The following is a 56,858-nucleotide window of genomic DNA, read 5'->3' on the forward strand; positions in this document are numbered from 1 at the left end:
CCCACGTGCGTGAAGGCCTGGGGGAAGTTGCCCCGGGCCTCCCCCGTCTCCGGGTCCAGCTCCTCCGCGTACAGCCCCACGTCGTTGGCGTGGTGCAGCAGCCGCGCGAAGGACTCCTCCGCCTCCGCGAAGTCCCCTCCCCCCTTCGCCAGGAAACCCACCCGCCAGAAGGCGCAGATGCCGAACGCGCCCTCGCCCTCGTGGATGTCGTCCTCATTGCGGAACAGCAGCCCGTCCCCCACCCCGAGCCGCTCCTGGATGCACCGGTACGTGCTCCGCATCCGCTCCGAGCGCGCGTCCTCGAAGCCGTACCAGGACAGCAGCAGCAGGTCCGCGTCCACCTCGTCGCCGTCCAGCTTGCGCACATAGCTGTGCAGCCGCTGGTTCCATCCCCGCGTCCGGATCTCCTCGCGCAGCTGCTCGCGCGCCTCCCGGAAGCGCTCCACCGGCACCCGCACGCCCCGGAATACCCCGCGCCCGTGCAGCTCCAGCAGCCGCTCCAGCGCCATCCAGCACGACACCTTGGAGAAGGTGTGCTCGCCGCGGCCCGAGCGCGGCTCCCAGATGCCCTCGTCCGGCCGCTCCCAGACCTTCGTCACGTATTCGCCGAAGCGCCGGAGCATCTTCAGCGCGTCCCGATCCAGGTGCCCGCCGCGACGCGCCAGCTGCGCCACCGCGTCGATGGCCTCTCCATAGGCGTCCAGTTGGAGCTGCGTGGCCGCCGCGTTGCCCACCCGCACCGGACGGGAGCCCTCGTAGCCACGCAGGTGTGGCAGCTCGCGCTCGCCCGCGCGCACCCGTCCGTAGACGTCGTAGAAGACGTGCATCCGCGGCTGCGTCAGCCACGTGGCGCGCAGCAACCAGGACACGAAGGCCTCCGCCTCCTCCTCGTAGCCGAGCCCGTAGAAGGCCCGCGCGGTGAAGGCCGCGTCCCGCACCCAGCAGAAGCGGTAGTCCCAGTTGTCCTTCCCGCCCGGCACCTCCGGCAGGGACGTGGTGGGCGCCGCCACCACGCCTCCCGAGGGCCCGAACGTCAGCAGCTTCAACGCCAGCGCGCTGCGCACCACCGCCTCCCGGTACGGCCCCGTGTACGTGCACTTCGCCGCCCAGTGGCGCCACGCCTTCACCGTACGTGTCACGTGCTCCCAGGTGAAGCGCCCCACCGGCGGCAGCACCGCCGGCCCATCGTCCGTCGCCGTGAGCGAGAAGTGCACCCGCTGCCCCGCCCGGAGCGGCAGCCGCCCGGACAGCCCTCCCTCCGGTCCCGGCCGCAGCGGCACGTCCGTGCGCAGCGTGTACAGCCACCCGCCCTGCTCCAGCCTCCAGCCCAGCTTCCCCCCATCCTTCACCCGGGCCTTCGCCCTCCCGTAGTCCGGCCTCGGATCATAGAGGACCTCCAGCGTCACCTCTCCCCGCTCGCAGGACACGCAACGCACCAACTCGCGCTCGGGACGAGGCCAGGGCGGGCGCTCCTCGTGGATGGGCATCAGGTCCGTCACCACCAGCACGCCCGTGTCCGTCTCGAAGCGCGTCTCGAGCACGTTGGTGTCCGGCAGGTAGCGCCGCGTCGCTCGCGAGGGCCCCACCGGGTGCAGGCGCCAGGTGCCGCCCGCCTCCGGATCCAGCAGCGCCGCGAACAATGAGGCGCTGTCGAAGCGTGGCCAGCACAGCCAGTCGATGGCGCCCGCGCGCGAGACGAGCGCGGCGCCATGACCGTCCCCGATGATGGCGTAGTCGTGAATGCGCGCGCGCCGCAAGGCGGGCCTCCCTTCCCGGAGGGTGGTCACTCCGCCGGGAGCGTCAGCCGGAGGAGAGCGCCGGGCGCCCGTCCTCCTGGCCGCTGAAGCGGTGCGCGGGCGGGACCTCTCCCCAGCCCATGCACCTCTCCTGTCGGAAAGGTGGCACCGGGGCGCATGGGTTCAACCCGGGGAGCGAGCCCACGCTCGGATGAGCACGGCAGCGAATGCCAGGTACGATGGTAGGTAGACAACCAGGTTCGGGGTCGAACCCGCGTGCGATTCCAGACATCGTGTGAACAGTCGCGGTTCACTATTGGAACGACGTGAAACGCACGCTTGGTGAGCTTGTCTGCCATTCGTAGGGTCGAAGGCCCTCGGAGACGCTCGTTGATGGGAGCGAAGGTCCGAGGCGCTCTATGGCCTGGGTCTTCAAACGACGCGCGAATACGGTGTCCCGAGTCGTCGCCGCGGCCTTGCTGGCCACGCCGGGGCTCGTGCTCTTCCTGCTGTGGCTCTACGCGCGCAGCCCGCTGGCGCAGAACATGCGCCAGCCCATCGCCCAACCGGTGCAGTTCGACCACCGCCACCACGCGGGCGACGAGGCCATCGACTGCCGCTACTGCCACAGCTCCGTCGAGGTGTCCTCCAGCGCCGGCTACCCCTCGGTGTCCACCTGCCTCAACTGCCACTCGCAGATATGGACGCAGAGCCCGCTGCTCGAGCCGGTGCGCCAGTACTACTTCGCGGACCGGCCGATTCCCTGGAACCGCGTCCATGATCTGCCGGACTTCGTCTACTTCAACCACTCCATCCACGTGAACAAGGGCGTGGGCTGCGTCACCTGCCACGGGCGGGTGGACCTCATGCCGGAGATCACCCAGGCGCATCCGCTCTCCATGGGCTGGTGCCTGGAGTGCCACCGCAATCCCACGCCCAACCTGCGTCCGCTCGACACCATCACCTCCATGCGTTGGCAACCGAGGCCCGGAGATCCACCGGCCGAGGAGCTGGCGCGCCGCTACGACGTCCACCCCCGAACGAACTGCACGACATGCCACCGCTGACCGATCGCCATCCGCTGCCGGTGCTCCAGGACTCGTCTCGGACAGGCCCCTCCGGGCCGGGAAGGGACGAGGAACGCCCACGCACGTGGCGCAGCCTGGAGGAGCTCCACGGCTCGCCCGAGCTGGCCCGCGCCGCCGAGCGCGAGTTCCCCCCCGGCGCCACCGAGCCTCCCCAGGGATTGGACCGGCGCCGCTTCCTCCAGCTCGCGGGCACCACGGCGGCGCTGGCGGGGCTGGCCGCGTGCAAGCAGCCGGCGGAGAAGGTGATGCCGTACACGCGCCAGCCACCGGACGTCATTCCCGGCGTGCCCAACGCCTATGCCACGGCCTGGGAGCACGAGGGCTACGCGGCGGGCCTGGTGGTGACGAGCTGGGAGGGCCGGCCCACGAAGGTGGAGGGCAACCCGGACCACCCGGCGAGCCTCGGGGCCACCAACCACCTGGCCCAGGCGCTGCTGGTGGACCTCTACGACACCCGGCGGCTGAAGGCGGTGAAGCAGCGGGGCGCGTTGCGCTCCTTCCCGGCGTACCTCGAGGAGCAGGCGGAGCACGCGCGCGGGCTGGAGGCCAGGGGGGGCGAGGGGCTGTGGTTCCTCCTGGAGCCCTCCTCTTCCCCGACGCGGCGCGAGCTGCTCGAGCGCATCCGCCAGCGCTTCCCGAGGGCGCGCGTGGAGACGTACTCGGCCACCGCGAGGGACAACGTGTACGAGGGCGCGCGGCTCGCCTTCGGCCGGCCGCTGGAGACGCGCGTGCGCTACGACGAGGCGCGCGTGGTGCTGTCGCTGGACGCGGACTTCCTCACCCGGGGCCCCTTCGCCCTGCGCCAGGCGCGGGAGTTCTCCCGCACGCGGCTGCCGGAGCCCGGGCCGATGAGCCGGCTGTACGTGGCGGAGAGCCACCACGGCGTCACGGGGATGAACGCGGACCACCACCTGCGGATGAAGCCCTCGGAGGTGGAGCGCTTCGCCCTGGCGGTGCTGGGCGAGCTGGCGCGCACCCACAATCTCGCCGGGCTCGCGCGCTTCCAGGAGCGGGAGCTCTCCTGGCCGGAGAAGGCGAAGGAGGTGCGCGCGGTGGCGGCGGACCTGGCGCGCAACGGAGATCGCTCGGTGGTGGTGGCGGGAGAGCGGCAGCCGCCCCGGGTGCACGCCGTGGCGCACCTGCTCAACGCGGCGCTCGGCAGCCACAAGCGCCTCATCACGCTGCACGAGCCCGGGGTGGACGCGGTGCGCAGCGGGCCCGAGGTGCTGCGCGAGCTCTCCGAGGCGGCGCTCGCGGGCCGGGTGGACACGCTGGTGGTGACGGCGTTCGACCCCGTCTACACGGCGCCCGTGGGGGTGACGCTGGGCGCGGCGGTGAGCGCGGTGCCCAACTCCATCTACCTGGCGTTCCGCGAGGACGACACGGCGAAGCAGAGCGCGTGGGTGCTCCCGGCGGCGCACGTGCTCGAGTCCTGGGGCGACGCGCGCGCCCTGGACGGCACGGTGAGCATCATCCAGCCGCTCATCCAACCGCTCTACGCGGGGGTGACGGAGCTGGACGTGCTCTCCCCCTTCGCGGGCGTGGCGGAGCAGCCGGCGTACCAGTTGGTGAAGGGCCACTGGGCGAGGCAGTGGGGCGGAGCGGGCCTGGCCTTCGAGGACGCGTGGGAGCAGTGGCTCGCGGTGGGCACCGTCCCGGACACCGCGGCGCCCGCCGTGGCGGCCACGGTGGACGCGGGCGCGGTGGACGCGAGCCTCCAGGCCTACTCGCCCAGGGCCTCCCAGGGCTTCGAGCTCAACCTGGTGCCCGGCTACAAGGTGCACGACGGGCGCTACTTCCACAACGCCTGGCTGCAGGAGATGCCGGAGCCGCTGACGATGCTCGCGTGGGGCAACGCGGCGTTCCTCAGCCCGAAGACGGCCGAGCGCCTGAAGGTGTCGCCCCGGGACAAGGTGAAGCTCACGCTGCGCGACCGGTGGCTGGAGGCCCCGGTGTACGTGCTGCCCGGGCACGCGGACGACACGGTGACGGTGGAGCTCGGCTGGGGGCGCGAGTGGCTCGACGACAGCATCGAGAAGCTCGGCACGCTGGGCGTCAATGCGTACCTGCTGCGGCACGTGGACGCGCCGTGGTTCACCGACGGCCTGAAGGTGGAGAAGGTGGAGGGGCGCGGGGAGTACGCGACGTCGCAGGACCACTGGTCCATGCACGGCCGCGAGGTGGCCATCCAGGACAAGCTGGAGGAGTTCGAGAAGAAGAAGTCGCACTACCTGCACCACCTCAAGGGGGACGTGGAGAAGCTGTACGACCCCTTCAAGTACGAGGAGGGCTACCAGTGGGCCATGGGCATCGACCTGAGCCGGTGCATCGGCTGCGGAGCGTGCGTGGTGGCCTGCCAGGCGGAGAACAACATCCCCGTGGTGGGGCGCACCATGGTGGAGAAGGGCCGGGAGATGCACTGGCTGCGGGTGGACCGCTACTTCGAGGGCTCCCCGGACGAGCCGCACGCCATTCCGCAGCCGATGATGTGCCAGCACTGCGAGGCGGCGCCGTGCGAGTACGTGTGCCCGGTGAACGCCACCGTCCACTCGGACGAGGGCCTCAACGAGATGGTCTACAACCGCTGCGTCGGCACGCGGTACTGCTCCAACAACTGCCCCTACAAGGTCCGGCGCTTCAACTACCTCGACTACAACCCGCGGGTGAGCGAGCTGGAGAAGCTGCGCATGAACCCGGACGTCACCGTGCGCATGCGCGGGGTGATGGAGAAGTGCACGTACTGCGTGCAGCGCATCGAGCGGGCCCGCATCGAGTCACGCAAGGCGCGCGAGCCCATCGACACCGAGGCGCTCCAGAGCGCGTGCGCGCAGGTGTGCCCCACGGAGGCCATCGTCTTCGGCTCGCTGCACGCGGAGGGCTCCGAGGTGGTCCGGCGCCACAAGGACCCGCGCCACTACGCGGTGCTGCACGAATTGGGGACGCGCCCGCGCACCGCCTACCTCTCGCGCATCAAGAACCCCAACCCGGAGCTCGAGCATGGCTGAGGGACAGGCTGCCGGGGAACAGGCGGCGGAGACCCCCACGAAGGACCCGCTCGAGCCCATTCCCCTCATCGAGGGAAGGCAGAGCCCGGAGAGCCTCACGGCCTCGCTGCTGCAACCCATCCAGCGCAAGCCGGGCCGGGTGTGGTGGTCGCTGTTCTTCCTGACGCTGGGGGGGACGGCGCTCTTCTTCACGGCCATCACGGTGACGTTCGTCCGGGGCGTGGGGGCCTGGGGCAACAACATCCCGGTGGCGTGGGCCTACGGCATCATCGACTTCGTGTGGTGGATCGGGTTCGGCCACGCGGGCACGCTGATCTCCGCCATCCTCGTGCTCTTCCAGCAGAAGTGGCGCGCGTCGGTGAACCGCTTCGCCGAGGCGATGACGCTCTTCGCGGTGATGCAGGCGGGCCTCTTCCCGCTGCTGCACCTGGGGCGGCCCTGGGTCGCCTACTGGCTGGTGCCCTACCCGAGCACCATGCGGGTGTGGCCCAACTTCCGCAGCTCGCTGCCGTGGGACATGGTGGCCATCACCACGTACTTCACCGTGTCGCTGCTGTTCTGGTACCTGGGCCTCATCCCGGACCTGGCCGCGGCGCGGGACAGGGCCACCACGCGCCGGAGGCAGTTCTGGTACGGGCTGGCCTCGTTGGGGTGGACGGGCTCGGCGAGGCACTGGCACCACTGGAAGACGGGCTACCTGCTGCTCGCGGGGCTGGCCACGCCGCTGGTGCTCAGCGTGCACACCATCGTCAGCTTCGACTTCGCCATCGCCCAGTTGCCCGGGTGGCACAGCACCATCTTCCCGCCCTACTTCGTGGCGGGCGCCATCTTCTCGGGCCTGGCGCTGGTGCTCACGCTGCTCATCCCCACGCGCAAGCCCCTGGGCCTGGACCATGTCATCACCGACAAGCACCTGGACATCATCTGCAAGCTGCTGATGGCCACGGGGATGATGGTCGGCTACGGCTACCTGCAGGAGCACTTCTTCGCCTGGTACAGCGGCGACGAGTACGAGATGGCCGCCTACGCGTACAAGCGCACGGGCGGCTGGGCGTGGCTCTTCTGGTATCAACTCTTCTCCAACGTGCTGGTGCCGCAGCTCTTCTGGTTCGCGAAGCTGCGCACCAACGTGGTGGTGGTGTGGCTCGCCGCGGTGGCGGTGGACATCGGCATGTGGGTGGAGCGCTTCACCATCATCGTGCCGCCGCTCTCCCATGACTTCCTGCCCAAGAGCTGGGAGTGGTACTCGCCCACGTGGGTGGACTGGAGCCTGCTGGGCGGCTCCATGTGCTTCTTCGGCTGGCTCTTCCTGCTCTTCCTCAAGTTCGTCCCGCCAGTGTCCATCAGCGAGGTGAAGGAGCTGCACCACGAGCTGAAGGAAGCCCTGGAGCACCAGGAGCAGGTGCGGCGCACCGAGAGCCTCCTGCCGGAGAAGGGGGCCTGAGCCATGCGCTACTGGGTGGTGGGAGAGTTCGGCTCGGGCGACGAGGTGAAGCAGGCGGTGAAGCGCCTGCGCGAGCTGGGCTACGCGACGGACGCGATGGATGTCTTCTCGCCCTACCCCGTGGAGGGCATCGACGAGGCGCTGGAGCTCAGACCCTCGCCCATCCGGGGCCTGGCCTTCGTGGCGGGGCTCACCGGGGCCATGTTCGCGTACGCTGTGCAGTGGTTCTGCAACGCGTATGACTGGCCGCTCAACGTGGGCAACCGCCCGCCGCACGCGGGCCCGGCCTTCGTGCCCATCACCTTCGAGACGATGGTGCTGTTCGCCTCGCTCACCATCTTCTTCGGGCTGATGTGGCTCTACCGCTTCCCGAGGCCGCACCACCCCCTCTTCGAGCTGGAGTCCTTCCGTACCGCGTCCACCGGTGGCTTCTGGGTGAGCGTCACCACGCAGAAGCAGGCCGAGACGGAGCCCGCGCTGCGCCACCTGCGCGAGCTGAAGGCGAGGACCACCTCGGTGGTCGAGGAGGAGGCATGAGGCGCATGTTCCTCCTGCTGCCCCTGGTGCTGGGGCTGGCCGGCTGCGAGGTGGATTGGCAGGGCTGGGCGGGCATGAAGCGGCAGCCCAAGGCGCTGCCCTACCGGGAGAATGAGTTCTTCGCGGACGATCGGGTGATGCGCCAGCCGCCGCCCGGGACGGTGCCGCGCAACAGGCGGGGCAAGGAGCACCTCTTCCTCACGGGGAAGGACGGGCCGGACGGCGGGTACGTGGACGTCATTCCGCTCACGCTCACCCTCGAGGTCCTCCAGAGCGGGCGGCACTCCTTCGACATCTACTGCGCCGCGTGCCACGGCCTCCTCGGGGACGGGGCGAGCCAGGTGGCGCGCAACATGGGGCTGCGCACGCCGCCCTCGCTGTTGGATCTACCCCCGTACCCGAATGGCCACTACTACGAGGTCATCAGCGAAGGGTACGGGCTGATGCCCGCCTACGCGGAGAAGCTGTCGCCCGAGCAGCGCTGGGCGGTGGTGGCCTACGTGCGGGCGCTGCAGGCCAGTCAGCGGGCGAGGCTCGAGGAGGTACCGCCCGAGGCCCGGCCGCTGCTGCAACCGAAGGAGGGCACGCCATGAAGCTCATGGAGCGCTTCACGGGAGGGCGCACGCCCATGCTCGTCTCCGCCGCGGTGGGCGCGGTGGGGCTGGGGGTGACGGGCGTGGGCTTCGTGGTGGACACGAAGCGCGCGCTCTTCTCGTACCTGTTCGCCTTCGCGTACTGGGCGGGCATGGCGGTGGCGTCGTTGCTGCTGCTGGGCATCTGGCACGCCTCGAAGGCGCGCTGGCCGGTGGTGCTGCGCCGCATGCTGGAGACGATGGCGGCCTCGCTGCCGCTCTTCGCCCTCCTCTTCCTTCCCATCCTCGCCGGGGCCGGTCAGCTCTACCTGTGGATGGATCCGCATCCGCCGCTCGCCGGGAAGGAGTTGGAGAAGCTCGAGCACAAGCGGCCCTTCCTCAACCTGCCCTTCTGGGGGGTGCGCTCGGCCCTCTACTTCGCGGTGTGGATTCCGGTGAGCGAGCTGCTGCTGCGCTGGTCCCGCCGGCAGGACGAGTCGAGAGACCTGAAGCTCACGAAGTGGCTGTGGGCGTTGGGCGCGGGCACGCTGCCGGTGGTGGCGCTGGCCATGTCGTTCGCGTCGCTGGACTGGCTCATGTCGCTGGAGCCGCTCTTCGTCTCCACGGTGTATGCGTTGTACTGGTTCTCCGGGGCCTTCGTGGGAGCGCTGGCGATGCTCACGCTGGCGACGGCGCTGGCGCGCGGGCCCAACCTCCATGGCGAGTTCGTCAATGACTCGCACCGCGCGAGCCTGGGCAAGTTCCTGCTCGCCTTCAGCGTCTTCTGGGCCTACATGGCCTACAGCCAGTTCTTCCTCATCTGGATCGCGGACCTGCCGCACGAGGTGCCCTGGTACATCCTGCGCGCGGAGGGGCCGTGGCAGCCGGTGGCCCTCTTCATCGCCAACGCGCGCTTCCTCTTCCCCTTCATCGTGCTGCTCTCGAGGCCCTTCAAGCAGCACCGCCGGACGCTGGCGGCGATGGCGGTGTGGCTGCTGCTGGCGCACGGGGTGGACACGTGGTGGCTGGTGGTGCCGGTGGTGAGCCCGGACGCGGTGCGGGTGCACTGGGCGGACGTGTCGGCGTTCCTCGGCGTGGGCGGCGCGGCGGTGGCCTTCACCCTGTGGCGGATGCGCGGGCACGCCACCGTGCCGGTGGGCGACCCGTACCTTCACGAGTCCCTGGGGTACAGCGAATGAGCGGCGACGACGAGTCCAAGGTGGAGTGGGAGACGCCCCCGCGCGACAAGGATCCGGTGAGCGGCCGCTTCATCAGCGCCGTCATCGCCGGTGCCCTCATCGTCTTCACCTTCTTCGTGCTGGGCACCTGGGCGCAACTCCAGGAGCGGGAGAAGCACCTCGACCCCGCGGGCCCCACCACCCCCCAGGTGCTGGGCAAGGCGGAGATCAACATCGTCAACACGGGCCTCTTCCAGCTCGACACCCGTGCGTACGAGGAGAAGAACCAGCAGCTCCAGCGGCTCCAGGAGTACGGCTGGATGGACCGGGACGCGGGCGTGGTGCACATCCCCATCGAGCGGGCCATGGAGCGCATCGTGAGCGGACAGCCGCAGCGGCGCGATGGAGGCGGGCCATGACTCCGGGCGGCCAGGCCCTCGCGGGCACGACCCAGACCGAGCCGGGGGCCGTGAACGAGTTCTTCCGGAAGATCCTCTTCCTGCCCGAGCAGGCGTCCACCATCGCGAAGGACGTGGACCACCTGCACTACGTCATCATCTCCACGGCGATGGTGGCGGCCACCCTCATCTTCGCAATCGCCGCGTACTTCCTCATCCGCTACCGGAGGCGCTCGGAGACGGACGTCACGCCGAAGGTGCAGACGACGCTCGGGTGGGAGGTGCTCTTCGTGGGCCTTCCGCTCACCGTCTTCCTGGTGTGGTTCTTCATTGGCTATCACGACTTCATCCGCATGCAGACGCCCCCGCCGGAGGCCATGGACGTCTACGTGGTGGGCAAGCAGTGGATGTGGAAGTTCACCTATCCCGAGGGCCCCAACTCCATCGGTGTCCTCCGGGTGCCGGTGGGCAGACCGGTGCGGCTGTTGCTCACCAGCCGGGACGTCATCCACTCCTTCTACGTGCCCTCGTTCCGCATCAAGCAGGACGCGATTCCCGGCGCCTATACCCAGACCTGGTTCCAGGTGGTGAAGCCGGGCACGTACCGCGTCATGTGCGCGGAGTACTGCGGGTTGAAGCACTCGGAGATGTGGGCCGAGGTCGTGGCGCTCTCGGAGCCGGACTACGAGGCCTGGATGAGGGAGCAGCGCCAGGGCCTGGTGACGCGCCGGGACGCCACGCCCAGCGCCGCCGAGCGCGAGGAGCCCCACACTCCGGCACGCCAGGCCGCGCGCTACGACGCGCAGCGGCCGCACGGCGAGCTGATGTACGCCGAGCGCGGCACGCTGGCCGAGCGGGGCCAGCGGGTGGCGGCGGAGAAGGGCTGCTTCAAGTGCCATACGGTGGATGGGACGGCGCACATCGGGCCCACCTGGGTGGACCTGTACATGCGCCACGAGCGGCTGACGAATGGCCAGACGGTGGTGGCGGACGAGGCGTACCTCACCGAGTCGATGATGAAGCCGCTGGTCAAGGTGGTGGCGGGTTTCGAGCCGGTGATGCCGTCGTTCCAGGGGCAGCTGGAGGCGGCCGAGGTGGCGGCGCTGCTCGAGTACATCAAGACGCTGCGCAGCACGCGGCTTCCCAACGTCGAGTCCAAGGGGCCTGTCTATGAACCCGTCGGCGGAAAGTAGTCAGCCGGCCATCACCTATCTCAACCACGAGACGACGGTGAAGTCGTGGTTGCTCACGCACGATCACAAGCGCATCGGCGTGATGTTCCTGGTGGGTGTCATCCTCTCGCTGCTGCTCGGTGGCGTGTTCGCCATGGCGCTGCGGCTCGAGCTGCTCACCCCCGGGCCCACCATCATGAGCCCGCTGACGTACAACCGCATGTTCACCCTGCACGGGGTGACCATGGTGTGGCTGTTCATGATTCCGGCCATTCCGTCCGCCTTCGGCAACTTCGTGGTCCCCATCATGCTGGGGGCCAAGGACGTGGCCTTCCCGAGGCTCAACCTCGCCTCGTTCTACATCTACCTGACGGGCTCGCTGCTCACGGTGTCCGGCATGCTGTGGAGCGGCGCGGACACGGGCTGGACGTTCTACACGCCCTACAGCACCGTCTCCCCCACCGCGCTCACGCCGGTTCTCCTCGGCGTCTTCATCATCGGCTTCTCCACCATCATCACCGGGGTCAACTTCATCACCACCACGCATACCCTGCGGGCACCGGGCATGCACTGGACGCGAATTCCGCTCTTCGTGTGGACCATCTACGGCACGTCCGTCATCCAGGTGGTGGCCACGCCGGTGCTCGGCATGGTGCTGCTGCTGGTATTCATCGAGCGCGTGGTGGGCGCGGGCATCTTCGATCCCTCGCGCGGCGGAGACCCGGTGCTCTTCCAGCACATGTTCTGGTTCTACTCGCACCCCGCCGTCTACATCATGGTGCTCCCGGCCATGGGCGTCATCAGCGAGGTGGTGTGCGCCTTCAGCCGCAAGAACATCTTCGGCTACAAGATGATCGCCGCGAGCACGTTTGGCATTGCCTTCGTGGGCTTCTTCTCGTGGGGCCACCACATGTTCGTGTCGGGCCAGTCCACGTTCACCTCGGGGATCTTCGGCGTGCTGAGCATGCTCGTGGCCATCTTCACGGCCATCAAGATCTTCAACTGGGTGGCCACCCTGTATGGGGGCTCCATCGATCTGCGCGTGCCGCTGCTCTACGTGCTCGGCTTCATCTTCCTGCTGATGTTCGGCGGGATGACGGGCGTGGCGGTGGCCACCACCTCGTTGGACGTCCACTGGCACGACACGTACTTCGTGGTGGCGCACTTCCACTACATCATGGTGGGCGCGGTGCTGATGGCCTTCCTCGCGGCGCTGCACTACTGGTGGCCGAAGATGTCCGGCCGGCTCTACCCCGAGCGCTGGAGCTTCCTCGCCGCCGTCACCATCATCTTCGGGTTCATCGTGACGTTCCTGCCGCAGTTCCTCCTGGGCAACATGGGGATGCCGCGGCGCTACTACGAGTACCCCCAGGAGATGCAATGGCTGCACGTGGCGAGCACGGCGGGCGCGTCCCTGCTCGCGTTCGGCTTCGTGCTGATCGCCATCTACCTGCTCTGGTCGCTGCGCTATGGCCCGGTGAGCCCGCCCAACCCGTGGGGCTCGCGCGGGTACGAGTGGTTCAGCGGCTCCCCCCCCGCGCCGCACAACTTCACCCAGGCTCCGCGGTTCGAGCGCGAGGTCCACGACTACACCGTGCCGGAGGCGCCCCGTGTCTACTGAATCGTCCCCCTGGGAAGATCACTTCAGCGGCCCGGAGAACCAGAGCCATGCGGCGCAGCTCGGGATGTGGATCTTCCTGGGCTCGGAGGTGCTGCTCTTCACGAACCTGTTCGTGGGCTACGCGGTGTACCGGTACTACTACCCGGACGTCTTCGCCGAGGCGAGCAAGCACCTGAAGACGGACCAGGCCATGGTGCAGACGCTGCTGCTGGTGACGAGCAGCCTCTTCGTGGCGCTCGCGGTGCATTTCATCCGGCGGGGCCGCCAATTCCTGACGGCGGCGGTGCTGGGGGCGGCCATCGTCCTGGGTGTGGCCTTCCTCGCCATCAAGGGCTGGGAGTACTACGAGCACTACAAGGAAGGGCTGCTGCCGGGCGAGTTCTTCCACAACGAGGAACTGACGAAGCAGGGGGCGAACCTCTTCTTCACGCTCTATTTCCTGCTCACGGGACTGCACGCCATCCACATGATGGTGGCGCTCGGACTGCTGACGTGGCTGGTGTGGGGAGCGATGGCGGGAACGTACACGGCCGAGTACCACATCCCCGTGGAGGTGGGCGGACTGTACTGGCACCTCGTGGATGTCTTCTGGCTGTTCATCTTCCCACTGCTGTACCTGGTGGAGTGACGGGGGCGCAGCATGGCGCAGGAGAAGAGGAAGAAGTCCGCGTGGGAGTACGTGGGGGTGTGGGCCGTCCTGTCGGTGCTGACGGTGACGACGTGGGTGCTGGGGAGCAAGGTGCAGCTGGGGCCGTACTCGCTGCCGGTGGCGATGCTCATCTCCGTGGTGAAGACGGTGCTGGTGGCGATGTTCTTCATGCACCTCGTCGAGCAGCCCGGGGCGCGGCGGGTGGTGTTTCCCGTATCGGTGGTGTTCCTCGCGCTGCTCATGGGCGTGGCGCTCATCGACGCGATGACGCGCGTGCGCATGGCGAGGCCGGACGGCATCCAGGACGAGCTGGAGCCGATGCGGCCCGCTTCGACGCGGACGGCCCCGCCGGGCTCACCGACCCGCTGGATGGGGAATTGAGCCCCCGGCCGCCTCCGGTTACTGCCCGTTGCTCGACGTCTGCGCGTTCTTCGCCGCCGAGTACTGGGTGAGGATCTGGTTCATGTCCATGGTCTGCAGCGTGGCCCCGCTGCGTCCGCTGGGCATGAAGATGATCTGCTTGCCCATCAGCGCCTCGGCGATGCGCATCTTCACCATCGTCCGGCCGCCCGCGCCCGCCATCGCCTCGTTCTCCTTGGCGATACCCTTCGACTTCGCCTCGGCCTCCTTGAGGATCGCCGTCGCCTCGTTCGTGGCCCGCACCAGCTCCGCGTCCGCCGCCAGCTTCGTCTGCTCCAGCTCACCGTGCGCCTGGGCGATCTTCTGCGACACCGTGCCCTTGGCCGACTCCAGGTTGCGCTTGGCCTCCTCCGCCGCCGCCTGCGCCTCCGAGCGCAGTTTCTCCGCCGTCTGCTCGGCCAGCTTCTTCTCGCGGATCACCTTCTCGTACTCGGGGTTGAAGCGGTGCTCCTGGAGGATCACCTGCTCCACGATGACGCCCTCGGGAAGGAGCGCCTCCTCCAGCAGCTTGCGCGCGTGCTCCGCCGCCGCGAAGCGCTTGTCCGCCGTGTAGAAGTCCTCCGAGCGCAGCACGTTCAACGCGTCGCGCACCAGCGCCCGCGTCGCCGGCCGCACCAGCCGGTTCTCCACGTCCTGCGTCGTGCGCCCCACCTTCTGCATCAGGTGCGGCGCCTTCGCGGGATCGATCCGCCAGGCCACCGTCACGTCCACCGCGATGTCGTTGCCGTCCACCGTCTTGAACTCGATGTCGTCCGTGCGGCCCTTCTCCCCCTCGACCTTCGCGCTCATCCGCAGGTTCTGCAGCTTCGTCTCGAAGGTGTCCCAGTCCGTGGAGAACGGCGGGAAGAAGAAGTAGGTGGCGCCCGGCGCGTACGTCTCCGGCTGCACGCCCCGCGAGCCCATCAGCGTGAACTTCCGCGTGAGCACGCCCACCTCGTTGGCCTCCGTCGAGTGGCACGCGCACCCCTGCACCACCGGCAGCGCCAGCAGCACGAACAACCCCAGCATCCTCAAGTCCATGCGCTTCATCGCTCTCACATCCCCTTCACGTCGAAGCGCCGGAGCGCCGCGTTGAGATCCAACGGGTTCACCCCCGCCTCCCCGTCCGTGGGCACGATGATCACCTGCGTGCCTCCCAGCACGTCCGCCATCTTCAGGCCCACCATGTTCTCGCTGCCCGCCCCGCGCAGCGCCGCGTTCTCCAATTCAATCCCCTTCGCCTTGGCCAGCTTCACCACCAGATCGCCCTCGGCCGCCTTGGTGCGCCGGTACAGCTCCGCCTCCGAGCGCAGCTTGGCCACCTCCGCGTCTCCGCGCGACAGCTCCACCTGCACCTTGGCCTGGCCCTCGGCGATGATCTTGTTCTTCTCCGCCTCGGCCTGCGCCGCCGCCGCCTCCGCCATGTTCTTGAAGACCGACTGATCCTGGATCTTCCGCTGTTCGATCGCCTGCTGGTAGCGCGAGTCGTACCGGTACTGCCGCAGCAGCACGTGCGTCACCCGGATGCCCTTGGGCTCCAGCTCCGAGACGAGCAGCTTCTGCGCCTGCGCCACCGCCTTGTCGCGCCGGTCTCCCTTGTAGAAGTCATCCGCGTCCATCTCGCCCAGCGTCCGGCGCAGCACCTGCTCGGCGCGCGGAATCACCGCCGAGTCCTCGTACAGCCGCCCCGGTCCGATCTGCGTCATCACCTTGTACGGATTCTCGATGCGGTAGAGCACCGTGACGTCCGCGGACACCGTGTAGCCCTCGGACGTCTGGATCCGGATGGCCCGCACCACGCGATGATCCGCGCCCTCGCCCACCTCGGCGGGGTTGTCCGCCATCTCCAGCAGCTGCAGGTCCGTGGGGAAGCGGTGCATGCGCTCGGCCCCCGGCGTCACCCAGTGCAGGCCCGGCCCGTACACCGTGTCCCGGATGCCCTTCTCCCCACCCAGGATCACCTGCTTCACCCCGCTCTCGTACGGCCGGATGTAGACGGTGCACACGTTGTACGCGAACAGGCCTCCGAACAGCAGCACGCCCAACGGCCAGAACATCCGCGTCCGGGACTGCTTCAGGGCCGCGAGAATCCGCTCTCCCGCCTTGCTCATACCTTCTCCTTCGAATTCGAGGACGCTCCACCGCTCCGCTCCGGAGACTCCGGCTCGGAGAGTCGCTCGAGCTCCGGCGGGACGGACTCGTCCAGGGGCCGGTACGCCTCGAGCTGTTGCTGTTCCACACCCATGTCCCGCACCAGCGTGGCGAGCTGCCGCCGGTAGCGGCGCTCGAAGTAGGACTCCTGCATGTCCGGCAGGAAGGGCCCGAAGGCGATGAGCGCCATGGGCAGCGGCTCCATCCAGTCCGGCACCGCCGTCAGGGCGATCACCACCGCCGCGGCGATGCCCGCCCCCGTGTAGGCCACGCGCGAGAGCAGATCCCCCCCGCGCCACAGCCCGTATTTGCGCCGCTGCAGCGCGTGGTGCTCGCGCGCCAGCTGGAAGTAGCGCGGCACCGCCACCGTGAAGACGCTGCGCTCCAGACGCGCCCAGTAGCCCGGATCCACCGCCACCTCGGAGAAGCGCCGGGCCACGTCGGCCAGCGCCAGCCGCGCCTCGGCCCGCAGCTGCGCCTCCACCTCTCCGTCCCACTCACCAAACCCGGGCCGGCGCCGCTCCAGCCACGTCAGCACGTGCTCGGTGACCTGGGGCAGCCGGAAGTGATCGGGATACACGCGGGAGTTCCCCCTCATGCCGCGCAAGGGGCGGCCCGCCGAGTCTTCCATGTAGGTCCATTCCCCCACAATGCCCGACCGCCCCACGCACTCCCGGGCGATCCGGATCGGACCGTGCGCTCCATCCAGGTGCGCCGGAATGGAGCAGCCGATCTGCCCTACCGCCCTGGATTCCCAGCAATTCCGGCCATTTGAGGTTGGCAACGTCCTTGCTCTGAGAGGGCAGCGTGAGGGCGGCCGGAACGGGCCGCCCCAGCCGTCGAGGAGGAGCGACCATGGAAGTGCGATTCTACGGAGTGAGGGGGAGCATCGCGGTGTCGGGGGCGCACGCCGCGAAGATCGGGGGCAACACCTCGTGCCTGGAGGTGGTGAGCCAGGGGCACCGGCTCATCCTGGACGCGGGCACGGGCATCCGGGCGCTCGGCGAGGCGATGATGCGCGAGGGCGATCCGCGCAAGGCCACGCTCTTCTTCTCGCACCTGCATTGGGATCACGTGCAGGGCTTCCCCTTCTTCACGCCGGGCTACCTGCCCACCACGGAGCTGACGCTGTACGGCCCGGGGACGGATGGGGCGCAGGCGCTCGAGTCGGTGCTGGCCAGGCAGATGGAGCCGCCCCACTTCCCGGTGCCGCTGTCCACCATGCGCTCGCGGATGACGTTCGGCTCGGCGCTGCATGGGCGCACGGTGGAGGTGGGGCCCTTCCGGGTGACGCCCTTCGACGCGCCGCATCCCCAGGGGTGCCTGGCCTACCGCGTGGAGGCGGACGGCCACAGCTTCGTCTACGCCACGGACATGGAGATCTCCCTGTCCACGTTGGATCCGCGGGTGGCGAAGTGGATGGAGGGCGCGGACGCGCTGTGCCTGGACGCCCAGTACACCCCGGACGAGTACAACGGGAAGAAGGGCATTCCGAAGAAGGGCTGGGGGCACTCCACCATGGTGGACGCGGCGCAGGTGGCCGCGGCGGTGAACGCGCAGCGGCTGTTCCTGTTCCACCATGATCCGGCCCACAACGACGAGCAGGTGGAGAACATGGCCGAGGAGGCGCGCAACCACTTCTCCGCCACCGAGCCGGCGCGCGAGGGCAAGCGCATCGTGCTCGGGGCCGCCTGCGGATGATCCGGAGGGGCGCATGGGCCCGCACTGCGATAGTGTCCCCCTGGACTTCGAGCTACCCCCCCTGCCCGTCATGGCCTCTTCCCCGGACATCAGCCAGGTTCTGCTCCCGATCGGCGGGCTCGTCGGGCGCGAGATCGATCTCGATGCGTTCCTCCAGACGTTGATGGATCGCATCGCGGTGACGATGCAGGCGGACCGGGGAACGCTGTGGCTCCTGGATCCGGCGCGCGGTGAGTTGTTCTCGCGGGCCGCGCACCTGCCCGAGGTGTCGCAGATCCGCGTGAAGGTGGGCCAGGGCGTGGCCGGCTACGTGGCCGAGCACGGCGAGCCCGTGAACATGCCGGACGCCCGGGGCGAGACGCGCTTCTTCGCGGACATCGACCGGCTGACGGGCTACCGCACCACGACGATCCTCGCGGTGCCCCTGCGTGACTCGGCGGGCAACATCTACGGCGTGCTCCAGGTGCTCAACCGGCGCGGCGGCGGGCGCTTCACGGACGATGACGTGGAGCGGCTCATGGCCATCGCGGTGCAGGTGAGCCACGCGCTGCAGAGCACGAGCCTGTACCAGGAGCTCCAGCGGGCGAAGGATCAGCCGCAGGCGCCGGTGGGCTACTTCTTCAACCGGATCATCGGCGAGTCCGAGCCGCTCAAGGTCATCTACCGGCTCATCCAGAAGGCGGCGCCCACGGACGCCACGGTGCTGCTGCGGGGCGAGAGCGGGTGCGGCAAGGAGCTGTTCGCCCGGGCGGTGCACGTCAACGGGCCGAGGCGGGACAAGCCCTTCGTGAAGGTGGACTGCGCGGCGCTGCCGGCGTCGCTGATCGAGAACGAGCTGTTCGGCCACGAGAAGGGAGCCTTCACGGGGGCGGACCACCGGGTGCCGGGCAAGTTCGAGGCGGCGGATGGCGGCACGGTGTTCATCGACGAGATCGGCGAGCTGCCGCTGCCGGTACAGGGCAAGCTGCTGCGGGTGCTGCAGGACCGGGAGTTCGAGCGGGTGGGCGGCACGCAGACGATCAAGGTGGACGTGCGGATCGTCGCGGCGACGAACCGCGATCTGGTGAAGATGGTGGCGGAGGGGAAGTTCCGGGAGGACCTGTACTACCGCATCAAGGTGGTGGAGCTGGTGCTGCCGCCGCTGCGCGAGCGCGGTGGGGAGGACATCGAGCGGCTGGCGCGGCACTTCATCGCGGCGTCGGCGAAGCGGCACCGGCTGCCGTTGCCGAGGCTGAGCGGGGTGGCGCTGGAGCGGCTCAAGCGCTACCGGTGGCCGGGCAACGTGCGCGAGCTGGAGAACTGCATCGAGAGCGCGGTGGTGCTGTGCGAGGGGGAGATCCTCGAGGAGCACCTGCCCCTGCCCAAGGTGGTGAGCGCCGCGCCGGCTCCGGTGGAGTCCGGTGAGCCGGTGGCGGAGGGCGGCACCGGGGAATTGCTGCCGCTGTCCGAGGTGGAGAAGCGGCACATCCTGCGGGTGCTGGACTCGGTGAAGGGCAACCGGACGGCGGCCTCGAAGGTGCTGCAGATCGGCCGCAACACGCTGGGCCGGAAGCTCAAGGAGTACGGCATCGCGGACGAGGGGTAGCCCCTCAGTCGAAGTGGTACAGGAAGCGGAGTGACCCTGATAGCCCCGACGAAGGGCCAGCGCTCCGTGGCAACCACGTCGCATCCGCAGTCACAGTGAACCTCCTGCCCGTGAACTCCAGGTTGGATTTCACGTCCTGAGGGTTCTGGGTTTTCTTCATGTCGGACTCCTCCCATGTCAGAGAACCCACCAGGGACAACTTGAGTGAGTACTCGTCCTGATGGACCACCGTCCAGGTCGCTCCCGCCTGGGTGGAGATCACTCTGGACTCGAGTCCGAGCGGAAAGACGTTCTGGGTATTCTTGACCCCCGCGGAGAGTTGCAGTTTGTTGGTGGACTTGGCGGTATTGGTACCTGTCAGGCAATCGACCTGAAGCGTACATTCCAGGTCGCGAATCACGCCTCCGATGAGAGGGGCGTAGGGCGAGGGGACGGGCAGATCCTCCTTGAACGCATGCCGGGTGTTCGCCCCCATTGCTACGGAGACCGGTCCTGATTTGACGCGAAGGTCTGTTCCGACATGGGTAAGCCACTGCTTTGCCTTAGGGCTGTATGCATGGCCTCCCTTGACGCCAACAGTCGCCGAAATCTTCTCCTCTTTCATGGAGAGCGTGGGATTCACAAGGGCGGGAATCTCACTAATGGGGATATCCTTGAGTTCCTTCCCCTTGAGATCCCTGACCTTCCACCCTTTGTCGATCCTTCCCTGCTGGAGGTGGGATCGCAGTTCAGAGGTCGTGTAGTGCGCACACGTCGCCTCGCAATACCACAAGTGCTCGTCCGTGAGCCCGCTGACTGTCAAATCCGGCTGATCCGAATCGGATTTGTATCGGGTCCAGTTGAATGACGTAGAAGCACTGGAGCCCAGCGTCTTTCCCTCAGCTCCGGTGAAACTCTTGCCTGGGCTGACCAAGTTGCCCTTCAGCGTGAACAGATTCACTTTGCCCGGCGCGGAGCTGACCTTGAACTTAGCCATCCCGAGCACCATGTCGTTGATGCTGTGGACATATTGATCGAGCCCTTGGCCTTTTCCCTCCGCGACACGTTTCTGCGCGGGGATGTACCACGAGAGAAAGCCCGAAGCCGCTACTCCCGAGACCACCATGCTGAGGGGCTTGCCCTTGAAGGCATCGCTCCCGAATTTCTGCGCCTGTTTGCTGAGCGCATCGAGCTGCTTTTTGAGCGAGTCGAAGGTCTCCTGATTCTCTTTCAGAATGGGACCCAGGATGTATTTCAACCGCTTCATATCCGCGATGGATGGCGAGTAGGCTCCAGGCAGCTTCCCAGGCTCTGGTTCCTCGCCGGGCTTGAGTGGTTTGCCGACCATCACATCGCTGTAGAACTTCAGGAAGTCACTGAAATCCTTGTAGCCGAACTTGATGAAAAACTTATCGTTATTGATGATGTTCGCCCAGGCGGAGCTCTTCTTGGGTGGGTTCGAATCCTTTTCCTTCACGCGGCTCTTATCGAAAACCTGGATGGACTCGAGGCGGGCGAGGGTCTCCGCATCGAGTTCCCCAGTCACACCGACTGACAGCAATCCTTGAATGAGTTTCAGGGAGTCTATTGTCTTGGCGCCGAAGCACGATTCACCCGGTACCTGCTTCTTCTGCTTGGGGTCGAGAAACCGGCGGGCAACTTGAAGGAGTCTCTGCACATAATGCACCGCAGGACCGGTCTGCATGTAGAGCTTGAAATTTCCATCCCGCAGCACGTTGATGGCCTGCGCCTCCTCGCCAAACACGAGCCGGTCGCGAGCAATGGAGTCGATGATCCGGGTTTTGCGCTCGTCCTTCATCTTCCATTGCCCCGCCTCGATGGCTTGGAGCAATGATCCCTCATCCCAGACATCCGAGCCAGGGAAGTGCTTGGTGAATGTATCCACCCCGATGACCAAGATGAAATCAAGCAGTGCGACCTTGCTGTCCCGGAAGAGAAGCCTGAAGGCGGAGCCCATGGCGGTTTGCGCCGCGTCCAGAGCCTTGACGGCGCGCTGGAAGAACTCGCCCGAGGGGGAAGCACCGGCCTGGATCGGACCTTGACAGGCCTCCAGCATGGCCGGATGGACGTCGGCGGCGAGGAGTCTCATCATGTCGGCCCAGACATCCACCAACGAGCGTTCTTTCTCCATGGCCAGGAGCCTACCAAACCCATGAGGCAAGCGCACCCAGAGTCCCATGCAGCGCTACACAGGGCGAACGCCTGTTAAGCAGTTCCCGAGGCCCTCGAGCGCGTGGCCGACCCACAAAACCTGGGTGCCCGAGGAGTACGGCATCGCCGACAAGGGGTAGCCCCGTTCCCCGGCCCCGTGGCGCGCGACCGGGCTGGCCCGCGACGCCCCCTTGGCGGCCCCCTGCCACGTCTTCATTCATGAAGGATGGGCCGGAGGGACTGCATCGCCACGAGGTGAACGACAGGAAGGACACCGCCGACGAGCGTCGGCACGCTGGTTGCCCTCGCCCGCCCTGCTGCTGGTCGTGGGGCTGGGCGTGGCGCTCACCGGTGCCCTGCTCGTGTTTGCCCAGAGGGCGCTTCATGGCCAGGAACAGGAGGCGCTTGCCCAGCAGACGGCTCGCGCCCACGAGCTGGCTTCCGAGCTCGACGAACAGCTGCGTGCCGCGGAGCGGCAGGCCATCGAGGATCTGCTCCGCCGGATGCTGGCCTCCGCTCCGGAGCAGGTGGTCTATGGGAGGGGAGTGTGGTTCGAGCCCGGTCAGTTCGCCTCCGGCGTGCGCTACATGGACCCCTACGTCCACCAGCGCCAGGTCCTCACCTACCAATGGTCCACCCCCGCCTATGACTACCCCCACCAGGACTGGTACCAGCAGGCGTGGAAGCGTGGCGAGCGCATCGCCATCTCCGAGCCCTACTTCGATCCGGACCATACGTACGTCTCCCTGACGCGGGCCTTCTTCGACGACCAGGGCCGGCAGCGGGGAATCGTGAGCGTGGATCTCATCCTCCCCATGATTGGAGAGGTGGTCCGTCAGGCCAACGACTCGCCAGCGGAGACCCTCTACCTCGTCAGCACCCGTGGCGCGCTCATCGCGCAGCCCTGCGGGAAGGTGCTCCTCGCCTGGGCACGCAGGCGCGGGCGCTCCCCGCGGAGCCTCGCCGAACTCACGCTCGAGGACCTGCGAACGTGGGAGCACGAGCAGGGATTGGATCGGGGATGGCGGACCACCGAGGTGAACGTCCGCGATGCCGGCTGGAGGGTGTTCGCCTCGACGAAGAAGGACATGCTCTTCTCGGACGTCCGCCACCAGCGGTGGTTGCTGGTGGCCCTGGGCGTGCTGCCTCCCAAAGGGGTGGAGGGGCAGGAGCTGGCCTTCGACACCCTGCCCCTGCCCCGGGCATTGAGGGGGGGAGCAGGTGGACGACATCCTCGTCTTCACCCTGCCCCGTTGAACCGCAGGCGCGTCCTGCGGGTGAACGCCGCGCCCATCCGGGACGAGTCGGGCCAGGTCGTCGCCGCCGTGTCGGTGGGACGCGACATCACCCAGGCCATTGAGCTGGAGCGCCTCCAGGGCGAGTTCGTGAAGATGGCCGCGCACGAGCTGAAGACGCCCCTGGCGGTGATGAAGTCCTTCGCCCAGCTCGCCTGCCGCACGGCGCATCCTGGCCCCGCGCTGCGCCGGGCCCTCGAGGGCATCAGCCGGGGCGTGGACCGGATGGACCGGGTGGTGCGCACGTTGCTGGATGCCTCCCAGCTCCAGCTCGGCCGGTTGCACTTCGAGAAGACGGAGCTGCGGCTGCGCGCGCTGGTGGAAGCGGCCGCCGCGAGCACCGCCGCCCACCATCCGCGCCATCCCATCCATGTGCGGCCGGGACCGGACGCGTGGGTGCTCGGCGATCGGGCCCGGTTGGAGCAGGTGCTCACCGAGCTGATGGACAACGCCGCGCGCTACTCGCCCGCGGGAACCCCCGTGGAGGTCTCCCTCCGCATGGAGGGAGGAGAGGTGGAGATCTCCATCCGGGATGAAGGCATCGGCATCTCCGAGGAGCAGCGGGAGCGGCTCTTCGAGAGCTTCTACCGCGCGCAGGCGGGAACGCCCCATGATCGCGGTGGAATGGGCCTGGGGCTGTACCTCTCGCGGGGCATCCTCCTGCTCCACGAAGGCCGGGTGGAGCTGGAGAGCCAGGAAGGCGAGGGCACCCATGTACGCGTCCGTCTGCCCAGGCTCCCCGAGCAACAGCCAGCGCCGGAGATGGCCTCGCACCAGGAGCCCGCCTACGCGGCGGAGCACGGACTTGTAAGGCCGGCTCCTCGTTGGAGCGGTATCCGGGCGGCCGTCCCGTACCGGGGGGCGAGTCACGCGCCGCTTCTCCCCCGCTCCTCCCGTGAAGACCCTCGACGAGGAAGTGGAGGACACGGGGCTCGGCCGCGAGGGGCCCTGCCCGGGACGGTGGCACATGGGGACGGCGGCGACCCTGCCCCGCGGGGTGATGATCGCTCGCAAGGTGCGCGAGCAACCCAGGCGGCTCATCCCCCTGGGGGTGGTGGCCGTGGCGCTGCTCGTCTGGGCCGGGTACCAGGCCTGGGCGGCCCGTCAGCCCTACACCTGGGCGGGCACGGTGGAGGCCCGGGACGTCGCCGTGGGCTCGCGCGTGGGCGGCCGGGTGAAGGACGTGCTCGTCCGCGAGGGTGAGCGCGTGGAGCCCGGCCAGCCCCTCGTTCTTCTGGAAGCCGGAGACCTGCCCGCCCAGCGGTTGCAGGCCGAGGGCCAGCTGCTCCAGGCCCAGGCCACGCTCGACAAACTCCAGGGACAGGGCTCCAGGCGGGGAACCGGCAGCCTCGCCGAGCAGGTGACCCGCGCCCGCGCCGAGCTCACCGCCGCCCAGGTGGCCCTGGACAAGGCGCAGCTGGATGCACGGCGGGCGCGCACGCTCTTCCAGCAGCAGGTGAACACCCGCGCCGAGCTCGACACCGCCGAGGCCACGCTCCGCCAGGCCCGTGCCGAGCGGGATGCCCGCCGCTCCCGGCTCCAGGAGTTGGAGCAGGGCACGGACGCGGACGTGCGCGCGCAGCAGGGCCAGGTGGAGGCCGCGCGGGGACGGCTGGAGGCCATCGACGTGGCGCTGGGGGAGCTGACCATCCGCGCGCCCGTGGCCGCCCGCGTGGAGTCCCTGGACCTGCGGCCTGGGGATCTGCTCCCGGCCAATGCCACCGCGGCCACGCTGGTGGAGGATGAGCAGCTCTACGTGCGCATCTACGTGCCGGAGACGCACCTCGGCAGGCTGCGGCCGGGGAGCGAGGTGCCGGTGCGCGTGGACTCCTTCCCGGATCGCAGCTTCACGGGCGTGGTGGAGACCATCGCCTCCCAGGGCGAGTACACCCCGCGCAACCTCCAGACGCCGGACGAGCGCGCCTCGCAGGTGTTCGCCACACGCATCGGCCTGCGCGACGATGGCCTGCGCCTGCTGCGCGCGGGAATGGCCGCCTACGTCACGGTGCCGAAATGAGCGCCCCCGAGCCCGCCATCTCCGTGCGGGGGTTGACCCGGCGCTTCGGGGACTTCACTGCCCTGGACCGCGTGGATCTCCAGGTCCACGGCGGCTCCATCTACGGGCTGCTCGGGCCCAATGGCAGCGGCAAGTCCACGCTCATCCGCATCCTCTGCGGGCTGCTGTCCCCCACCGAGGGAGGAGCCCGGGTGCTCGGCCTGGACGTGGCGCGCGAGGGCGAGGAGATCCGCCGCCGCATCGGCTACATGAGCCAGCGCTTCTCCCTCTACGAGGACCTGACCGTCCTGGAGAACCTCCGCTTCTACGCGCGCATCTACGGCCTGTCCGGGGAGCGGGCCCGGCGGCGGCTGGAGGCGGCGGTGGAGCTCACGCACATCCGCCCGTACCTGGAGCGGCGGGCGGGACAACTGTCGGGCGGGTGGAAGCAACGGCTGGCGCTGGGGGCGGCGCTGATGCACGAGCCGCGGGTGGTGTTCCTCGACGAGCCCACGGCCGGGATCGATCCGGTGGCCCGGCGCGAGCTGTGGGATCTGCTCTTCCTGCTGGCGGCCGAGGGCGTCACGCTCTTCGTCACCACGCACTACATGGACGAGGCCGAGCGCTGCGGCGAGGTGGGGTACCTGTACCTCTCGAAGCTGCTCGTCACGGGCACGCCGGAGGAGCTCAAGCAGCTGCCCGCGGTCCACCGTCCGGGCCAGCGCCGGCTCGCGGTGGAGACGCCGCACCCGGCGCGCGCGCTCGCCTTCCTGCGCACCGTGCCCTGGTGTCAGGGCACCACCCTCTTCGGACAGTCCGTGGAGGCGTTGGTGGACACGGGCCTCACGGACGCCGAGGTGCTCGCGCGGCTGGAGGAAGCGGGCTTCCCCGGCGCGGAGGTGCGTCCCATCGCGCCCTCGCTGGAGGACGTCTTCGTGGCGCTCACCGAGCAGGCCGCGCGCGAGCGGGAGGGCCCGGGCACGGCCCCGCCGCCCCACTCCGGGCTCGTGGAGGTCCACCCATGAACCTGCGTGCCATCTGGGATTCCTTCGTCGCCGTGATGCGCAAGGAGTTCGTCCATGTGCGCCGGGATCGGGCCACGCTCATGGCCGCGCTCTCCATTCCCCTCTTCCAGCTCATCCTGTTCGGGTTCCTGGATCAGACGGTGCGGCACGTGCCCACGGTGGTGGTGGACCAGGATCGGACGAGCGCCAGCCGCGAGCTGGTGGAGCAGCTCGAGGCCACCGAAACCTTCCGCGTGGTGCTGGTGACATCGGATCCGGGCGAGGCCCGTGAGCGCATCGTCCAGGGCCGGGCGAAGGTGGGCGTGGTGCTGCCTCCGGACTTCGGGGCCGCGCGAACGGGCGCCGCTCCGGGAGCACATGCGTCGATCCTGGTGCTCATCGATGGCTCGGACTCGGTGGTCAGCTCGCAGGCGCTGGCGGCGGTGAACGGGCTGGCGGCGAAGGTGAACCTGGACGCCATCTCCGAGCGGGTGGGCACCGCGGCCAGGCCGGTGCTCGACACACACCCGCTCATCCTCTTCAACCCGAGTGGCCGTACGGCCAACTACATCATCCCGGGACTGGTGGCCGTGCTGCTGCAGATCGTCGCCACGCTGCTCACGGCGGTGGCCATCGTGCGCGAGCGGGAGAAGGGCACGTTGGAGCAGCTCCTGGTGACGCCCGTGCACCCGCTCGGGCTGATGCTGGGCAAGCTGGTGCCCTACCTGCTGCTGGGCATGGGGGAGATGACGCTCATCCTGCTGGCCATGCGCTTCGCCTTCAGCGTGCCCATCCGGGGCAGCCTGGTGTTCCTCTTCGCGATGGCCGTGGTGTACCTGTTCGCGCTGCTGTCGCTGGGGCTGTTCGTCTCCACGCGCGCGAAGACGCAGGCGCAGGCACAGCAGATGTCCCAGCTCTTCATCCTCCCGTCCATCTTCCTCAGCGGCTACATCTTCCCCGTGTCCGGCCTGCCGTGGCCCCTGTACGCCCTCGGACGGATCCTTCCGGCCACGCACATGGTGGAGATCATGCGCGGCGTGGTGCTGCGCGGCGCGGGGCTGATGGACCTGCTGCCCAACGTGCTCGCGTTGATGGCCCTCTCCGCCGCGCTGCTCGGCTTGAGCGTGCGCCAGTTCCAGAAGGTGACGGCCTGAGCGGGCGCGTGCCCGGGGAGCACGCGCCCTGCCCTCTGGAGCTTCTCGCCGGAGACAGGCTCAGAAGCTCAGGATGGCGCCCGTCTCGAGGCCCAGCGAGGTGCGCACCGGATTGACGTTCGGCAGGTCCACCGCCTGCAGCCGGTGGCGCGACTGGTAGAGGAAGCCCTCCAGCACGAAGGCCAGCCTGCGGTTGGGCTTGATCTCATAGCCCAGGCGCACCGCGCCGTTGTGCTCCAGGCCCGGACCGGTGCCCGACAGGGTGGCGGCACCACCGGCGGCGGGATAGTCGTAGCTGGGCACCACCTTCGAGGGCTCGATCACCCGCTGGTAGCCCGCCATGCCGTAGACGGCGTGAATGCCCGTCAGCACCTGGCGGACCGAGATGAAGCCGCCGAACTCCTGCACGTCCGTGGCGGCGCGGCCCTGGGACAGCGACAGCATGCCCAGGTTGGCGGCGTTCTGCCCGAAGTTGAGCTCCACCCGGATGTTGGTGTTGTCGGAGGGCGCCAGCTCGGTGAAGAGCGCGGTGCCGAAGGCGGTGGCGAAGCGCTCGTCCGTGGCCCTGAAGTTGAAGGGAAGCCGCGTGGCGAGCGCCGAGGCGCCCACCCGGCTCTTGCCGAACTTGTAGGTGCCGCGCACCGCCAGGGTGGGCAGGGCGCCGATCTCGAGCATCGCGTCCTTGGCCGCGACGTCCGGGGCGGGGAAGCCCACCGCCGCGCCCAGCTCGAAGCTCGGCGTGGTGTAGAAGTACTTGAACTGCTGGCGCATGAAGCCGCTGTTGCCCGCCTGGAAGAGCGCGCCCACCAGGTTGATGCCGTGCGGATTGAGCGGGGCGTGCAGATCCCAGTCCTGCCCCAGGGACACGCTGTGGCCGGGGGCGATGGTGTAGTCCACGTGCGCGATGCGCAGGCGGGGCACACTGGCCACGGTGGGCGTGGCCTTGGTGAAGTCCACGAAGTCGATCTCGACCTGGGCCCTCAGGGGTCCCTTCTCGTTGAGCCAGAAGCCCACGCGCGACTGCGCCACCTGGAAGGAGTGGCGGGCCGAGTCCGGGAAGTTGGAATAGACGGGGTTGCCCGCGGCGGTGATGGCCGACTCGTTGGGCTGGCTGAAGGACTCCACCGCGCCGGTGGCCGTCACGAAGCGCGGGTTGAGGATGCCGTAGAACCGGAAGAAGTTCTCGTCGGCGCTTTCGGCGGTGGGGGCTGGAGGGGTGGCCGGGGGCGGCGTCGGAGTCGGGGCGGGCTGCGTGGCGGACGGGGGGATGGCGTCACCGGTGCCCGGGGTGGGGGTCTGGGCCAGTGCGGTGGTGGCCGAGCAGAGTCCTCCCGAGGCGATCAGTACGGCAAGTCGAGCATTCTTCATGGCTTCCCTGGGGTTGTGGGGTCGAATGGGTGCCTGGAGGCTGCGAACGCAACGTCCGTACCATCGAAGCCCACACTCTGGTGGTCCCAAGGTGCCGCGATGTGTTCAGTGTGATTTCGTAACCGCTGTTACCGTCGGTAACAGAACCTCTCTGGGGCAAAGCACCCCCGAGGGGCAGATTGCCTCAGCCCGCGAGAACCCAGGCCGCGGCCACGGTGAGCGCTCCGGCCAGCGCGAACAGCTTCCAGGCCCGCCTTGCCAGCACCGTGCCCGTGCCCTCGCCCGCGTTGCCCAGGATGACCATGGCCGGGCCACCCTGCTTCCCGCGCAGCTCGTACACGCCCGGCACCGGCCCCTGCCGCAGCTCGCCCACCACCAGGCACTCCTCGCCGAGCCGCCCCACCCGCTCGTACGAGAGCGACTCCTCCACCACCCGTCCCTCCGCCGGCACGCCCGTGCCCGTCTCCGCCAGGGGCTGGCTCATCTGGCAGCGGAGGATGCGCACCGGCGCCAGCAACAGCTTCGGCGAGAAGCTCACCGCCGCCTCGGCCCGCGCTCCCCTCACCTGCAGCACCGGCGCGTACGCCCGCTCCAGGGACAGCAGCGGACCCTTGCTCCCGTCCGGCATGACGCCGCGCAGCTCCGCCTCGTAGAAGGCGCACACCACGCCGCCCGGCGACGTCACCTGATCGCTCGACGCCAGCCGGCCCCGGTACACGCCCCACCCCGGCGAGCGGCCCGCGCGCAGCGCCGCCACGCCCTCGTCGATGCTCCGGGGGGCCTCGGCCCGCAGCGCGTCCGCGCGCACCCAGACGCGGGAGCCCACCACCGCCAGCCCCGCCGCCGCCACCAGCAGCGCCAGGCCCAGCCCGTCACCGAGCGATCCCAGGGACACCCAGGTGAAGGGACCGGCCCCGTCCCGCAGCGCGACGAGCGCGAAGAGCACCGCCAGTAGTCCGAACCACGCCATCGGCCACTGCGGCATGAAGGCGCGGGCGTCCTTGCGGCCAAAGGCGAACGCCGCGACCACCAGTGCACCCAGGCTCGCCGCGTACAGCGGGGCGAATGCCCACCGCAAGTCCATGGCTCCCCCTCGACCTGGAGTCCCGGCCAAAGGTGGAGACGCCTCCCGCCTTCCGCCTTCCGCAAGAGCACACCGGGAGCGTGCTCCCGTGCACTCGCGGACGCGGGCTCGTCCTCCAGGACGAGGCGTGCCGTCACTCCTGTTGGGTTTCCGCCACCTTGTGGGTGTTCGTGGACTTCTTCGTCGGGAGGCCCCGCACCACCACCTCGTCGAAGGTGCAGACCAGGTTGCGGCACCCCAGCGCCACCTTCGCCGAACGCCCCTGGAAGCCCTCCAGGAACTTGGACGCGAAGGGCTCGGAGGCGCCGTTGAGGTACGCGGCCACGTCCACGCCGTTCTTCTTCTTCTTGAGCTGCAGCTTCACGCGGAAGGGGTGCCAGGGCACGGGCGTCTCGTCCTGCACCAGGCTCTCCACGTCCTGCGAGCTGTTGCCCGCCACGATCTCGCCCTCCGGGGTGGTGTACTTCCAGCCCAGCCGCATGCCCGCTTCCGGGATGGCGAAGACGGACACCTGCAGGCCCGTGACGCGGTAGGACAGCTCGGCGTAGTGCTGCGCGTCCGGCTCCTGGACGTAACCCTTGTCCAGTGGCGTCGCGCTCATCAGCGCCTCGACGGTGAAGTCGTCGCTGGAGAAGTAGCGGTGGGCCAGGTACGCACGCGGAATCAGCTGCCCATCGGTGGTCTCATCGCCGCCCTGGATGACATGGAGCTGTCCGTTCTCCAGCTTCCACGTCCCCGCGTGGGCATTCAGCTCCTCGTTGCCCGGCATGAAGTCCACCCGCAGCCGCACCTTCCCGTCCGTCTGGTCCTCCATCATCGAGTGGACGAACAGATCCCCCTCCGTGTTGGCCGGCCACGGCTTGCCCGCTTCCTTCCACCAGGGACCCCACGATCCGAGCACCAGCTTCCCGGTGGTCCCCTGGTAGAGGGTCGCCGGACCCAGCACCTGCCTCGCTCCGGCGAAGATCACCACCAGCCCGCCCAGTACCGAGAGCACCGCCCGCACCGTGCGCCAGCCCGTCCGCAGCCGGCTGCGCACCGGGCTCAGCTCCTCCTGGGCCCGCAGCGCTCCCGGCGGCAGCGAGGTGCTCGATACGAGCCCCTCCAGCGCCTGGCACACCTCGGCGGCCTTCGGGAAGCGTGCCTCGGGCTCGTTCTCCAGCAGCCGCGCCACCACCGCGTCCACCCGCGCGTCCAACCCCTGCACGCGCTCGGACGGCAGCTTGAAGCGCCCCACCGGAACCTCGCCGGTGAGCATCTCGTAGAGCACCACGCCGAACGAGAAGAGGTCCGCCCGCCCATCCACGTTCTTCGCGTCCCGGCGCTGCTCCGGGGCCATGTAGTTGAGCGTCCCCATGGCCACCGCCGTGGCGGTGAGCTGCAGCCGCGAGTCCGGCCGGCGGATGCCCGCCAGCCCGAAGTCCGCCACCTTCACGTGCCCGCGCCCGTCCAGCAGGATGTTCTCCGGCTTCAGGTCGCGGTGGATGATGTCCTTGTCGTGCGCGCACTCGATGGCCCGCGCCACCTGCAGCGCCACGCGCAGGGCCTCGGGAGGCGACAGCTCGCGCATCACGTCGCGCAGCGAGCGCCCCTCCACGTACTCCATCACGAAGTAGTAATGCTCCCCCGCCACCCCGCGATCGATGATCTGCACGATGTTGGGGTGGTTGAGCGCCGCGAGCGCCGTGGCCTCCTTGTCGAAGCGCGTGACGAACTCGGGATCCTTCGCCAGCCGCGGCGGCAGGATCTTCACCGCCACCATGCGGCGCAGCGACTGCTGCCGTGCCAGCCACACCTCGCCCATGCCGCCCCGGCCCAGCACGCGCACCAGCTCGTAGCCCGGCAGCTCCACCGCGCCACCCATGCCCGTGGCCTCCGCTTCCTGCTCCCTCGGCTCCAGCTCAGTCCCCGCCACCGGCAACGAGTGGCGCACCAGCGTGGGCGCGGACAGCATGGGCTCCAGCTCGGAGGGCGGCGCGGCCCGCACCGGGAAGCGCGCACCGCAGGCACACGCCACCTCATGGCCCTCCGCGAAGCCACTCACGTCGTGCGCGCGCGCGCAGCTGGGGCAGTTCAGGGTCTTCATCGCTGGGAGTTGGTGATCTCCAACCCGAGGACGCGGAACGCCTGGACGCCCTTCTCCTTGCCCTTCACCTGGGTGACGGGCAGCGGCTCCACCTCGAAGCCGGTGCCGGCCTTCTGCACGGTGCTCTGGTTGGCCACCACCTCGCCGCCCCGGGCCAGGCCACACAGGCGGGAAGCCGTGTTCACCGTGTCGCCAATGGCGGTGAACTCATGGCGCTCGGTGCTGCCCATGTAGCCCACGACGGCCTGGCCGGTGTTCACGCCGATGCCCACCTCGATGGGCCGCTTGCCCGCCGCCATGCGCGAGCCGTTGAGCACCTCCACCGCGTCCTGCATCTCCAGCGCCGCGCGCAGCGCCCGCGCCGGATCGTCCGAGTGCGGCGAGGGAGGGCCCCACACCGCCATCACGCAGTCGCCGATGAACTTGTCCAGGTTGCCCTCGTGGCGGAACACCACGCCCGCCATCAGGGTGAAGAACTCGTTGAGCATGGACACCACCTCCTGCGGAGACTCGTTCTCCGACAGGGTGGTGAAGCCGCGGATGTCCGCGAACAGGCACGTCACTTCCGCCAGCCGGCTCTGCCGCAGGTCTTCCGTCTCGCCGCGGATCACCGCCTCGGCCACCGCGCGCGACAGGAAGCGGCTGAGCTCGGCGCGGGTAATGGCCTCGGCCTGGATCTGCTCGCCCAGCGCCGCGTTCTCCAGGGCGATGGCCGCCTGCGCCGCGATGCCCGAGAGGATGGTCAGATCCTTCTCCGAGAAGGCGTTGGTCTGCTGGCGCGAGTCCAGGAACAGCACCGCCTCCAGCTTGCCCTTGGCCAGCAGCGGCACCGCCATGGCCGAGCGGATGCCCTGCGCCACGATGCTCTCCGAGGAGGAGAAGCGCTCGTCGATGATGGCGTCCGCGGTGAGCACGCCCTTCTTCGTCTCGGCCACCTTCTGCAGCACGGTGTCGGAGACCATCACGTTGGGCTGGCTGCCCTGCCGGTGCTTCATCGCCGCCGGGGTGAACTGGCCGTCCGGGCCCGGCTTGAGGACGACGCCGTGGTCCGCCGCCAGCAGCTGGAAGGCCACGGACAGGATCTGCTCGAAGAGATCCGCCTGTTTGCCCTGCTGGCTCACCTGGCGGTGGAACTCGTAGGCGATGCGCAGCTTCTCGTACTCGCGCTTGAGGGTGGCCAGCTCCTGGATCTGCTCGGCGGGCCGGAAGTTCTGCGGCACCTGCTGATCCATCTGCGCGAGGAACGCGGGGATGGAGTGCGACTGCGCCACCACCGTCACCCGGGGCGCGGCCCGTCCCGGAGAGGCGCTCGGGCCCGCCACGGGCGGTGCCGAGGCCACCGCCGGCTCCCCGGAGTGGAAGACGAGCTTGGAGGTGCCCAGGCTGATCTCATCCCCGTCCCGCAGCCGCAGCTCGGCCACGCGCCGCCCGTTGACGAAGGTGCCGTTGGACGAGCCCAGGTCGCGCAGGATGAAGTCGCGTCCCATCCGCTCGATGGTGGCGTGCTCCTTGGACACCTCGCGATCCACCAGCCGCACCGTGTTGGACGGATGGCGGCCCAGGGTCGTCAGCTCCCCGAGGGGGTACTCCCCGGTCGTTCCATCCGGGAACCGCCCCTTGAGGTGCGGCCCCCGCGGGTTGAGGGACTTTGCGGATTGGGTGGAACCTTGACTCACGCGCGAGACCTCGACGGTCCGGACATCGACGGAACCGGCGGGACACTACCAGAGCCGTGGAAGCGCCGGAACGACCACGGACGCCCGCCTGGAGGGCTGCTTCAAGGGAGCGAAACCGGGTTTTGCGGGGCTGGCGGAGTCTCCGAACGGGACGCCTGCCTGCCCAGCGGCAGCGGATTCTTGAAGGCGATTCCAATGGACGGGTACAGGGTGACCCCCCCCAGATCGCGCCGCTGGCCGAAGACGACGGGGCGGCAGTCGGTGTAGCCGCCGGTGAGCTCGGCATAGAAGTGGACGTACTTGTAGCCCAAAGCAATGCCCACACTGGCGCCGTAGAAGTGGCTGGTCACCTCGGCCGGCAGGGACAGGTCGAAGCCCGAGACGTCCTGGCCCTCCTGGGAGAGGTCCACCAGCTTCGAGTCCAGCGAGGTGCGGCTGTAGATGTACTTGGGGGCCGCGTACAGCTTGAAGATGTCTCCCAGGTCCATGCTCAGGTAGACGGGGACCTCGAGGTCCCACCGGGAGAACTCGTCGATCTGCACGATCTCCAGGGCGTCCAGGACGGGGCTCTTGAAGACGTGGCGCGAGTAGCCCAGGCCGATGGCCAGGTCATAGGACTTGCGCTGGTAGTCGGGCAGGAGGGAGTCCTCGGGATCGCCGCCGTGCGCCAGGCGCACCTTGCCGTCCAGGCGCAGGGAGGTGGTGCTCAGGCGCAGGCCCAGGTCCAGGGTGTGGGAGTCCAGCAGGCCGGTGCGGATCATCAACTCGTTGGCCGGACCCGGGGGCGCCACCGCCAGCGCCATGCCCACGCCGAGCAGCCGCTGGGCCTCCGCCTCCTCCAGGTGGTAGGGCTGGCCGGACTCGATGGTGTCGCGGATGGACTTGCCCTGGCGGATGCCCTCGTCGAGCAGCGTGCCGAGCTGGCCCACCGGGGTGAAGACGCCCACCGCGCCGGAGACCTGGAACTGGCCCCGGGCGAGCGGCTTCGCCGTTTGCAGGGTGGACAGGGTGGAGGCACAGCCGGTGACCAGCAGGAGGACGAGCAGGGGGAGCAGTCTCATGGGGGGCGGCACCTTACGCCGCGGGATGTCGGGTTGTCAGGCCCCCGGCCATTCGTTCCTTCCTCTCAGGCCACCCTGGCTGTTAAGGGATCCCCGTGCGAATCAAGCAGAAGCCCGAGGATTTCTCCGTCAAGGAGTCGTACCGCTTCGACGAGGTGCCGAGCGGTCGCCACCGCGTCTACCTGATGGACAAGCAGAAGCTGTCCACCTTCGACGCGGCGGACCGCATCCGCGACGCCTTCGGCCTCAGGCCCGGCTCCATCTCGTACTGCGGCCTGAAGGACAAGCAGGGCCGCACCGAGCAGCTCATCGCGGTGGACGGGGCGGACGTGGACATGCAGGACCCGGATCTGCGCCTGAAGTACCTGGGGCGCACGGATCAGCCGCTGTCGGCCGCCAACATCACCTCCAACCGCTTCGCCGTCACCGTGCGCATGCTGACGGAGGAGTCCATTGGCCCGCTCAACCGCGCCGCCGCGGAGATCAACCGCCTGGGCGTGGTGAACTACTTCGACAGCCAGCGCTTCGGCTCGCTCAAGCACGGCCAGGGCTTCATCGCCAAGGATCTCATCCGCGGTGACTTCGAGGCCGCGCTGCGCAACTACCTCGCCCAGCCCTCGGAGCTGGACCGCAGCGAGGACGCCAAGGTGAAGGCCTTCTGGCGCGAGAACTGGGGCAAGTGGGACGCGCGCGTCCCCTTCGAGGGCAGCCGCAAGTACCACCGCATCCTCAAGTCCCTGCGCGAGCACCCCGGCGACTACCTGCGCGCCTTCCTGCAGATCGACGCGTCCTACCGCGCCATGCTGCTCTTCACCTACCAGAGCTACCTCTGGAACGAGGGCGTGCGGCGCTACCTCCAGCTGCTGCTGCCCCGCGAGAACCTCTTCCCCCTGAAGTACCAGGCGGGCACCCTGCTCTTCCACCGCGACGCCGACGCCGGGGTGCTCGAGGCGCTGCGCTCGTCCACCTTCCCGCTGCTCGCCCCGGACAGCACCTTCGGGGATCCGACGGTGAAGCAGGCCGTGGAGTGGGTGCTCGGCCGCGAGAAGCTGAAGCTGCAGGACCTCCGCATCGAGGAGGCCTCGCGCATGCTCTACTTCAAGCACGAGGAGCGCCCCACCGTCGTCATCCCGCACAAGCTCGTCATCGGCCGCGTGCAGAACGATGACCTGAACCGGGGCTACCTCAAGGTGAACATCGCCTTCACCCTGCCCCCCGGCGCCTACGCCACGCTCGTCATCAAGCGGCTCTTCCACTTCGAGTACGCGGAGGACACCGCGCAGCAGATCCGCGAGTCCTGGCGCGCCCCCGTCGAGGACAGGGACGACAACGAGCGGGAGTCGGGCGACACCGCCTTCGCGCCCCGGGGACCCCGCAGGGCCCCCGCGCCCACCCCTCCCCTCTCCGAGCCCAGGGCGGCACCCACGGCGGGCCCCCGGGCCGCCCGGCGCTCCCCGGCTCCGGAAGGTGCCCCCACCCCCGGCAGGCGGACCCAGGCCCGGGAGCCCGCCCAGGACCACCGCCCGTCCCAGCCCTCGGCCGGATTCCTGGAGCGCCAGCGGCAGAAAAAAGACGCCAAGGAGCAGGCGCGGCGCGAGCAGGCGGCCAAGCGCCCGGAATCACGGAAGAAAAAGTAACAGGGACCGCCGATTTTCCCGGCGGTGCAATCAGGCCAGACATGTTCCGTAGACCTGGGCGTGAACGCTCTCGCCCTCAACGCAGCAAACGTCGCGGACCTCGCCCGGGCTATCGGCATGCTGATGGCCGATGACGCCCCGGCCACTCCCTGGAAGGCGGATGTGGCCGCCGCCCGGCGGGGTGACCCGTCCGCCTTCGAGTCGCTCGTGCGCAGCGTGCAACGCCCGGTCTATGGCCTGGCCCTGCGCCTGCTCGGCAACGAGGCCGAGGCCTCCGAGATCGCCCAGGAGGCCTTCCTCCGCGCCTACCAGAACCTCCACAAGTACGACGACGCGCGCCCCTTCGACTTGTGGGTGATGGCCATCACCCGCAACCTGTGCCTGGACCTGCTGCGCCGGCGCACCAAGGTGAAGACGGAGGAGCTCGAGCCCATGAAGGAGGTCCTCCCCAACGGAGAGGCCTCGCTCGAGGACGGCGCCATCGCCCGCCAGGAGCGCCAGTCGCTCGAGGCGGCGCTCGCCACCCTGTCCGCCGACGACCGGGAGGTGCTGGCGCTCTACTACGTGCAGAAGCGCACCACGAAGGAGATCGCCCAGGTGCTGGGCTGCGCGCCCGGCACCATCATGGCGCGCCTGTTCCGCGCCCGGGAGAAGCTCCGCAAGCACATGAGCCCGGAGGAGCCGACATGACCCCCACGTCCATCGAATGCCCGGACCTCGAGGTGCTCTTCACCGAGCTGGAGGCCGGTGAAGGTCCCGCCCTGGAGCACGCGGAGCAGTGCCCGCTGTGCACCGCCATCATCGAGGAGCACCGGCTGCTGGAGAAGGATCTGTGCCGGCTGGCGGATCCGCTCCCCCCGGCGGATCTGGTGCACAAGGTGATGGCGCGGGTCGCCGCCGAGCCCACGCCCGTGCGCCGCGAGCTGTGGACGGGCCTGTCCATCCTCGGCGCCTCGCTGATGATGGGGCTCGGGTTGCTGCTCACCAGCGACGCGGCCCTGAGCGGGCTCGGCAAGTCGGTGGCCCGCACCCTGGTGGGCGGCACGGCCTTCACAGAGGCCCTGATGAGCGGAGTCCACGCGCTGTGGAATACCGCCGCCGGCCCGCTGGTCGCCCTGGTCGCCTTCGTCATCCTCTCGTCCGTGTTCGGCCTCAAGCGGCTGATCGGCAACGGTCCCACCCCTTCCGAAGCGTGAGTGTCGCCATGAAACCCTTCAATTCCCGGGGCCTGTTGCTCTCCGCGGCCCTCCTCGCCTCGCCCCTTGCCCTCGCCCAGACGCGGAACGCCCAGCCCCAGGCCGAGGACACCACCATCAGCATCCAGGCCCGCGGCACGTTGAAGGACGTGCTCCAGGAGATCTCCGAGGAAGGCGGGCTCAACCTGGTGCTCATCGGCCCGATGGACGCGCCCGCCGAGGTCTACCTCAACAACGTGAGCGCCCGGCAGGCGCTGCGCACCGTGGCCCGCGCCCACTCGTTGCAGTTGGACGAGCAGGACGGCATCTTCACGGTGCGCTCCGTGGGGACGGGCTCGGAGAACGCCAACGCGGCGGCCCCCGTGCCTCCGGTGCCCGCCGTGGCGCCTCCGCCGCCCACGCCCCCGCACGACGCGGACGCGGTGGCCGAGAGCGCCGTGGACGAGGACGAGGTGAAGGAGCGCATGCGCCAGAAGATGAAGGAGGCGCGGCGCTCCAGCAACGGCTCGCGGGACGTGGTGGCCCGCGGCCGCTCCATCGAGGTCAAGGAGGGCGAGGCGGTGGACAGCGCCGTCGTCTACGGCGGCAACCTGACGGTGAAGGGGCACGTGGACGATGACGCGGTCGTCTTCGGCGGCAACCTGGACATCGACGGCCAGGTGGATGGAGACGCCCACGCCTTCGGCGGCAACGTGGTGCTCGGCCCCAACGCCGTGGTGAAGGGAGACGTCTCGTCCTTCGGCGGCGCCGTCGTCAAGCAGGACGGGGCGCGCGTCGAGGGCAGCACCGAGTCCTTCGGCGGCGCGAAGCTCGGCAAGGTGATCTCCGGCGAGCTGAAGCACGGCCTGAGGAAGGCGAAGCACCCGGACGCCGGCGATGACGACGAGGAGCGGGAGGAGCGGCACGGGAGCGGTGGCTTCGCCGCCTTCCTCATCCAGTTCGCGGTGCTGTTCGGACTGGGCTTCCTGGGACAGATGCTCTTCCCCGCGCGGATGAAGGCGCTGGCGGAGGACATCCAGGCGAAGCCGCTCGCGGGCGGAGTGGTGGGACTGGTGGGGACGCTGGCGCTGCTTCCCGCGTCCATCCCCCTGCTCGTGGTGTCGATCGTCCTCGCGGTGACGATCATCGGCATCCCGGTGGCGGTGGCGCTGTGGCTGCTCCCGCCCCTGGCGGCGGCGGTGGGCTTCACGGCGGTGGCGAGCAGCATCGGCACGCGGCTGCCGGTGATGCGCGGCCGCAAGACGCAGGCGATGGTGATGGCGCTGGGGCTGCTGCTGTTGCTGGTGGTGGGGCGGATTCCGGTGCTGGGAACGCTGGTGGTGGTGGCGGCGGCGCTGGTGGGCTTCGGCGCGGTCATCCGCACCCAGTTCGGACGCCGCTCGCGGGGCATGCCGGAGCCCATCATCTCCGACCACATCCCGGTCTGATCAGCGGGGCGGGACTGTAGACGGGCAGCACCTCACGGGGGGCGGCACGAGGCGCGGGGGCGCTTCGGCCGCCCCCCGGAGTTTTTCCGATTCACCGGCCGACGGGGGCCGGCTCAAGGGCCCGCGTGCTCCCAGGTCGTGTCGTCCTCGGCCAACCTCCGCACCCACTCCCTCGCGGTGAGCCCCGTGCTGGTGGCGATATTCGGAGTGGACAGGACCACGTGCGGATCGCCTGGCAGGTAGTACGTCTTCATGTTCGAGGCCGCCGAGGCGCGCACCGCCTCCAACCGGGTCTGGACCTGGGCGCCAGTCAGTCCGAAGTAGGCGGCGATGGTTCCGTCCTGGAGGTAGCCGAGCATGCCGTAGCGGCGCGGCGCGGCCAGCAACCGCGCCGAACTGTCGAGCACAGCCGAGAGGCCCGCCTCGCACTGCGTGCAGCCGGGAGGGAACTCGAGGCCCCAGTTCTGACGCATCGTTCCGTAGCGGCCATCCCCCGCCGTGTCGATGATGAGCCCCGAGTCATTCAGCACATCGACCCGCGCCCACGGCAGCGCCTTCTGCACGCGCCACCCGTGGAGGGTCGCACCGTAGCCCCCCGCGCTCACCCCCGTGAGCCACACCCGGCCGGCATTGGGGAAGGTGGGCCGCAGCCGCCGCAGGTACGCGTCCATGTTCCGGGCGCCGACGTGCTCGAGCCTCCTCGGGCCGAACCAGTCATAGGTGTGGACGCGCGTCCCGCCGTGAAGGTCTCCGGTGCAGTAGGGAATGTAGACGAAGCTCGCGTCACGGAACGGGTTGCCGGTGTCGGCGCGGTCGAAGAACACCGCCAGATTCGATGCCCGGGCCTCGGCCAGGACGGGGCCCTCGCCCATGGTGTCGTTGATGTGCGTGGCGGTGCCGAGCGCGCAGGCCGCCGCCTCCCAACACGCGCCGCCGCCAGCGAGGAAGATGACGACCTGGTTGGAGCGGCCGGTCAGGTTGACGGCCATGCCCGTGGACGTGCCGTTGGCGCAGTGGGCGTCGGGAACCGGGACGAACGTCCAGGTCTCCTGGGGAGCCTCGATGGGCGGGGCCGGGTCCACCGTGTAGGGAATCGATGGGAGATCGTATTCCCCTCCGGCATCCGTCTGCCCTCCGTCGAGTCCCGCATCACTACCGGAGCCCGCGTCGGCGTTTCCCGCGGCGGGGTACGGCATGCTACAGGCGGACAGCAACAGGAGACTCAAAACTGCCAACACATGGTGGCTCATAGGCCCGCCAGTATAGACGGCCCCCACACCACGAGCCCTATGCTCACACCCCCTCGGGACCCCCGGCCAGCAACACGCGCTGGCCGGTATCCGGGTGCGCGGGATCCAGCAGCGAGGTGCCGTGCCGGAGCTGTCGGGCGGCCGGAAGGCCCGCGGCCCGCAGCACGCCCCGGGGCATGAGCGACGACATCCGCACCAACCACCGGTACGCGAGGCCCGGGTGCACGAGCGGCCGGGCCCGATCGAATCCCTCGAGGGCCTCGCGGGCACACTGCGCCGCGGAGATGCGCAACCACGACGGAGCCCGGCCGGCGAGTGTCTGGGTGCCCGCGACCTCGTTGAACTCGGTGTCCACGGGCCCGGGCGCCACCTGCGTCACCACCACCCCCGTGCCCATCAACTCCAGCCGCAGCGACTCGGTGAACCCATCGAGGAAGTGCTTGGTGCCGTTGTAGACGGCCAGGCCCGGGAGGAAGGCCCGCGCCCAACAGGAGCCGATGTTGAGGATGCCGCCGCGTTTGCGCTCCACCATGCGCCGCAACAACCGGTGGGTGAGCAGCAGGGGCGCCGTCACGTTCACCTGCACCATCTGGTGGATGCGCGCCCAGCTCTCCTGCTCGTAGAGGCCGTAGTCCCCCAGGCCGGCGTTGTTCACCAGCACGTCCACCCGCACCAGGTGCCGGTGCAGCGAGTCCAGGAGCGAGTCCACCTCGTCCGGCTGGGCCAGATCGCACCGCTCCACCACCACGCCCAGGGTGGGGTTGCGCTCGAGCAGCTCGTCGCGCAGGGCCTCCAGGCGCTCCTCCCGGCGCGCCACCAGCACCAGGGTCCGGGCCCGGCGGGCGAGCTGGCGGGCGAGCTCCCTGCCAATCCCCGAGGAGGCCCCGGTGATGAGGACCGTGCCCGAGTCAATGGGTGGACGCATGGCTCCTCCTTCCGCCAAAGAGGAAAACTAGGCACCTGGCACAACCCTCACATGGCGCGTCGGGCCGAGCGCCCCCCACGCCCCCCTGCTCCCCGGACATGCCGCGTGAATTGTCCGTTTTCGCTACAAATCCCAGAAAGCATGATGTTCTGTTTCAGGACACTCGCTTGGAGCCCATAAGGTCCGGGGCCGACTCGGGTTTCGTCCGGATTTGTGCAACCCTTTTACATCTACAACCCAGAAACAGGAGCGCGGACGCACCACCATCAGCCCATGAGAAAGGACCTGTCCCGAGTGAAAACAGCCACTTGGGGGATTGGCACGGCAAGTGCCATCAGACTGGCCGCGCGCACTTCCCCGCGCGACAGAGAGAGAGCCCCTTTATGAGCCTGAAGCTGGTCCGTGCGTTCCTCGTGGTGGGTCTGACGGGTTGTGGTGTGGCGGAGCTGCCCGAGGACGTTCCGAACGCCGACGCGGCCTCGGTCGAGTCCCCTGTCATCGTCGGCTCGGTGAACTGGTCGGAGGTCACGTCGCTGAGCTCCACCAGCACCGAGCGCATCCGCTCCAAGGCGGTGGGCTATCTGTCCATCCCCGCCGTGGGCAGCCGCTGCACCGCGTGGCTGGTGGCCAATGACAAGATCGTCACCAACAACCACTGCGTCGGCAGCAGCGCGGACGCGGTGGGCGCCCGGGTGTCCTTCAACTACGAGAACGGCGTCGCCTCCACCAGCCGCATCTGGTACGACTGCTCCACCTTCGTGCGCACCTGGACGGCCGAGGACATGACCGTCCTCACGTGCAAGCCCCTCAACGGCTACCTGCCCGGCCAGGTGTACGGGAAGCTGACGGTGGCCAGCACCAACGCGGCCAACAGCTCCGCGATGTACATCGTCCACCAGAACTGCGACTACATCGCGACCCCGAGCTGCGTGCCCAACAAGAAGTACTCGCCGGGCACCGTGCTCAACACCAACGTGACCACCAACGAGCTGTCCTACAACGCGGACACGCTGGGCGGCTCCTCCGGCTCGCCGGTGTTCGCGGGCGCGGGCGCCGCCAACGCGCACCTGGTGATCGGCCTGCACCACGTGGGCGTCGGCACCAACTACAGCACCAGCGCCTCCAACCGGGGCGTCGAGGCCACGGCCATCCGCGCCCGCCTGGCCGAGATCGGCCTGTAATTCCGGCTTCAGGTGTTCCCGCGCGTCTCTGGGGCGCGCGGGGACCAGCGGCGGCTCCTCACGGGGCCGCCGTTTTTCATTTCGGACACCCCCGGGCCCCGCCCCCACCCCTCCGGGCAGGCCGCCGTCCCGCGCAAGGCTTGCGCCCCTTCCGCACCGCGCGGAAGAGTTTGCGCGCGGACACCCCACGGTGCGTGAAACGGCCCTGGCACGCATCTTCCAGGGATGAAGCAGCAGAGCACCCGCCCCACTCCAGGGTCCGGGCCGCAACGGAGGGAATATCCATGCCCACGCCTTCTCGCATCCTCGTCCCCGTGGACCTGATGGAGGGCTCCAAGGCCGTCATCGACTACGCGGTGCAGCTGGCCAAACCGTTCAATGCCTCCATCGAGGTGATGCACGCCTGGGAGCCGCCCCAGTACGTGGCGCCGGATCTCCTGGTGGCCGCGCCGGGCTGGAATCCCCAGTCGCTGGAGAAGACGGCGCTGGATGCGGCCCGCCAGGAGCTGACCACGCTCATCGGCGAGCTCAACGCCCCGGGTCCCATCACCCAGCGGCTGGAGGTGGGTGAGCCCGCCGCGGCCACCCTGCGCGTCGCCGAGACGGGCGGGTTCGATCTGATCGTCATGGGCACGCACGGCCGCCGGGGCCTGCCGAGGCTGCTGCTGGGCAGCGTGGCCCAGAAGGTCATCGCCCGGGCCCCCTGCCCCGTCCTCACGCTGCACGTGACCGAGGAGAAGTAGCCTCACCGTCCCGGAGCGCCAGCCTCCGGGAGTCCAGCGGCCCGCTTCGCCGCGCGGCGGGCCGCGAGCACCGTGGGGAGGCCGAGCACCAGCATGGCCCCCATCACCAGCGCGGCACCCACCAGCTCCCGCTTCCCCGCGCCCGGCATTCCGAGCAGCGCGGAGAGCAGCCCCGTGGCCACCACGCCCGCGACGATGCTGGAGGCGCGGTTCACCGGGACGCAGAAGGAGTTCTCCCGGTGGTCCAGCAGGATGAGGCCTCCGAAGATGCCGGTGCCCTGGGACAGCACGCCCACGAAGAGCTCCTCGAGCACCCGCCCGCGCGAGAACAGCTCCGTGAAGCCGTGGCGGATGTCGGTGAGCACGGGCCCCTCGCCGATGAGCGCGCCCACCGCCAGGGCCGCCACGAGGACGGGCGTGGCCACCATCTGCTCCTCGACGAAGTAGCGGATGCCGGCCGTGGGCTCCCCCGTCTTGGCCAGGTGGCTCATGAAGCGCAACCGGATGAAGTAGCCGAGCAGGTACACGCCCAGGTCCACCAGCGCCGCCGTGGTGACGCGGGCATCCACACCGGGCGCGGTGGCCACCGCCACGGCGCCGAAGCTCAGCCCGAGCGCCACCCACGAGGGCCACGCCACCCGGCGCCGGCTCAGCAGGTCCACCACCGGCGCGAGGATGAGCACGCCCCCGCGCATGAGCAGCATCATGAAGACGATGGACGTGCCGCTGAAGGTATAGGCCAGCGTGGTGGTGGCGATGATGGCCGCCGAGCACAGCCCCGAGAGGAACGTCCACGGGCCGGGGAAGGGCACCCTCACGCCCAGCACCGTGCGGGTGCTCGCGTGTTGCCACCAGCCCCGCGCGGTGAGGAAGAGGAACATGCCCACCCCGGACGCGAGCGTGCTCCAGGGCAGCAGCTCGAATCCGGAGATACCGCGCGTCATTCCGTCCAACGCTCCGCGTGAAAGCGCCTTGGTGAGCGCGCTGTAGGGCGCGTAGCAAGCGAAGTAGCCGAAGGCGTAGCCCCAGATGGCGAGGTCGCGCCGGTGCGTCGTCATGTCCACGTGAGGGCCCTCCCCGGGCTCCATTCCGTGGACTCTGCAAGAGTGGCGCCTGGCGTGACGGGGGCTCGCCCCCACCGGGCGTATCGCCTATGGTCCCGCGCGCATTCAGTCCCTGGAGGGGGGAACCGATGGAGCGCTTGAACACGCTGGCCGAGGACATCCGCCATGTCGCGGGGTTGCTCGCCGAGGATGTGCTGGAGCCGGATCCGGAGCGGACGGACTGGAAGGGCATGACGGTCCGCGTGGACATGGTGCGTCAGGGCATGGAGCGGGTGCTCGACGGCCTGTCCGGCGCGCTGGAGGAGGCCGACGAGGCCGAGCTGAAGGTGCTCGTGCGCAAGCGGGTGGCGGGCGTGGCCAGCCGGGTCGCGGCGCTCCTGCACGCCACGGGCAGCGCCGAGGGCTGCCGCCGCCTGCTGGAGAAGGCCGTGAAGCTGTGCGAGGACGCCGCGCAGCGCGCGGAGCTCGAGGCCGGACTGGCCGAGCCGGACGTCTTCTGCCGCTTCGCGTACGCGGGGTGGCTCCTGGGCAAGGGCCGCTTCGACAAGGCGGACGCCCTCCTCAAGCGCGTGGTGAAGGACACCCGCCAGCTGGTGCTGAAGCAGGCGGCCCAGACCGCGCTCCGGGGCTCGCGCCCCCTGAATGGCGCCCCCACCCTCTTCCGCCTCAACGGCTGCGGCGTGGGGCTGTACGGCAAGCGCGACGAGGCCCCGGACGGCTCCTACGTGGCCACGTACTTCATCAGCCTGATCTTCATCCCCGTGTTCCCGCTGACGGCCTACCGGGTGCGCGAGGTGGAAGGCAACGCGTACCAGTTCTACTCCAAGGAGTCGCTCGGCCCCGTGACGCGCGTGTGGCAGCGGCTGGTGCTCGCCGGGATCGCGGGCTCGCTGCTCTGGTCGGGCGTGGACGGCTACCTGAACTCGCCGGAGCGCCTGGCGCGGCTGGCGCTGGAGGAGGCCCAGAAGGCGGAGGCCACGCTCTCGCGCGAGCAGGCCATCGAGCGCTACCGCTCCGTCATCGACGCGCATACGGATGATTCGGCGCGGGCCCGGGCGGGGGACGCCGTGGTGAGCCTGAGCCTCGCGGGCCTGCCCACGCCCTGCACGAAGGACTCGGTGGAGGCGGTGGGCCGCGTGGTGACGGGCATCAGCACCCTGCCCTCCAGCGCGATCAGCGGCGAGCCCTCGGCCCGCTTCGGCGAGCGGCTCGACGCCTGCGCCCGGGAGATCGGCCAGGAGACGACGGCGGACGCGCGGGCGGCACTCACCGTGGTGGAGGACGCGCTGCGGGTGGCGGGCACTCCCGCGCTGAAGGAGCGGCGGGTGGCGCTCATGCGCGGCCAGGCGGAGCGGCTCGTGAAGGATCAGCCCCTGCGGGCCCTCTCGCTCTACGTCCGGCTCCCTGGCCAGGAGTCACTGGCCGCGGCCGAGGCCATCATCGACACCTTCGGCGAGGCGCCCTCGCTGTGGCTGGAGGCCTCCGGTGATGTGGAGGCGTGGACGAAGCACAAGGACCAGAACACGTCCCGCGGCGACAAGGTGGCCCTCTACCGCAAGCGGCTGGAGGCGGCCGTCGCCACGAACGCGAAGGACAAGGCGCTCATCGAGGAGGGCGACGGGGCGAAGATCGCCCAGGCCTTGAAGGCATCTCCTGGCAACCAGGAGCTGGCCGTGGCGATGGCCAGCCTGGCGCGCGCCCAGGGAGATGCGAAGGAGGCCATGGCCACCCTGACGGCGCTCGGGCCCATGGGGCGGCTCACGGGCGATGCGCAGATGATGCTCGGCCTCTGCTACCGGGACCTGGGACAGTTGCCCGAGGCGGATGCGGTGCTCTCCACCTACGTCGCCGATCGCCTGGAGTCCTTCCAGCGCGTGCAGCGCAAGTACGCGGAGGAGGCGGACGCACTGCAGGAGCGGCTCGTCGCGCGGGCGCGCACGGGCCAGCTCCCCGCCGAGGTGTCGAACCGGTTGGAGGTGGCCTCCGGCAGCGAGGAGCAGCAGCGGAAGATCTTCAACGAGTGGCTGTCCGAGCAGATGGAGGCGGACCCCCGCCTGGAGAAGCTGCGGGAGGAGTACCTGCGTCACCAGTCGGTGGTGCCGGCCTCGCTCATGCTGGGCATGGTGAAGCTGATGCGGGCCAACGAGCTGGAGGGCGAGGCGCGCCAGGCGCTGCTGGGCGAGGCCGAGCGCGTCTTCCTCTCCATCCGCCAGGACGCCGAGGGAGATCCGCGCTTCCACCTGGGACTGGGGCAGGTGTACCACCGGCTCGGCCGGAGCGAGGAGGGAGACACGGAGCTGCGCGGCGTGGTGGAGCGCAAGGAGCCGGAGCTCACGCTGCAGGTGGTCCATGTCTACCGCGAGCTGGATCGGCTCGACCTGGCCCGGCCGCTCTGCGAGGAGGTCTACGACACCGCGACGGAACCGGAGATGAAGTACGGCGCGGCCATCGCCCTGGCCCGCATGGCCACGGACGAGGACGAGGAGGAGAAGTGGCTGCGCAAGAGCGATCCGCGCTCACCGGCCATCCAGGACGATCTGCTGCAACTGGAGGCCTACCGCGCCCTGCGCGAGAGCCGGCTGGAGGACGCCGATCGCGCCCTGGCGAAGAACGTGGCCTTCCGGGCCCGCGAGGCGAAGCACAACGCGACGGCCGCCAACAACACGGCCACGGCGCTCATGGGCCGCTACCGGGCGACGGGAGACGTGACGCACCTGCGCTCGTCGGTGAAGTACCTGGAGGACGCGGTGCGGCTGGCGCCGGACAACTCCCTGGTGGTGGGCAACCTCGCGGACGCGCTGGAGTACCTGGGCAAGATCACCGTCCTGGAGCGCTTCGTGCGCACCAGGGCGCTTCACCTGCGGGATGACGAGGCGCGGGAGTTGCTCGGGACGCTGCTCGATGGCCCACTGCGCGAGGAGGTGCTGCGAGCGCTGGATGCGGATCCCTCGCTGCGCCGGAGCCAGGAGCTGAGCCAGCAGGAGCAGACCCTGTCACCGGGGAAGGCCTCGGCCTGGGAGCGCCAGCTGCAGTGGCTGCGGTGGCACCAGGACACGCAGGGCCTGGCGTCGCTGGCGAAGCGGCTGGAGACGCTGCCGTCCTTCGAGGCAAGCGCCGGGATGCTGACCCGCAAGAGGTGGGAGTCGGGCGAGATGGACGCGAAGGTCGGCAAGTGGATGACCCAGCACGTGGCCTGGTCCGAGGCCACGCTGAAGCGGGCGAAGCAGACGAACCACGCGCCCACGATCGCGGCGGCCTGGCACCTGCTGGGCGATAACCTCGGCAAGCAGCACTACTTCGATCTGAAGCCGGAGCAGCTCGCCCCGATGGTGGAGGCCTACCGCGAGGCCGCCAGGCTCTGGCCGCAGCTCGGCGTGAGCTCGTCCCTGGAGTGGGCACTGGCCACCGTGGCGCTGGAGCGTGGAGCGGCGAAGTCCGCGGCGCTGGAGAAGGTGTGGAAGCAGGAGCGGCGCATCCAGGGAATGGGGACGATCCTGCACCGGGCGCTGACGGGTCCCTCGGGCGCGGAGGTGGCGGAGGCGCTGCGGGCCCAGCCGGAGCTGAAGGAGGCGGCCGAGCACGCGCGTGAGCGGGCGAAGGTGCGCCCCGAGATGGCGGACTGGTTGCTGGCGAAGGCGGCGGGAGACGTGGTGCTGGAGCAGGCGGCGGCCGTGGTGTTCTCGCGGCCGGACGTGGAGCTGAAGCTGGCCATCGACACGCGGCTGGCGGGCGGCCACCCGCGCGAGAAGGCGGAGCAGGAACTCTTCAAGCAGGCCAAGGCCCAACAGGGCCGGCCCTGAGCACGGAACGACAGGAGCGGACGACCGAATGAATCCGAAGCGAGGTTTTGCCAGCGACAACAACGCGGGGATCCACCCGACGATCCTCGAGGCCATTGCCAAGGCCAACGTGGGCCACGCCCTGGCGTACGGCGGCGACCCGTGGACCGAGCGCGCGGTGGCGAAGTTCCGCGAGCACCTGGGCTCGCACGTGGACGTGCACTTCGTCTTCAACGGCACCGGCGCCAACGTGCTGGGCCTGAGCGCGCTCCTGAAGCCGTACCACGCCATCCTCTGCGCCGAGTCCGCGCACATCAACGTGGACGAGTGTGGCGCCCCGGAGAAGGCCACCGGCTGCAAGCTGGTGGACATCCCCACCCCGGACGGCAAGCTGACCCCGGCGCTCGTGGAGCCGCGCATCCGCGGCCTGGGAGACCAGCACCACGTGCAGCCCCGCGTCATCTCCATCTCCCAGACCACGGAGATGGGCACCGTCTACACGCCCGAGGAGATCCGCGCGCTCGCGGACCTGGCGCACCGCCATGGCATGTACCTGCACATGGACGGCGCCCGCATCTCCAACGCCGCCGCCGCGCTCGGTGTCCCGCTGCGCGCCATCACCACCGACTGCGGCGTGGACATCCTCTCGTTCGGCGGCACCAAGATCGGCCTGATGGTGGGCGAGGCCGTGGTCGTCTTCGAGCCCAAGCTGGCGCCGGACTTCCGCTTCCTGCGCAAGCAGGGCATGCAGCTCTCCTCGAAGATGCGCTTCGTGGCCGCCCAGTTCGAGGCGCTCCTCACGGATGACCTCTGGCTGAAGAGCGCGCGCCACGCCAATGCCATGGCGGCGCTGCTCGCCCGGGAGGTCTCGTCGATCCCCAAGGTGCGCATCACCCGGGCCACCCAGGCCAACGGCGTCTTCGCCACCCTGCCCAAGGAGCTCATCCCCCGGATGCAGGAGCACGCCTTCTTCTACGTCTGGGACGAGTCCACCTCCGAGGTGCGCTGGATGACGTCCTTCGACACCACCGAGGAGGACGTGCGCGGCTTCGTCTCGCGGCTGCGCGAGCTCGTGGGCGGCTGAGCCTCAGGGCCCCAGCGAGCCGCCAGTCTGAATCGCACGGCGGACCATGTAGGCCGTCGAATGCACAACCGGCCCCCGGGGCCGGGCCCGGCGGCCTACCAGTAGCGGCGCGGCGGCGCGGGGGGAGGCACCGGCACGGCGACCGGCTCGAGCATGCCGCACTCCAGCAGGCGATCGATCGCGGCCTTGACCTCCTTGGGGCTGGCGCAGTCCTCGAGGTTGCGCGTCACCTCGGAGATCGTCCGCTCCCCCACCCCGAACTCCACGAGGTAGAGGCCATCCTCGGAAGACAGGCCACGAGGCCCGCTCCAATCACCCCGGGCCGCGTCGAACTGCGCGCGCCCCGAGCCGGCCCGGGCCTTCTCGACCATGAGCGTATACGCCGACACGGCCTCGTTGCCCCTCGAGGAGAGCCGGAACTTCTGCCCACGCCCGAAGCGGACCTTCTCCCCAGTCTCATCCTTCATCACACGGCCTCCAAGGCCAGGGGCTTGCCCATTCGTTTGAGCCAACGCACGTGGCTCCCCAGGGCCGCGCGCACGTTGTCCTGGGCGCGGTAGCGCACGCCGTGCTCCAGACACGTCTTCTCGATGATCCGCGAGAGCGCCGGGTAGTGCAGGTGGCAGACACGCGGGAACAGGTGGTGCACCACCTGGAAGTTGAGCCCGCCGAGATACCAGCACAGCAGCCGGTTGCCACGCGCGAAGTCCACCGTCGTCTCCACCTGGTGGACGGCCCACTCGCGCGTGAAGTCGCCGCCCCCTTGCGGCACCTCGGGGAACTCCGCCTCCTCCACGCAGTGTGCGAGCTGGAACACACTGGCGAGCGTGAGCCCGAGGATGAACGACGTCAGCGCGTGGCAGAGCACGACCTTCCACACGGGATGGAAGAAGGCGGGCAACACCAGCGCCCAGCTGAAGAAGAACAGCTTTCCGAGCAGCACCCCGGCCAGCTTGCGCCCGGTGGGACGCGGCATCTTCTGCAGCCCGACCTTGCCGGAGAACACGTCCTTGAAGTCATCGACGAACTGCCACTTCACCGCGAGCAGCCCGTAGAGCATCCAGATGTAGAGGTGCTGGAAGCGATGGGCCGGACGCAGCGTCTGGCTCGGAGCGACCCGGCAGAAGGGCTCGATGTTGATGTCCGCGTCGAGCCCGGCCACGTTGGGATGGCTGTGGTGGAAGATGTTGTGCTTCCAGCTCCACACGTAGGAGGAAGCGCCGAGCACATCGAGCGTCAGGGCGAGCAGCCGGTTGATCGATCGCCGCTCCGAATAGCCCCCATGGTTCGCATCGTGCTGGACGCTGAAGCCGATCCCCGCCATCGCCAGCCCGAGCGACACGCACCCGAGGAGCGCGCTCCCCACCCCATCCGCCACGAAGACGAGGAAGGCATACGAGCCCGCGAACCAACCGAGCAGTGCCGCCGTCTTGGCGTACATGGCCGGGAGATCTCGCGCCGGACGCCCACTGTCCTTGAAGTACTGGTCTACCCGCGTCTTGAGAGCCTGGTGAAAGGGTCCCGCCTCTGGAAACTTCGCCTTTGTCGCCTGCGCCAACGTCCACCCGCTCTCGCGCTCCGATGGGTCTTCGATCCAGCGGGGAGGAGCCCCACGCGGTCCTACCCCAGCTCGGCAGCCCCCCTTCGTAACACGTCCGGACCGTGACGGGTGTCCTTGAATCCCAAAGCGTCCGATCCCCCGCTAAGCCACCTCGCCCAGCGCCGCAATCATTCCGGGGGACGTCCGTAGACCGGATGCGCCGCCTCGAGCGGCCGCTCTCCCGGAGTCCACACGCCATGTCCAGGTCCCTCCTGTCCGCCGTGACCGTCGTCACCCTGCTCGCCATGCCCGCCGCCGCCCTCGCGGGCGATGACGCCAAGAAGGAGGCCAAGGGCTCGAAGTGCACCATCAACGTCAAGAAGGGAGATCTGGTCTCCCAGGGCAAGGACCTGGTCGTCGATGGCAAGAGCGCGGTCCGGGACGCGGTGGCCATCGACGGGGACGTGGTGGTACGTGCCGGTGCCACGGTGAATGACGTGGTGGCCATCCGCGGCAAGGTGACGGTGGAGGCTGGCGCCCGCGTCTCCGGGGATGCCACCGCCATCAACGGGAACGTCCAGCTCCAGAAGGGCGCCACCGTGGCGGGGGATGTGACCGCCATCGGGGGAGAGGTCCAGGCCGACGAGGGGGCCACCATCGCCGGTGACAAGAATCAGCTCTCCATCAACATCAACGGAGAGGAGCTCTTCAAGAAGATCATCGGGGCGGCCCTGAGCGGCACGCTCAAGGGCGACTGCGAGCTGCGCTTCACGGAGGAGTGACGGCCCGGTCCTGAGCGGACAATCGGGTGCCGGCTCAATCGAGAAAGCGCCTCCACCAGCGACGAGCCTCGTCCTCGGTGAGGCGAAGTAACGTGTACCGGGGCTGCTCAACGGGCGTCGTTCGCGGCAGGAACAGCGGCTCGAGCCACGGCTCGAGCACCCGGGCGAGCTCACGGTACGCGGGAAGGGACTCCCCTCGGGTCAGATCTCCTGCTTCCGGCCGCTCTCCCAGGGAGACAACAACGCGATCCTCGGCGAGCTCCACCAGCGTCGTTCCGGCGGAATGCAGCCGGGAACGCAGGGCCGAGGCACCGCCGAGCCGCTCGAGCACAGGGGCACCCAGGAAATTGAGCCAGTGGACGCCGTCCACCCGAAGACCCATCCACTCCTCCTGGCCCCAAGCCTCTCGGAGATCGATGCCTGGGTAGCGCAGAGGCTCGATGCGGAAGGCGTCGTCCGAGTGCGGTACCCACCAATGCAGCCGCAAGGCCAGGCCCGCATGCCCGGAGGCGAAAAGCAGCTGGGAGGCCATGTCGAGCACCAGCTGGCGCACATGGGTGGGCCCATGCTCTTCGACGTACTCGAGGGGAAGCGTTGCCGTGAGCAGGCTCACGGGCGGTGTCTCGGGGGCAGGCCGCCACGGAATACGAGCCCTGTATTCGAGCTCGTAACCATTTCGGATGCCAGAGCCTCCACTGAAGAGGAGCCCTCGCTCGAAGCGCCGCTTCTCGATCTCCCTCTGCTTCCAGGCCTCATAATCGGAGGGGAAGGACCAGCGCCGCGTGTCCTCGAGAAGACGCCGGACCCAACCCCACTGTTCCTCCGTCAAGACGGAGCCTTCGTCATGGGAGAAGCTGACGAAGTGGATGGTCCCGGGCCCCACTCCCACGGCACGCATGTAGCAGTCGATGGCATGACGCACCCCGAGGGAGCTCTCCGGGTGATCGTGCGGCATGTAGAAAGCGACGCGAAACACCTCCCGCGCAAGCAACTGCCGCCGCGGATGCGGAGCGCCTCCACTGCTCAGCACCCGGACTTCTGGAACGCCACGAAGGCGAAGACGGGGGTAGCCGCTGGCGCTCATTTCCCCTCGTACGGCTTGGGCCCGGCGGGTGTCACGAGCATCACCTGGCAGTTCCTGGAGAGGTACAGGTAGCCATTCAACTGGTCCTGCACCCCCGGAGAGCTCATCGGGTCGAGCCGGTGTCTTTCGAGACAAGGAAACTTGAACTCGAAAACACACTGGATGTTGGTCGCGTTCCGAGTGGCATGCACCACGAAATCGGGCTTGATGGAACCGAGCTTGTTGTTCGTGAGAACGGCGCCGTTGATGTCGGGGTCACCCTTGTAGCGCGGCTCGACGGAGACACTGCTCCGGAGATCCTCCGGGAGGCGCTGCCGGATACAGGCGAAGGCGGCGGCGTGCTTCAGAAGCCCGAGTTGCTGGGCAAGCGTGACCTTTCCGCCCTGCTCGTCGATGCGCACGACCCGGTTGCACTCGGCATCGTTCGGGAACTTCCCATTCTTGAACGGAAAGCCCCCCTCCTGCTTCTGGAAGGCCTCGTTGACGTCCGCATGCGCCTGGGCCACGCACTGCTCGACAACGGTCTGGACTTTGGCCAACTCCGACTCGGTGAGGAGCCGCTGAATGGTCAGGAGGCCCTGAGCCGCCTCGATAGCCTGGGCGGCCTTTTCGACCACCGGACCCAACCGGGTCGCGGCTGGCGCGAGGATCTCCCCCGTGCTCGCATTGACCGGAGCGGCGCACGCCGCGCCACAGGACTGGTTGAATCGGGCCTGACCGCCAGTGAGTGCCCCACCCCAGGAGGATTGGGACGGGATGCTGACGGGGCCACCCAGGAGCAAGACGGCCGGGATAGCGAGCAGACACAGGGAAGGCGAATGGGCTCGAGTCCAGGGAGAACCAGGCTTCCGAACGGACACCGCGTACCTCTCAGGTCGTGCTCTGCTGGGCGAGTGTCCCGAAGCACACGAAATCACGGCCTCGCCCGTCAAGCCGGTGATGGGCGAGCCCTGGAGGACGGCCCCGGTCTCATGCGGGCGGCGGCGAAGAGGGCTCCCCGCCCTCGACACCGGTGAGCGGCATCAGCGTGGCCCGGAGCGCGAGGATCTGCTCCCGGGCCATCTGCTTGAGCCGCTCCACGTCCGCGAGCGTCATGCCCTGGGTGGAGATGGGCGTACCCACCGTCACCAGCGCGCGCGAGGTGGCGAAGCGCCACGAGTGCTTCGGCAGGGCGCGGCGCGTGCCACTCACCGCCATGGGCAGCACGTCGGCGCCCGTCTCGATGGCCAGCCGGAAGGCGCCGTCCTTGAAGGGCAGCAGATCCTCCGTCTTCGAGCGCGTGCCCTCGGGGAAGATCATCACCGGCATGCCCTTGTCCAGCCAGCGGGCGCAGATGGCCATGGCCGCCTGGGCCGAGTCCTTCTCGCCGCGGCGCACGGGGATGTCCCCGGCCAGCCACATGCTCCAGCCCACCACGGGAATCTTGAAGAGCGAGGCCTTGCCCAGCCACTTCATCTCCCACGGCAGCAAGGAGATGATGAACGGGTCCGCGTTGGACTCGTGGTTGCTCACCACCACGGTCCGGGGCCCGGGGGGCACCGGCTTGCCGTGGATGCCGAACTTCCAGAAGGGGTTGAGCTTCGCCGCGGTGACGCCGATGAGCCGGAAGGCCCGGCCGGTGATCACCTTGCGCTTGTCGAAGGGCCAGGTGATGACCAGGGGAGCCTGCAGGCAGAAGCCCACCAGGGCCACCAGGCCGGTTTCCAGCCACACATACATGGAGAGCAGAGCGTTCATGAAGTGCCTCCCGCCCTATCAGCGCCGGACCTTGGGGTCCAGATCCACGCTCACCGGGCAGTGGTCCGAGCCCAGGATGTGGGGGTGGATGGCCGCCCGTTTCACATAGGGCATGGCCCCGGGTGAGGCCAGCACGTAGTCCAGGCGCCAGCCCACGTTGCGCTCGCGCACGCCGAAGCGCTGGCTCCACCAGCTGTAGTGCCCCGAGCCCTTCTCGAAGTGGCGGAAGGTGTCCACCCAGCCCGCGCGGATCCACCGGTCCAGCTCCTCGCGCTCCTCGGGGCGGAAGCCACTCGTCTCCCGGTTGTCCTTGGGACGGGCCAGATCGATCTCTTGATGCGCCGTGTTGAAGTCCCCCATCACCAGGATGCGCTCGCCGTCGCGCAGGCCCTTCTCCAGCCGCGCGAAGAGACGCCGGTAGAAGGCCAGCTTGAAGGGGATGCGGCTGTTGTCCCGCTCCTTCCCGTTGCCGTTGGGGAAGTAGCAGTTGACCACCGTGAGCAGCCCGATGCGGGCCACCTGCAGCCGGCCCTCGGCGTCCATCTCCTTCACGCCCAGCACCGTCTCCACGTCGTCCAGCCCCTTGCGCGCGAAGAGGCCCACCCCGCTGTAGCCGGGGCGCTCCGCCGCGACGAAGTGGGTGGTGCGCCAGCCCCTGGGCGCACGCACCTCCTCGGGCAGCTGCTCCTCGCGAGCGCGCACCTCCTGCACGCCCACCACGTCGGCCTTCTCGGCCGCCAGCCAGTCCAGGAAGCCCTTCTTGTGGGCCGACCTCAGCCCGTTCACGTTCCAGGAGACGATGCGCACACCCGTTCATTGCCCGAGCGGCGCGCGCTTTTCCAGCCCTCCGTGAAGCTCCCCGCTCCCCCAGGGAGCGAGCCGAGAATCCATCCCGACGCGGCGCGACTCCTCAGGTCACGGCGGGAGAGCCTTGTAACCAGGGCAAGCCCAAACTCAGGGCTCGGCACCGCTTGGGGGCACCCAGCGCTCCCCTGGCTTCGTCCACCCAGCCTCCGAGCGGGAGAAGATGCCCGTGCGCACGAGTTGGGAGAACACTTGCTGCTGCCGCTGCTTGAGCACTGCAGCGCCCTGCAGCCACGGCTCTTGCAACAGGTCTAACATCACCGCACCGTTGTCAAGCCTGTGTACCACGGCCCCACAACCCCAAAGACTCGCCTCTCCCATCAATCGCACCAACCGCGGCCCAAAGAACGTCCGGGCAAAGAGCGTATCCGGGCCCCAACGTACGTAGCCCCGCGGATGCTGCAAGTTCCCTTCCTTCAACAGCAACTCCGAAGCGGCTTCCTGGAACTGGATGTCCACCAAGCCGTACTCCACGGGCAGGACAGTGGCCAGTCGTTTAGCCAATTCGAAGAAGAGACATGGATCCTCGGGTCTCAACCTCATCCGGCTGTCGATGCATAGCCAGCCGGGAACACTGTCACTCATGCTCCACGACGCGTTATAGCGCGGCGGAGTCGTCCGCATCAGCACCGGCACGGGTGAATCATCCCCGCGACGCGCCCCATCACCGAAGCGCACCAGCGTCTCACGCTGATAAGGTTTGCGCAGCCCCTCGGCCTCTCCCCAGTGGGTCGGCGCCCCCAAAGGCCCCTGCTCCATCACATCCAGCAGTTTCTGCTTCCACTCCCAAGGGGAACCCGGCAGCAAGAGCTGCAATCTGATCCGGTCGACAGCCTCCATGCTCACCCTCCCATGACAACGATCATCTTGATTTTGTCATCTGAATACTCCACCCGCAGGATGTGAGACCCCTCCTCCCAGGCATCGTAGTACGACTTGGAATCGTCCGGTTCACGCAGCGCCTTGCGGACCTGCTCGCGCGTCATGGAAAAATCCAGACCACCTGGCAGCTTTCCAAAATAGCCAGGCTTGCCCTGGCGAGGAGCCTTCAAAAAGATGGTTCTGATGCAGTTTGTTTCGCTATCCGTGACCAGGCTCACGCCGTGCGATTCGAACATGTAATAAATCTTCTCGGGAGCACCGAGTTCTTCATCGACCACCGGCTCTCCCAGCCTGGCAACGAACTCCTGAACTTCCTCCACCCCATACGGCTTTCCAACCAACTCTCCCAGCCTCAGTGCGCTCATCTCAGCCCACCTTATTCACCATGACCAGCTGCGAAGCACGTCGAAGCACGTCCGGGGCCGAATTCTCGGCCTCCGAGTCGTCTCGTGAAGCGATGATCCACTTCCCCCGTTGGGTGCGTGGAAGCGTGGAGGTTCCCGTGCCATGAGCACGGCAGATGCCGAAAATTCGGCCTCTGGGCCTCTGGTCGCTGAGAGAGGAAGCAGTTGGTGAATAAGGTGGGCTCAGGAGGTCGGGAAGGGATTGCGCTCCTTGAACTGCTTCTGGTGCCAGTAGGGATAGACCGGAGGCGTGGCGCTGGCCGCGTCGAGCTTCGCCACCTGCTCCGGAGTGAGGCTCCAACCAATGGCCCCCAGGTTCTGGCGCAGCTGCTCCTCGTTGCGCGCGCCGATGATGACGTTGGCCACCGTGGGGCGCTGCAACAGCCAGTTCAGGGCGATCTGCGGCACCGTCTTGCCCGTCTCCTTCGCCACCGCGTCCAGGGCGTCCACGACCTGGTAGAGGTACTCCTCGGGCACCTGCGGTCCGCCCGCGGCCGTCACGGCGTTCTGCAGACGCGTGTCCTTCGGCATGGGCTGGCCACGGCGGATCCTGCCCGTGAGCCGCCCCCATCCCAGCGGGCTCCACACCACGGCGCTGACCTTCTGATCCACGCCCAGCGGCATCAGCTCCCACTCGTACTCGCGCCCCACGAGCGAGTAGTACGCCTGGTGGGCCACGTAGCGGGCCAGGTTGTACCGCTCCGACACCGCCAGCGACTTCATCAGGTGCCAGCCCGAGAAGTTCGAGCAGCCGATGTAGCGGATCTTCCCGCTGCGCACGAGGTCATCGAGCGTGTTGAGCGTCTCCTCCACCGGCGTGACGGCGTCGAAGCCGTGGAGCTGGAAGAGATCGATGTAGTCCGTGCCCAGGCGGCGCAGGCTGCCCTCGACGGAGCGGATGAGATGGTGGCGCGACGAGCCCACGTCGTTGGGGCCCGCGCCCGCGCGGAAGGTGGCCTTGGTGGAGATGATCACCCGCTCGCGCCGGCCCTTGATGGCATGGCCCAGGATCTCCTCGGCCACTCCACCGGAGTAGATGTCGGCCGAGTCGAACATGTTCATCCCGGCCTCGAGCGAGATGTCGACGAGGCGGGTGGCCTCCTTCACGTCACTCTCACCAAAGCCCTTGAAGAACTCGTTGGTGCCACCGAACGTCCCGGTGCCCAGA

General features: G+C 68.9%; 48 protein-coding genes (2 of these 48 running past the window's edge). 26 read left to right on the top strand and 22 right to left on the bottom strand.

Annotated features, from left to right (window positions below):
* Window positions 1-1,757: the 5' portion of a glycoside hydrolase family 15 protein gene (locus VFZ09_RS04380; protein WP_329726199.1), read on the bottom strand. 100 nt of this gene lie to the left of the window's left edge; only the first 1,757 of its 1,857 coding nucleotides appear in the window; it begins with the start codon at window positions 1,755-1,757; the stop codon falls past the left edge of the window.
* Window positions 1,758-2,155: 398 nt separating this feature from the next.
* Here VFZ09_RS04380 and VFZ09_RS04385 point away from each other — a divergent pair, with 398 nt between their 5' ends.
* Genes VFZ09_RS04385 through VFZ09_RS04435 form a run of 11 tightly spaced genes read left to right on the top strand, consistent with a single transcriptional unit; the run spans window position 2,156 to window position 13,781 of the window.
* Window positions 2,156-2,803: a cytochrome c3 family protein gene (locus VFZ09_RS04385; RefSeq protein ID WP_329726200.1), complete on the top strand. Its 648-nt coding sequence runs from the start codon at window positions 2,156-2,158 to the stop codon at window positions 2,801-2,803.
* Entirely contained in the window at window positions 2,791-5,829 is a 3,039-nt protein-coding gene (locus tag VFZ09_RS04390; protein WP_329726201.1) for a TAT-variant-translocated molybdopterin oxidoreductase, read from the top strand. Before VFZ09_RS04385 ends, VFZ09_RS04390 begins: the two co-directional genes overlap by 13 nt.
* A complete protein-coding gene (gene nrfD / locus VFZ09_RS04395) occupies window positions 5,822-7,273 on the top strand; it encodes an NrfD/PsrC family molybdoenzyme membrane anchor subunit (RefSeq protein WP_329726202.1) in 1,452 nt (483 codons plus the stop codon). Before VFZ09_RS04390 ends, nrfD begins: the two co-directional genes overlap by 8 nt.
* A 3-nt stretch (window positions 7,274-7,276) precedes the next feature.
* Window positions 7,277-7,810 carry a DUF3341 domain-containing protein gene (locus VFZ09_RS04400; protein WP_329726203.1) on the top strand — a complete coding sequence of 178 codons (534 nt, stop codon included), beginning with the start codon at window positions 7,277-7,279 and terminating at the stop codon, window positions 7,808-7,810.
* A complete protein-coding gene (locus VFZ09_RS04405; RefSeq protein WP_329726204.1) occupies window positions 7,807-8,403 on the top strand; it encodes a cytochrome c in 597 nt (198 codons plus the stop codon). Before VFZ09_RS04400 ends, VFZ09_RS04405 begins: the two co-directional genes overlap by 4 nt.
* Entirely contained in the window at window positions 8,400-9,581 is a 1,182-nt protein-coding gene (locus VFZ09_RS04410; RefSeq protein ID WP_329726205.1) for a hypothetical protein, read from the top strand. Before VFZ09_RS04405 ends, VFZ09_RS04410 begins: the two co-directional genes overlap by 4 nt.
* A complete protein-coding gene (locus VFZ09_RS04415; protein ID WP_329726206.1) occupies window positions 9,578-9,979 on the top strand; it encodes a hypothetical protein in 402 nt (133 codons plus the stop codon). Before VFZ09_RS04410 ends, VFZ09_RS04415 begins: the two co-directional genes overlap by 4 nt.
* A gap of 50 nt (window positions 9,980-10,029) precedes the next feature.
* A complete protein-coding gene (coxB, locus tag VFZ09_RS04420) occupies window positions 10,030-11,151 on the top strand; it encodes a cytochrome c oxidase subunit II (RefSeq protein ID WP_329726295.1) in 1,122 nt (373 codons plus the stop codon).
* Window positions 11,129-12,751, top strand: a complete 1,623-nt coding sequence (locus tag VFZ09_RS04425) for a cbb3-type cytochrome c oxidase subunit I (RefSeq protein ID WP_329726207.1) — start codon at window positions 11,129-11,131, stop codon at window positions 12,749-12,751. The genes coxB and VFZ09_RS04425 overlap by 23 nt, the downstream gene beginning before the upstream one ends.
* Window positions 12,741-13,379: a cytochrome c oxidase subunit 3 family protein gene (locus tag VFZ09_RS04430; RefSeq protein ID WP_329726208.1), complete on the top strand. Its 639-nt coding sequence runs from the start codon at window positions 12,741-12,743 to the stop codon at window positions 13,377-13,379. The genes VFZ09_RS04425 and VFZ09_RS04430 overlap by 11 nt, the downstream gene beginning before the upstream one ends.
* 12 nt (window positions 13,380-13,391) lie before the next feature.
* Entirely contained in the window at window positions 13,392-13,781 is a 390-nt protein-coding gene (locus VFZ09_RS04435; protein ID WP_329726209.1) for a cytochrome C oxidase subunit IV family protein, read from the top strand.
* Between the two features lie 18 nt (window positions 13,782-13,799).
* Here the strand turns inward: VFZ09_RS04435 and VFZ09_RS04440 are convergent, their stop codons facing one another.
* Genes VFZ09_RS04440 through VFZ09_RS04450 form a run of 3 tightly spaced genes read right to left on the bottom strand, consistent with a single transcriptional unit; the run spans window position 13,800 to window position 16,530 of the window.
* Window positions 13,800-14,849 (bottom strand): SPFH domain-containing protein, encoded by a 1,050-nt coding sequence (locus VFZ09_RS04440; protein ID WP_329726210.1) that lies wholly within the window; start codon window positions 14,847-14,849, stop codon window positions 13,800-13,802.
* A 5-nt stretch (window positions 14,850-14,854) separates the two neighbouring features.
* Window positions 14,855-15,910 (bottom strand): SPFH domain-containing protein, encoded by a 1,056-nt coding sequence (locus VFZ09_RS04445; RefSeq protein ID WP_329726211.1) that lies wholly within the window; start codon window positions 15,908-15,910, stop codon window positions 14,855-14,857.
* Entirely contained in the window at window positions 15,907-16,530 is a 624-nt protein-coding gene (locus VFZ09_RS04450) for a hypothetical protein (RefSeq protein WP_329726212.1), read from the bottom strand. The genes VFZ09_RS04445 and VFZ09_RS04450 overlap by 4 nt, the downstream gene beginning before the upstream one ends.
* A 275-nt stretch (window positions 16,531-16,805) precedes the next feature.
* Here VFZ09_RS04450 and VFZ09_RS04455 point away from each other — a divergent pair, with 275 nt between their 5' ends.
* Together VFZ09_RS04455 and VFZ09_RS04460 are read left to right on the top strand one after the other, a co-directional pair.
* Window positions 16,806-17,651 (top strand): MBL fold metallo-hydrolase, encoded by an 846-nt coding sequence (locus tag VFZ09_RS04455; RefSeq protein WP_329726213.1) that lies wholly within the window; start codon window positions 16,806-16,808, stop codon window positions 17,649-17,651.
* A gap of 13 nt (window positions 17,652-17,664) precedes the next feature.
* Window positions 17,665-19,236: a sigma-54-dependent Fis family transcriptional regulator gene (locus VFZ09_RS04460; RefSeq protein ID WP_329726214.1), complete on the top strand. Its 1,572-nt coding sequence runs from the start codon at window positions 17,665-17,667 to the stop codon at window positions 19,234-19,236.
* 4 nt (window positions 19,237-19,240) lie between these two features.
* Here VFZ09_RS04460 and VFZ09_RS04465 read toward each other — a convergent pair whose 3' ends face one another.
* On the bottom strand, window positions 19,241-21,367 hold the full coding sequence (locus tag VFZ09_RS04465) for a hypothetical protein (RefSeq protein WP_329726215.1): 2,127 nt from the start codon (window positions 21,365-21,367) through the stop codon (window positions 19,241-19,243).
* 319 nt (window positions 21,368-21,686) lie between these two features.
* On the opposite strand from VFZ09_RS04465, the gene VFZ09_RS04470 reads away from it, so the two are divergent.
* Genes VFZ09_RS04470 through VFZ09_RS04485 form a run of 4 tightly spaced genes read left to right on the top strand, consistent with a single transcriptional unit; the run spans window position 21,687 to window position 26,836 of the window.
* The gene (locus tag VFZ09_RS04470; RefSeq protein WP_329726216.1) at window positions 21,687-23,885 is read left to right on the top strand and encodes an ATP-binding protein; all 2,199 of its coding nucleotides are present in this window, start codon (window positions 21,687-21,689) and stop codon (window positions 23,883-23,885) included.
* Window positions 23,866-24,699 carry an HlyD family secretion protein gene (locus VFZ09_RS04475; protein ID WP_329726296.1) on the top strand — a complete coding sequence of 278 codons (834 nt, stop codon included), beginning with the start codon at window positions 23,866-23,868 and terminating at the stop codon, window positions 24,697-24,699. Before VFZ09_RS04470 ends, VFZ09_RS04475 begins: the two co-directional genes overlap by 20 nt.
* Window positions 24,696-25,703: an ABC transporter ATP-binding protein gene (locus VFZ09_RS04480; RefSeq protein ID WP_329726217.1), complete on the top strand. Its 1,008-nt coding sequence runs from the start codon at window positions 24,696-24,698 to the stop codon at window positions 25,701-25,703. The genes VFZ09_RS04475 and VFZ09_RS04480 overlap by 4 nt, the downstream gene beginning before the upstream one ends.
* Window positions 25,700-26,836, top strand: coding sequence for an ABC transporter permease (locus tag VFZ09_RS04485; protein WP_329726218.1), 1,137 nt, complete (start codon window positions 25,700-25,702; stop codon window positions 26,834-26,836). The genes VFZ09_RS04480 and VFZ09_RS04485 overlap by 4 nt, the downstream gene beginning before the upstream one ends.
* Window positions 26,837-26,896: 60 nt before the next feature.
* Here the strand turns inward: VFZ09_RS04485 and VFZ09_RS04490 are convergent, their stop codons facing one another.
* The 5 genes from VFZ09_RS04490 to VFZ09_RS04510 all read right to left on the bottom strand — a co-directional run bounded on the left by VFZ09_RS04490 (window position 26,897) and on the right by VFZ09_RS04510 (window position 34,111).
* Window positions 26,897-28,204 carry a hypothetical protein gene (locus VFZ09_RS04490; protein WP_329726219.1) on the bottom strand — a complete coding sequence of 436 codons (1,308 nt, stop codon included), beginning with the start codon at window positions 28,202-28,204 and terminating at the stop codon, window positions 26,897-26,899.
* Between the two features lie 184 nt (window positions 28,205-28,388).
* On the bottom strand, window positions 28,389-29,288 hold the full coding sequence (locus VFZ09_RS04495) for a hypothetical protein (protein ID WP_329726220.1): 900 nt from the start codon (window positions 29,286-29,288) through the stop codon (window positions 28,389-28,391).
* A gap of 133 nt (window positions 29,289-29,421) precedes the next feature.
* Entirely contained in the window at window positions 29,422-31,374 is a 1,953-nt protein-coding gene (locus tag VFZ09_RS04500) for a serine/threonine-protein kinase (RefSeq protein ID WP_329726221.1), read from the bottom strand.
* Window positions 31,371-33,050 (bottom strand): adenylate/guanylate cyclase domain-containing protein, encoded by a 1,680-nt coding sequence (locus VFZ09_RS04505; RefSeq protein ID WP_329726222.1) that lies wholly within the window; start codon window positions 33,048-33,050, stop codon window positions 31,371-31,373. Before VFZ09_RS04505 ends, VFZ09_RS04500 begins: the two co-directional genes overlap by 4 nt.
* Before the next feature lie 101 nt (window positions 33,051-33,151).
* Window positions 33,152-34,111: a hypothetical protein gene (locus VFZ09_RS04510; RefSeq protein WP_329726223.1), complete on the bottom strand. Its 960-nt coding sequence runs from the start codon at window positions 34,109-34,111 to the stop codon at window positions 33,152-33,154.
* Between the two features lie 95 nt (window positions 34,112-34,206).
* Between VFZ09_RS04510 and truD the strand changes: the two genes are divergently transcribed.
* The 4 genes from truD to VFZ09_RS04530 all read left to right on the top strand — a co-directional run bounded on the left by truD (window position 34,207) and on the right by VFZ09_RS04530 (window position 38,371).
* Window positions 34,207-35,748, top strand: a complete 1,542-nt coding sequence (truD, locus tag VFZ09_RS04515) for a tRNA pseudouridine(13) synthase TruD (protein ID WP_329726224.1) — start codon at window positions 34,207-34,209, stop codon at window positions 35,746-35,748.
* A 123-nt stretch (window positions 35,749-35,871) separates the two neighbouring features.
* Window positions 35,872-36,438, top strand: a complete 567-nt coding sequence (locus VFZ09_RS04520; RefSeq protein WP_329726297.1) for a sigma-70 family RNA polymerase sigma factor — start codon at window positions 35,872-35,874, stop codon at window positions 36,436-36,438.
* Window positions 36,435-36,944 carry a hypothetical protein gene (locus tag VFZ09_RS04525; RefSeq protein WP_329726225.1) on the top strand — a complete coding sequence of 170 codons (510 nt, stop codon included), beginning with the start codon at window positions 36,435-36,437 and terminating at the stop codon, window positions 36,942-36,944. Before VFZ09_RS04520 ends, VFZ09_RS04525 begins: the two co-directional genes overlap by 4 nt.
* Before the next feature lie 8 nt (window positions 36,945-36,952).
* Window positions 36,953-38,371, top strand: a complete 1,419-nt coding sequence (locus VFZ09_RS04530; RefSeq protein WP_329726226.1) for a hypothetical protein — start codon at window positions 36,953-36,955, stop codon at window positions 38,369-38,371.
* A gap of 113 nt (window positions 38,372-38,484) precedes the next feature.
* Here VFZ09_RS04530 and VFZ09_RS04535 read toward each other — a convergent pair whose 3' ends face one another.
* Window positions 38,485-39,606 carry a pectin acetylesterase-family hydrolase gene (locus VFZ09_RS04535; protein ID WP_329726227.1) on the bottom strand — a complete coding sequence of 374 codons (1,122 nt, stop codon included), beginning with the start codon at window positions 39,604-39,606 and terminating at the stop codon, window positions 38,485-38,487.
* Between the two features lie 58 nt (window positions 39,607-39,664).
* A complete protein-coding gene (locus VFZ09_RS04540; RefSeq protein WP_329726228.1) occupies window positions 39,665-40,546 on the bottom strand; it encodes an SDR family oxidoreductase in 882 nt (293 codons plus the stop codon).
* A gap of 383 nt (window positions 40,547-40,929) precedes the next feature.
* Between VFZ09_RS04540 and VFZ09_RS04545 the strand changes: the two genes are divergently transcribed.
* Window positions 40,930-41,727, top strand: a complete 798-nt coding sequence (locus VFZ09_RS04545; protein ID WP_329726229.1) for a trypsin-like serine peptidase — start codon at window positions 40,930-40,932, stop codon at window positions 41,725-41,727.
* 284 nt (window positions 41,728-42,011) lie between these two features.
* Window positions 42,012-42,470 (top strand): universal stress protein, encoded by a 459-nt coding sequence (locus VFZ09_RS04550; protein WP_329726230.1) that lies wholly within the window; start codon window positions 42,012-42,014, stop codon window positions 42,468-42,470.
* Window positions 42,471-42,472: 2 nt separating this feature from the next.
* Here the strand turns inward: VFZ09_RS04550 and VFZ09_RS04555 are convergent, their stop codons facing one another.
* Window positions 42,473-43,528, bottom strand: coding sequence for a hypothetical protein (locus VFZ09_RS04555; protein WP_329726231.1), 1,056 nt, complete (start codon window positions 43,526-43,528; stop codon window positions 42,473-42,475).
* Between the two features lie 134 nt (window positions 43,529-43,662).
* Between VFZ09_RS04555 and VFZ09_RS04560 the strand changes: the two genes are divergently transcribed.
* Window positions 43,663-47,334, top strand: coding sequence for a hypothetical protein (locus VFZ09_RS04560; protein ID WP_329726232.1), 3,672 nt, complete (start codon window positions 43,663-43,665; stop codon window positions 47,332-47,334).
* A gap of 28 nt (window positions 47,335-47,362) precedes the next feature.
* Window positions 47,363-48,397 (top strand): low specificity L-threonine aldolase, encoded by a 1,035-nt coding sequence (locus VFZ09_RS04565; protein ID WP_329726233.1) that lies wholly within the window; start codon window positions 47,363-47,365, stop codon window positions 48,395-48,397.
* Window positions 48,398-48,492: 95 nt separating this feature from the next.
* Here VFZ09_RS04565 and VFZ09_RS04570 read toward each other — a convergent pair whose 3' ends face one another.
* Both VFZ09_RS04570 and VFZ09_RS04575 read right to left on the bottom strand, forming a co-directional pair.
* A complete protein-coding gene (locus VFZ09_RS04570; protein ID WP_329726234.1) occupies window positions 48,493-48,864 on the bottom strand; it encodes a hypothetical protein in 372 nt (123 codons plus the stop codon).
* The gene (locus tag VFZ09_RS04575; RefSeq protein ID WP_329726235.1) at window positions 48,864-49,838 is read right to left on the bottom strand and encodes an acyl-CoA desaturase; all 975 of its coding nucleotides are present in this window, start codon (window positions 49,836-49,838) and stop codon (window positions 48,864-48,866) included. Before VFZ09_RS04575 ends, VFZ09_RS04570 begins: the two co-directional genes overlap by 1 nt.
* A 356-nt stretch (window positions 49,839-50,194) precedes the next feature.
* On the opposite strand from VFZ09_RS04575, the gene VFZ09_RS04580 reads away from it, so the two are divergent.
* Window positions 50,195-50,719 (top strand): polymer-forming cytoskeletal protein, encoded by a 525-nt coding sequence (locus VFZ09_RS04580; RefSeq protein ID WP_329726236.1) that lies wholly within the window; start codon window positions 50,195-50,197, stop codon window positions 50,717-50,719.
* Between the two features lie 34 nt (window positions 50,720-50,753).
* On the opposite strand, the gene VFZ09_RS04585 is transcribed toward VFZ09_RS04580, so the two are convergent.
* From VFZ09_RS04585 to VFZ09_RS04615, 7 genes are all read right to left on the bottom strand, one after another.
* Window positions 50,754-51,695: a type VI immunity family protein gene (locus VFZ09_RS04585; protein WP_329726237.1), complete on the bottom strand. Its 942-nt coding sequence runs from the start codon at window positions 51,693-51,695 to the stop codon at window positions 50,754-50,756.
* Between the two features lie 104 nt (window positions 51,696-51,799).
* Window positions 51,800-52,420: a hypothetical protein gene (locus tag VFZ09_RS04590; protein ID WP_329726238.1), complete on the bottom strand. Its 621-nt coding sequence runs from the start codon at window positions 52,418-52,420 to the stop codon at window positions 51,800-51,802.
* A 352-nt stretch (window positions 52,421-52,772) separates the two neighbouring features.
* Window positions 52,773-53,540 (bottom strand): lysophospholipid acyltransferase family protein, encoded by a 768-nt coding sequence (locus VFZ09_RS04595; protein WP_329726239.1) that lies wholly within the window; start codon window positions 53,538-53,540, stop codon window positions 52,773-52,775.
* A gap of 18 nt (window positions 53,541-53,558) precedes the next feature.
* Window positions 53,559-54,347 carry an exodeoxyribonuclease III gene (locus VFZ09_RS04600; protein WP_329726240.1) on the bottom strand — a complete coding sequence of 263 codons (789 nt, stop codon included), beginning with the start codon at window positions 54,345-54,347 and terminating at the stop codon, window positions 53,559-53,561.
* Window positions 54,348-54,494: 147 nt separating this feature from the next.
* Window positions 54,495-55,244, bottom strand: a complete 750-nt coding sequence (locus VFZ09_RS04605) for a hypothetical protein (RefSeq protein WP_329726241.1) — start codon at window positions 55,242-55,244, stop codon at window positions 54,495-54,497.
* A 2-nt stretch (window positions 55,245-55,246) separates the two neighbouring features.
* Complete coding sequence (locus VFZ09_RS04610; RefSeq protein ID WP_329726242.1) at window positions 55,247-55,651, bottom strand: hypothetical protein; 405 nt, start codon at window positions 55,649-55,651, stop codon at window positions 55,247-55,249.
* A gap of 222 nt (window positions 55,652-55,873) precedes the next feature.
* On the bottom strand, window positions 55,874-56,858 hold the 3' portion of the coding sequence (locus tag VFZ09_RS04615) for an aldo/keto reductase (RefSeq protein WP_329726243.1). 50 nt of this gene lie beyond the right edge of the window; the window shows 985 of its 1,035 coding nt (coding positions 51-1,035); the start codon falls outside the window, past its right edge — the gene reads right to left on this strand; the stop codon is at window positions 55,874-55,876.

Origin of the sequence: Archangium sp. (assembly GCF_036277355.1) — a bacterium.
Classification (GTDB): domain Bacteria; phylum Myxococcota; class Myxococcia; order Myxococcales; family Myxococcaceae; genus Archangium.

Excerpts from the sequence above, each read along its gene's own strand:
- VFZ09_RS04385 (WP_329726200.1), top strand. The coding sequence starts at position 2,156 with ATGGCCTGGGTCTTCAAACGACGCGCGAATACGGTGTCCCGAGTCGTC.
- VFZ09_RS04390 (WP_329726201.1), top strand. The coding sequence starts at position 2,791 with ATGCCACCGCTGACCGATCGCCATCCGCTGCCGGTGCTCCAGGACTCG.
- nrfD (WP_329726202.1), top strand. The coding sequence starts at position 5,822 with ATGGCTGAGGGACAGGCTGCCGGGGAACAGGCGGCGGAGACCCCCACG.
- VFZ09_RS04400 (WP_329726203.1), top strand. The coding sequence starts at position 7,277 with ATGCGCTACTGGGTGGTGGGAGAGTTCGGCTCGGGCGACGAGGTGAAG.
- VFZ09_RS04405 (WP_329726204.1), top strand. The coding sequence starts at position 7,807 with ATGAGGCGCATGTTCCTCCTGCTGCCCCTGGTGCTGGGGCTGGCCGGC.
- VFZ09_RS04410 (WP_329726205.1), top strand. The coding sequence starts at position 8,400 with ATGAAGCTCATGGAGCGCTTCACGGGAGGGCGCACGCCCATGCTCGTC.
- VFZ09_RS04415 (WP_329726206.1), top strand. The coding sequence starts at position 9,578 with ATGAGCGGCGACGACGAGTCCAAGGTGGAGTGGGAGACGCCCCCGCGC.
- VFZ09_RS04425 (WP_329726207.1), top strand. The coding sequence starts at position 11,129 with ATGAACCCGTCGGCGGAAAGTAGTCAGCCGGCCATCACCTATCTCAAC.
- VFZ09_RS04435 (WP_329726209.1), top strand. The coding sequence starts at position 13,392 with ATGGCGCAGGAGAAGAGGAAGAAGTCCGCGTGGGAGTACGTGGGGGTG.
- VFZ09_RS04440 (WP_329726210.1), bottom strand. The coding sequence starts at position 14,849 with ATGAAGCGCATGGACTTGAGGATGCTGGGGTTGTTCGTGCTGCTGGCG.
- VFZ09_RS04445 (WP_329726211.1), bottom strand. The coding sequence starts at position 15,910 with ATGAGCAAGGCGGGAGAGCGGATTCTCGCGGCCCTGAAGCAGTCCCGG.
- VFZ09_RS04455 (WP_329726213.1), top strand. The coding sequence starts at position 16,806 with ATGGAAGTGCGATTCTACGGAGTGAGGGGGAGCATCGCGGTGTCGGGG.
- VFZ09_RS04460 (WP_329726214.1), top strand. The coding sequence starts at position 17,665 with ATGGGCCCGCACTGCGATAGTGTCCCCCTGGACTTCGAGCTACCCCCC.
- VFZ09_RS04465 (WP_329726215.1), bottom strand. The coding sequence starts at position 21,367 with ATGGAGAAAGAACGCTCGTTGGTGGATGTCTGGGCCGACATGATGAGA.
- VFZ09_RS04480 (WP_329726217.1), top strand. The coding sequence starts at position 24,696 with ATGAGCGCCCCCGAGCCCGCCATCTCCGTGCGGGGGTTGACCCGGCGC.
- VFZ09_RS04485 (WP_329726218.1), top strand. The coding sequence starts at position 25,700 with ATGAACCTGCGTGCCATCTGGGATTCCTTCGTCGCCGTGATGCGCAAG.
- VFZ09_RS04490 (WP_329726219.1), bottom strand. The coding sequence starts at position 28,204 with ATGAAGAATGCTCGACTTGCCGTACTGATCGCCTCGGGAGGACTCTGC.
- VFZ09_RS04495 (WP_329726220.1), bottom strand. The coding sequence starts at position 29,288 with ATGGACTTGCGGTGGGCATTCGCCCCGCTGTACGCGGCGAGCCTGGGT.
- VFZ09_RS04500 (WP_329726221.1), bottom strand. The coding sequence starts at position 31,374 with ATGAAGACCCTGAACTGCCCCAGCTGCGCGCGCGCGCACGACGTGAGT.
- VFZ09_RS04510 (WP_329726223.1), bottom strand. The coding sequence starts at position 34,111 with ATGAGACTGCTCCCCCTGCTCGTCCTCCTGCTGGTCACCGGCTGTGCC.
- VFZ09_RS04520 (WP_329726297.1), top strand. The coding sequence starts at position 35,872 with ATGGCCGATGACGCCCCGGCCACTCCCTGGAAGGCGGATGTGGCCGCC.
- VFZ09_RS04525 (WP_329726225.1), top strand. The coding sequence starts at position 36,435 with ATGACCCCCACGTCCATCGAATGCCCGGACCTCGAGGTGCTCTTCACC.
- VFZ09_RS04530 (WP_329726226.1), top strand. The coding sequence starts at position 36,953 with ATGAAACCCTTCAATTCCCGGGGCCTGTTGCTCTCCGCGGCCCTCCTC.
- VFZ09_RS04540 (WP_329726228.1), bottom strand. The coding sequence starts at position 40,546 with ATGCGTCCACCCATTGACTCGGGCACGGTCCTCATCACCGGGGCCTCC.
- VFZ09_RS04545 (WP_329726229.1), top strand. The coding sequence starts at position 40,930 with ATGAGCCTGAAGCTGGTCCGTGCGTTCCTCGTGGTGGGTCTGACGGGT.
- VFZ09_RS04550 (WP_329726230.1), top strand. The coding sequence starts at position 42,012 with ATGCCCACGCCTTCTCGCATCCTCGTCCCCGTGGACCTGATGGAGGGC.
- VFZ09_RS04555 (WP_329726231.1), bottom strand. The coding sequence starts at position 43,528 with ATGACGACGCACCGGCGCGACCTCGCCATCTGGGGCTACGCCTTCGGC.
- VFZ09_RS04560 (WP_329726232.1), top strand. The coding sequence starts at position 43,663 with ATGGAGCGCTTGAACACGCTGGCCGAGGACATCCGCCATGTCGCGGGG.
- VFZ09_RS04565 (WP_329726233.1), top strand. The coding sequence starts at position 47,363 with ATGAATCCGAAGCGAGGTTTTGCCAGCGACAACAACGCGGGGATCCAC.
- VFZ09_RS04570 (WP_329726234.1), bottom strand. The coding sequence starts at position 48,864 with ATGAAGGATGAGACTGGGGAGAAGGTCCGCTTCGGGCGTGGGCAGAAG.
- VFZ09_RS04575 (WP_329726235.1), bottom strand. The coding sequence starts at position 49,838 with ATGTACGCCAAGACGGCGGCACTGCTCGGTTGGTTCGCGGGCTCGTAT.
- VFZ09_RS04580 (WP_329726236.1), top strand. The coding sequence starts at position 50,195 with ATGTCCAGGTCCCTCCTGTCCGCCGTGACCGTCGTCACCCTGCTCGCC.
- VFZ09_RS04595 (WP_329726239.1), bottom strand. The coding sequence starts at position 53,540 with ATGAACGCTCTGCTCTCCATGTATGTGTGGCTGGAAACCGGCCTGGTG.
- VFZ09_RS04605 (WP_329726241.1), bottom strand. The coding sequence starts at position 55,244 with ATGGAGGCTGTCGACCGGATCAGATTGCAGCTCTTGCTGCCGGGTTCC.
- VFZ09_RS04610 (WP_329726242.1), bottom strand. The coding sequence starts at position 55,651 with ATGAGCGCACTGAGGCTGGGAGAGTTGGTTGGAAAGCCGTATGGGGTG.